Origin of the sequence: Enterococcus sp. E5-162, from assembly GCF_035725965.1 — a bacterium.
In the GTDB taxonomy this organism is placed as follows: Bacteria; Bacillota; Bacilli; order Lactobacillales; family Enterococcaceae; genus Enterococcus_B; species Enterococcus_B lactis.
Genome location: NZ_JAPRFV010000002.1, coordinates 230,687 through 288,357 on the forward strand (window position 1 = coordinate 230,687; position 57,671 = coordinate 288,357).

At 39.8% G+C, this 57,671-nt stretch carries 54 protein-coding genes and 1 other annotated feature (2 of these 55 running past the window's edge); of the genes, 36 read left to right on the forward strand and 18 right to left on the reverse strand.

Features of this window, described 5'->3' with window-relative positions; translation table 11 throughout:
- Window positions 1-208: the 5' portion of a 30S ribosomal protein S14 gene (rpsN, locus tag OZZ83_RS03250; RefSeq protein WP_060806742.1), read on the reverse strand. 62 nt of this gene lie to the left of the window's left edge; the window shows 208 of its 270 coding nt (coding positions 1-208); the start codon lies at window positions 206-208; its stop codon lies beyond the left edge, outside the window.
- Between the two features lie 187 nt (window positions 209-395).
- On the opposite strand from rpsN, the gene OZZ83_RS03255 reads away from it, so the two are divergent.
- The 3 genes from OZZ83_RS03255 to OZZ83_RS03265 all read left to right on the forward strand — a co-directional run bounded on the left by OZZ83_RS03255 (window position 396) and on the right by OZZ83_RS03265 (window position 6,595).
- Window positions 396-1,343 carry an NADP-dependent oxidoreductase gene (locus OZZ83_RS03255; RefSeq protein WP_252706833.1) on the forward strand — a complete coding sequence of 316 codons (948 nt, stop codon included), beginning with the start codon at window positions 396-398 and terminating at the stop codon, window positions 1,341-1,343.
- A gap of 307 nt (window positions 1,344-1,650) precedes the next feature.
- Window positions 1,651-4,356 carry a YhgE/Pip domain-containing protein gene (locus OZZ83_RS03260; RefSeq protein ID WP_104841458.1) on the forward strand — a complete coding sequence of 902 codons (2,706 nt, stop codon included), beginning with the start codon at window positions 1,651-1,653 and terminating at the stop codon, window positions 4,354-4,356.
- Window positions 4,357-4,771: 415 nt separating this feature from the next.
- Window positions 4,772-6,595, forward strand: a complete 1,824-nt coding sequence (locus OZZ83_RS03265) for an APC family permease (protein WP_002309748.1) — start codon at window positions 4,772-4,774, stop codon at window positions 6,593-6,595.
- Window positions 6,596-6,692: 97 nt separating this feature from the next.
- Here OZZ83_RS03265 and OZZ83_RS03270 read toward each other — a convergent pair whose 3' ends face one another.
- The 4 genes from OZZ83_RS03270 to OZZ83_RS03285 are packed head-to-tail and all read right to left on the reverse strand — an operon-like array spanning window position 6,693 to window position 10,101.
- On the reverse strand, window positions 6,693-7,370 hold the full coding sequence (locus tag OZZ83_RS03270) for an ABC transporter permease (protein WP_278023411.1): 678 nt from the start codon (window positions 7,368-7,370) through the stop codon (window positions 6,693-6,695).
- Window positions 7,367-8,284 carry an osmoprotectant ABC transporter substrate-binding protein gene (locus OZZ83_RS03275; protein WP_002335138.1) on the reverse strand — a complete coding sequence of 306 codons (918 nt, stop codon included), beginning with the start codon at window positions 8,282-8,284 and terminating at the stop codon, window positions 7,367-7,369. The genes OZZ83_RS03270 and OZZ83_RS03275 overlap by 4 nt, the downstream gene beginning before the upstream one ends.
- Window positions 8,281-8,922: an ABC transporter permease gene (locus tag OZZ83_RS03280; RefSeq protein ID WP_002345467.1), complete on the reverse strand. Its 642-nt coding sequence runs from the start codon at window positions 8,920-8,922 to the stop codon at window positions 8,281-8,283. Before OZZ83_RS03280 ends, OZZ83_RS03275 begins: the two co-directional genes overlap by 4 nt.
- Before the next feature lie 3 nt (window positions 8,923-8,925).
- The gene (locus tag OZZ83_RS03285) at window positions 8,926-10,101 is read right to left on the reverse strand and encodes a betaine/proline/choline family ABC transporter ATP-binding protein (protein ID WP_002309744.1); all 1,176 of its coding nucleotides are present in this window, start codon (window positions 10,099-10,101) and stop codon (window positions 8,926-8,928) included.
- Between the two features lie 192 nt (window positions 10,102-10,293).
- Here OZZ83_RS03285 and queA point away from each other — a divergent pair, with 192 nt between their 5' ends.
- Together queA and OZZ83_RS03295 are read left to right on the forward strand one after the other, a co-directional pair.
- Window positions 10,294-11,325, forward strand: coding sequence for a tRNA preQ1(34) S-adenosylmethionine ribosyltransferase-isomerase QueA (gene queA / locus OZZ83_RS03290; protein WP_278023412.1), 1,032 nt, complete (start codon window positions 10,294-10,296; stop codon window positions 11,323-11,325).
- 863 nt (window positions 11,326-12,188) lie between these two features.
- Window positions 12,189-14,828 carry a cation-translocating P-type ATPase gene (locus OZZ83_RS03295; protein WP_002309742.1) on the forward strand — a complete coding sequence of 880 codons (2,640 nt, stop codon included), beginning with the start codon at window positions 12,189-12,191 and terminating at the stop codon, window positions 14,826-14,828.
- A gap of 228 nt (window positions 14,829-15,056) precedes the next feature.
- On the opposite strand, the gene OZZ83_RS03300 is transcribed toward OZZ83_RS03295, so the two are convergent.
- On the reverse strand, window positions 15,057-15,755 hold the full coding sequence (locus OZZ83_RS03300; protein ID WP_002293400.1) for a DUF975 family protein: 699 nt from the start codon (window positions 15,753-15,755) through the stop codon (window positions 15,057-15,059).
- 216 nt (window positions 15,756-15,971) lie between these two features.
- Between OZZ83_RS03300 and tgt the strand changes: the two genes are divergently transcribed.
- From tgt to OZZ83_RS03345, 9 genes are all read left to right on the forward strand, one after another.
- Window positions 15,972-17,117 carry a tRNA guanosine(34) transglycosylase Tgt gene (gene tgt, locus OZZ83_RS03305; protein WP_002294183.1) on the forward strand — a complete coding sequence of 382 codons (1,146 nt, stop codon included), beginning with the start codon at window positions 15,972-15,974 and terminating at the stop codon, window positions 17,115-17,117.
- A gap of 96 nt (window positions 17,118-17,213) precedes the next feature.
- Complete coding sequence (gene yajC / locus OZZ83_RS03310; protein WP_002320627.1) at window positions 17,214-17,594, forward strand: preprotein translocase subunit YajC; 381 nt, start codon at window positions 17,214-17,216, stop codon at window positions 17,592-17,594.
- Between the two features lie 304 nt (window positions 17,595-17,898).
- Window positions 17,899-20,496 (forward strand): bifunctional acetaldehyde-CoA/alcohol dehydrogenase, encoded by a 2,598-nt coding sequence (gene adhE / locus OZZ83_RS03315; RefSeq protein WP_002344714.1) that lies wholly within the window; start codon window positions 17,899-17,901, stop codon window positions 20,494-20,496.
- A 228-nt stretch (window positions 20,497-20,724) separates the two neighbouring features.
- Entirely contained in the window at window positions 20,725-21,831 is a 1,107-nt protein-coding gene (gene bglB, locus OZZ83_RS03320; RefSeq protein WP_002309738.1) for a beta-galactosidase BglB, read from the forward strand.
- A 16-nt stretch (window positions 21,832-21,847) separates the two neighbouring features.
- Window positions 21,848-22,876, forward strand: a complete 1,029-nt coding sequence (locus tag OZZ83_RS03325; protein ID WP_002316606.1) for a TRAP transporter substrate-binding protein — start codon at window positions 21,848-21,850, stop codon at window positions 22,874-22,876.
- 5 nt (window positions 22,877-22,881) lie between these two features.
- Window positions 22,882-23,361, forward strand: a complete 480-nt coding sequence (locus tag OZZ83_RS03330) for a TRAP transporter small permease (protein WP_002309736.1) — start codon at window positions 22,882-22,884, stop codon at window positions 23,359-23,361.
- A 15-nt stretch (window positions 23,362-23,376) separates the two neighbouring features.
- Window positions 23,377-24,672, forward strand: coding sequence for a TRAP transporter large permease (locus OZZ83_RS03335; protein ID WP_002313984.1), 1,296 nt, complete (start codon window positions 23,377-23,379; stop codon window positions 24,670-24,672).
- Between the two features lie 10 nt (window positions 24,673-24,682).
- A complete protein-coding gene (locus OZZ83_RS03340) occupies window positions 24,683-25,507 on the forward strand; it encodes a sugar phosphate isomerase/epimerase family protein (protein ID WP_002347818.1) in 825 nt (274 codons plus the stop codon).
- 163 nt (window positions 25,508-25,670) lie between these two features.
- Window positions 25,671-26,570 (forward strand): AraC family transcriptional regulator, encoded by a 900-nt coding sequence (locus OZZ83_RS03345; protein ID WP_002347817.1) that lies wholly within the window; start codon window positions 25,671-25,673, stop codon window positions 26,568-26,570.
- Between the two features lie 115 nt (window positions 26,571-26,685).
- Here the strand turns inward: OZZ83_RS03345 and OZZ83_RS03350 are convergent, their stop codons facing one another.
- Window positions 26,686-27,555: an AraC family transcriptional regulator gene (locus OZZ83_RS03350; protein ID WP_002309732.1), complete on the reverse strand. Its 870-nt coding sequence runs from the start codon at window positions 27,553-27,555 to the stop codon at window positions 26,686-26,688.
- A 152-nt stretch (window positions 27,556-27,707) separates the two neighbouring features.
- Here OZZ83_RS03350 and rhaB point away from each other — a divergent pair, with 152 nt between their 5' ends.
- The 10 genes from rhaB (at window position 27,708) to OZZ83_RS03400 (ending at window position 37,150) form a co-directional block, all read left to right on the forward strand.
- Window positions 27,708-29,168 carry a rhamnulokinase gene (gene rhaB / locus OZZ83_RS03355; RefSeq protein WP_024636230.1) on the forward strand — a complete coding sequence of 487 codons (1,461 nt, stop codon included), beginning with the start codon at window positions 27,708-27,710 and terminating at the stop codon, window positions 29,166-29,168.
- Entirely contained in the window at window positions 29,165-30,421 is a 1,257-nt protein-coding gene (gene rhaA / locus OZZ83_RS03360) for an L-rhamnose isomerase (protein ID WP_002309730.1), read from the forward strand. Before rhaB ends, rhaA begins: the two co-directional genes overlap by 4 nt.
- 13 nt (window positions 30,422-30,434) lie before the next feature.
- Window positions 30,435-31,280: a rhamnulose-1-phosphate aldolase gene (gene rhaD, locus OZZ83_RS03365; RefSeq protein ID WP_002309729.1), complete on the forward strand. Its 846-nt coding sequence runs from the start codon at window positions 30,435-30,437 to the stop codon at window positions 31,278-31,280.
- 1 nt (window position 31,281) lies between these two features.
- A complete protein-coding gene (gene rhaM, locus OZZ83_RS03370; protein ID WP_002293379.1) occupies window positions 31,282-31,593 on the forward strand; it encodes an L-rhamnose mutarotase in 312 nt (103 codons plus the stop codon).
- Window positions 31,594-31,674: 81 nt separating this feature from the next.
- Entirely contained in the window at window positions 31,675-32,826 is a 1,152-nt protein-coding gene (gene fucO / locus OZZ83_RS03375; protein ID WP_002312462.1) for a lactaldehyde reductase, read from the forward strand.
- A gap of 126 nt (window positions 32,827-32,952) precedes the next feature.
- Window positions 32,953-33,711, forward strand: coding sequence for an IclR family transcriptional regulator (locus tag OZZ83_RS03380; RefSeq protein WP_002293373.1), 759 nt, complete (start codon window positions 32,953-32,955; stop codon window positions 33,709-33,711).
- 99 nt (window positions 33,712-33,810) lie between these two features.
- On the forward strand, window positions 33,811-34,455 hold the full coding sequence (locus OZZ83_RS03385) for a bifunctional 4-hydroxy-2-oxoglutarate aldolase/2-dehydro-3-deoxy-phosphogluconate aldolase (protein ID WP_002320629.1): 645 nt from the start codon (window positions 33,811-33,813) through the stop codon (window positions 34,453-34,455).
- A 6-nt stretch (window positions 34,456-34,461) separates the two neighbouring features.
- Entirely contained in the window at window positions 34,462-35,469 is a 1,008-nt protein-coding gene (locus OZZ83_RS03390; RefSeq protein ID WP_002309726.1) for a sugar kinase, read from the forward strand.
- Window positions 35,470-35,484: 15 nt separating this feature from the next.
- Window positions 35,485-36,327, forward strand: a complete 843-nt coding sequence (gene kduI, locus OZZ83_RS03395) for a 5-dehydro-4-deoxy-D-glucuronate isomerase (RefSeq protein ID WP_002288239.1) — start codon at window positions 35,485-35,487, stop codon at window positions 36,325-36,327.
- A gap of 19 nt (window positions 36,328-36,346) precedes the next feature.
- Complete coding sequence (locus tag OZZ83_RS03400; RefSeq protein ID WP_002320630.1) at window positions 36,347-37,150, forward strand: gluconate 5-dehydrogenase; 804 nt, start codon at window positions 36,347-36,349, stop codon at window positions 37,148-37,150.
- A 116-nt stretch (window positions 37,151-37,266) separates the two neighbouring features.
- Here OZZ83_RS03400 and fni read toward each other — a convergent pair whose 3' ends face one another.
- Genes fni through mvk form a run of 4 tightly spaced genes read right to left on the reverse strand, consistent with a single transcriptional unit; the run spans window position 37,267 to window position 41,331 of the window.
- Window positions 37,267-38,322 carry a type 2 isopentenyl-diphosphate Delta-isomerase gene (gene fni, locus OZZ83_RS03405; protein ID WP_002345458.1) on the reverse strand — a complete coding sequence of 352 codons (1,056 nt, stop codon included), beginning with the start codon at window positions 38,320-38,322 and terminating at the stop codon, window positions 37,267-37,269.
- Window positions 38,319-39,404, reverse strand: a complete 1,086-nt coding sequence (locus OZZ83_RS03410; RefSeq protein ID WP_002309723.1) for a phosphomevalonate kinase — start codon at window positions 39,402-39,404, stop codon at window positions 38,319-38,321. The genes fni and OZZ83_RS03410 overlap by 4 nt, the downstream gene beginning before the upstream one ends.
- A gap of 12 nt (window positions 39,405-39,416) precedes the next feature.
- Window positions 39,417-40,394 (reverse strand): diphosphomevalonate decarboxylase, encoded by a 978-nt coding sequence (gene mvaD, locus OZZ83_RS03415; protein ID WP_002293367.1) that lies wholly within the window; start codon window positions 40,392-40,394, stop codon window positions 39,417-39,419.
- A complete protein-coding gene (gene mvk, locus OZZ83_RS03420) occupies window positions 40,387-41,331 on the reverse strand; it encodes a mevalonate kinase (RefSeq protein ID WP_002309722.1) in 945 nt (314 codons plus the stop codon). The genes mvaD and mvk overlap by 8 nt, the downstream gene beginning before the upstream one ends.
- A gap of 315 nt (window positions 41,332-41,646) precedes the next feature.
- On the opposite strand from mvk, the gene OZZ83_RS03425 reads away from it, so the two are divergent.
- Window positions 41,647-42,306: a deoxynucleoside kinase gene (locus OZZ83_RS03425; RefSeq protein ID WP_002316609.1), complete on the forward strand. Its 660-nt coding sequence runs from the start codon at window positions 41,647-41,649 to the stop codon at window positions 42,304-42,306.
- Window positions 42,307-42,390: 84 nt separating this feature from the next.
- Entirely contained in the window at window positions 42,391-43,296 is a 906-nt protein-coding gene (locus tag OZZ83_RS03430) for a magnesium transporter CorA family protein (RefSeq protein ID WP_002313988.1), read from the forward strand.
- Between the two features lies 1 nt (window position 43,297).
- Here the strand turns inward: OZZ83_RS03430 and OZZ83_RS03435 are convergent, their stop codons facing one another.
- Window positions 43,298-43,930 carry a pentapeptide repeat-containing protein gene (locus tag OZZ83_RS03435; protein ID WP_002345456.1) on the reverse strand — a complete coding sequence of 211 codons (633 nt, stop codon included), beginning with the start codon at window positions 43,928-43,930 and terminating at the stop codon, window positions 43,298-43,300.
- 150 nt (window positions 43,931-44,080) lie between these two features.
- Window positions 44,081-44,206: a sequence feature (ribosomal protein L20 leader region), on the forward strand.
- Between the two features lie 43 nt (window positions 44,207-44,249).
- On the opposite strand from OZZ83_RS03435, the gene infC reads away from it, so the two are divergent.
- The 6 genes from infC to OZZ83_RS03465 all read left to right on the forward strand — a co-directional run bounded on the left by infC (window position 44,250) and on the right by OZZ83_RS03465 (window position 49,888).
- Window positions 44,250-44,774, forward strand: coding sequence for a translation initiation factor IF-3 (infC, locus tag OZZ83_RS03440; protein WP_002293357.1), 525 nt, complete (start codon window positions 44,250-44,252; stop codon window positions 44,772-44,774).
- A 71-nt stretch (window positions 44,775-44,845) separates the two neighbouring features.
- A complete protein-coding gene (gene rpmI / locus OZZ83_RS03445; RefSeq protein WP_002289309.1) occupies window positions 44,846-45,046 on the forward strand; it encodes a 50S ribosomal protein L35 in 201 nt (66 codons plus the stop codon).
- 52 nt (window positions 45,047-45,098) lie between these two features.
- Window positions 45,099-45,458 (forward strand): 50S ribosomal protein L20, encoded by a 360-nt coding sequence (rplT, locus tag OZZ83_RS03450; protein ID WP_002293355.1) that lies wholly within the window; start codon window positions 45,099-45,101, stop codon window positions 45,456-45,458.
- A 251-nt stretch (window positions 45,459-45,709) separates the two neighbouring features.
- Window positions 45,710-47,047 carry a citrate transporter gene (locus OZZ83_RS03455; protein ID WP_325066009.1) on the forward strand — a complete coding sequence of 446 codons (1,338 nt, stop codon included), beginning with the start codon at window positions 45,710-45,712 and terminating at the stop codon, window positions 47,045-47,047.
- Window positions 47,048-47,094: 47 nt separating this feature from the next.
- Window positions 47,095-49,224, forward strand: a complete 2,130-nt coding sequence (locus tag OZZ83_RS03460; protein ID WP_002309717.1) for a hydantoinase/oxoprolinase family protein — start codon at window positions 47,095-47,097, stop codon at window positions 49,222-49,224.
- A complete protein-coding gene (locus OZZ83_RS03465; protein ID WP_002312478.1) occupies window positions 49,199-49,888 on the forward strand; it encodes a hypothetical protein in 690 nt (229 codons plus the stop codon). Before OZZ83_RS03460 ends, OZZ83_RS03465 begins: the two co-directional genes overlap by 26 nt.
- A gap of 459 nt (window positions 49,889-50,347) precedes the next feature.
- Here the strand turns inward: OZZ83_RS03465 and OZZ83_RS03470 are convergent, their stop codons facing one another.
- The 4 genes from OZZ83_RS03470 to OZZ83_RS03485 form a co-directional block, all read right to left on the reverse strand.
- A complete protein-coding gene (locus tag OZZ83_RS03470) occupies window positions 50,348-51,034 on the reverse strand; it encodes a GntR family transcriptional regulator (protein WP_002313993.1) in 687 nt (228 codons plus the stop codon).
- 133 nt (window positions 51,035-51,167) lie between these two features.
- A complete protein-coding gene (locus OZZ83_RS03475) occupies window positions 51,168-51,362 on the reverse strand; it encodes a hypothetical protein (protein WP_002315615.1) in 195 nt (64 codons plus the stop codon).
- Window positions 51,363-51,412: 50 nt separating this feature from the next.
- Entirely contained in the window at window positions 51,413-51,853 is a 441-nt protein-coding gene (locus tag OZZ83_RS03480; protein WP_002292625.1) for an acyl-CoA thioesterase, read from the reverse strand.
- 3 nt (window positions 51,854-51,856) lie between these two features.
- Window positions 51,857-52,702, reverse strand: coding sequence for an NAD(P)H-hydrate dehydratase (locus tag OZZ83_RS03485; RefSeq protein WP_002345453.1), 846 nt, complete (start codon window positions 52,700-52,702; stop codon window positions 51,857-51,859).
- 148 nt (window positions 52,703-52,850) lie between these two features.
- Here OZZ83_RS03485 and pepV point away from each other — a divergent pair, with 148 nt between their 5' ends.
- On the forward strand, window positions 52,851-54,269 hold the full coding sequence (gene pepV, locus OZZ83_RS03490; RefSeq protein ID WP_002294157.1) for a dipeptidase PepV: 1,419 nt from the start codon (window positions 52,851-52,853) through the stop codon (window positions 54,267-54,269).
- 55 nt (window positions 54,270-54,324) lie between these two features.
- Here pepV and OZZ83_RS03495 read toward each other — a convergent pair whose 3' ends face one another.
- On the reverse strand, window positions 54,325-55,272 hold the full coding sequence (locus OZZ83_RS03495) for a glycosyltransferase family 2 protein (RefSeq protein WP_002309711.1): 948 nt from the start codon (window positions 55,270-55,272) through the stop codon (window positions 54,325-54,327).
- Between the two features lie 223 nt (window positions 55,273-55,495).
- Window positions 55,496-55,846: a PepSY domain-containing protein gene (locus OZZ83_RS03500; RefSeq protein ID WP_002309710.1), complete on the reverse strand. Its 351-nt coding sequence runs from the start codon at window positions 55,844-55,846 to the stop codon at window positions 55,496-55,498.
- 199 nt (window positions 55,847-56,045) lie between these two features.
- Between OZZ83_RS03500 and pepA the strand changes: the two genes are divergently transcribed.
- The 3 genes from pepA to OZZ83_RS03515 form a co-directional block, all read left to right on the forward strand.
- Window positions 56,046-57,125 (forward strand): glutamyl aminopeptidase, encoded by a 1,080-nt coding sequence (gene pepA / locus OZZ83_RS03505; protein ID WP_002294156.1) that lies wholly within the window; start codon window positions 56,046-56,048, stop codon window positions 57,123-57,125.
- Window positions 57,126-57,267: 142 nt separating this feature from the next.
- Window positions 57,268-57,588, forward strand: coding sequence for a thioredoxin family protein (locus tag OZZ83_RS03510; protein ID WP_002292632.1), 321 nt, complete (start codon window positions 57,268-57,270; stop codon window positions 57,586-57,588).
- 21 nt (window positions 57,589-57,609) lie between these two features.
- A protein-coding gene (locus OZZ83_RS03515; protein ID WP_002292633.1) for a universal stress protein crosses the window boundary here: on the forward strand, window positions 57,610-57,671 show its beginning. 403 nt of this gene lie beyond the right edge of the window; only the first 62 of its 465 coding nucleotides appear in the window; the start codon lies at window positions 57,610-57,612; its stop codon lies beyond the right edge, outside the window.

Below are 57,671 nucleotides of genomic sequence, written 5' to 3' on the forward strand. Positions count from 1 at the left end.
TACGGGACATCCCGAATTTACGCATGTATCCGCGAGGTCGTCCATCGATTAGATCGCGATTTTTCAACCGTTCTGGACGAGCATCTAAAGGAAGTTTATGCAAGCCTTCATAATCTTTTTGCGCTTTTAATTCCTGACGTAAAGCAGCATAGCGTTCAATCGTTTCTTGCTGTTTTTTTGCTTTGGCAATCTTTGATTTTTTAGCCATCAACAAATTCCTCCAATTTTTTTATTAGCGTAAATCGTAATCTTTACGTTTTTAGATGAATAATTTAACACGATACGCGAAAAAAAACAACTATTTTGTTTTGGATTATGTTCCAAATTGAAAAGACATTTTTTTTGTCAAAATAAAGGCATAAACGTAAACTTAAAGAAAAAGGGAGATGGTAACTATGCGAAGATTTGCAATTAATGGTTACGGAGAAGCGCAAGATGTTTTTGAAGAAATCAATGCTCATCCCAGAGAAGTCGATTCTGGACATATTCGTGTAGAAATAAAAACATTCAGCGTGAATCCGTATGATGTTGCCTTGCGTTCAGGAGAGATGAAAGAGATACGAACATTGAAATTCCCTTATGTACTAGGTAATGATGGCGCTGGTATCGTGACAGAGATTGGTTCAGATGTCACAACTGTTCATGTAGGTGATCGAGTAGCTGTCCATGCAGTCGGCGGGACTTACGGAGAAGAAGTCGTACTGCCATCAACAAAAGCAGCAAAAATTCCAGATGAAATGAGTTGGGAAGAAGCAGCCGGAATGGTCACACCAGGGATTACGGCGTATAATCTAATCAATCATTTGACGGAAATCCAGCCGACAGATACAGTGATGATTCTAGGTGCATCAGGTGCGGTCGGGTCTAGTCTGATCCAGCTTCTCCACGAAAAGGGTATCCGAGTCTTAACCAGTGCCTCTAGTAAAAACGAAGAAAAAGTAAGGAAACTAGGAGTTTCAGCATTTGCTGCTTATGATAAAGCAGACCCAGGCATGCAATTTGCTGATCAAGCAGACCTTGTGATTGATGCCACGAAAGGAAGCATCAAAGGAGAAACCGGCATCCAGATCCTGAAACCAGGTGGGAGATATGTTGCATTAAATGACCTCCCAGACCTAAATTTGCGGCAAAAAAAGGAAGGCTTTTATGAATCATTTGTTCCAAGAAAGGAATATCAAGATGCAGAAGCCTTTGCTGGCATAATCAAATCCTATCAAAAAGGTGCCTTTCATATTTTTATTTCAATGAATCTGTCTGCTTCACTTGCACATGTTATCCAAGCACATCAGCAAGTTGAAGGGCATCCTCCTGCCGGGAAAATCATTTTGTCATTCGAAAAGTAAGAAACATAGGAATAAAAAATGAAAAAAGCTGAAACAATTTTGTAGGGGCAAAGACCAAAAAAGTGTTTTAGCTTTTTTGCGTATACGTATAATAGATAAAAACTTTGGCATAAAATTATCTTTCCCTTTTATTTCATGATAAAGTAAAGGCTGTAATCCTTAATTATTTCTCAATATATAAGAGATTACAATGAGACAATTGCCGTGATATGTCCAAAAATTCGACTTTTTTGAAAAAAGCCGATTGAAAAAAGTATGAAATACATGGTAAAGTAATTCAGCTGAAAAAAGAAGAAGGGGGAGAACTATGCAGTCAATCAAAAATACACTTCGTTTATATTTGCTTGACTGGAAACGGATTTTCAAAAACCCGATTGCTACACTTTTGATCATTGCGATCATGATCATCCCTTCGCTATATGCGTGGTTTAACATTAAAGCACTATGGGATCCATATGGAAATACTGGAGAGCTGCCAATTGCTGTTTACAGTGCAGACAAGCCAGCAGAGTTTCAAGGTAAAGAAGTGGCCATTGGGAAGCAAGTCATCGAATCGCTTCATAAAAATAAACAATTAGGATGGCAATTCGTTGATTCAAAAGAGCAATTAGAAGACGGAGTCCGTTCCGGAAAGTATTACGCAGGTATTTACCTGCCAAAGGATTTCTCAGAAGATCTGCTGAGTTTTACTAGTGGTGACATCAAGAAACCGAAAATCGAATATACGGTAAATGAAAAAATCAATGCGATTGCACCGAAAATCACCGATAAAGGAGCAAGTTCGATCCAATCGCAAATCACAAATGAATTTATCAAAACAGCCAGTTCGACTTTATTGAAAGTATTCAATGAAATAGGTTACGACATCGATACGAACCTAGTAAGTATCAATAAAGTCAAAGAGATGATTTTATCAACAGATGAAAATCTGGACACGATCGACGGCTACACAAAGCAAGTCCTCGAATTACAAAGTCAATTACCTGACATCAAGGAAAAATTGAATAAAGCAAATGAATTCGTGGATTACATCCCTAAAGTAGATGAGATGGGCGAAAAAGTCGTTGCATTGAATGACAAAATGCCTGAATTGAAAGACCAAGCAAAAATCATCCTTGATTTGCAAGAAAAAATCCCAGAGATCCAAAATGCTGGTAAACAACTAGCAGAGATCGACGGCGATTTTGCTTCGATCCAAGAGACAATGAATCAAGGAATCGATGAAGCAAAACAAGGCTTGACGATCATCCAACAAGTACAAGATATCTTGCCAGATGTGAAAAATTTAGAAAACCAGGCAAGTGATCTAGCAAACCAAACAAAATCAGGTGCCTCTCAGCTGAAAGATGCGATACCAAGCATCACAAACAGTGTAGATGTTACATTGAAGTCAATTGGACAAGTGGCAACAACGACTAGTTCGTTAATAGATACTGTAAGAATAGCTATTGAAGATGGTAAGCTGACTGATGATGAAAAGAAAAACATCAGCAATGTATTGAACGGCTTTATTGACGGAATATCTCAACAACAAAATGCAATCGATAAACTGGTCGAGTTCCTGACTAAATTGCAAACAAGTGCTGGAAATACGAAATTGCAGCCAATCATTGATCAGCTAAATCAATTAAAACCCTTGCTAAGCAATCTGCAAAACCGCCTATCTGCTTTGAACACAGCTGTTCAAAATGAAGACACGAAGGCTATTGATGAATTGCTAGATCAAATTGATGCCGTTGCTAATAATATCAATGGCATCATTGCTGGTATCAATACAGGTCAAATCAGCTCAACCGTCACTTCTCTACTAGACCAAGTCATCGATACGATTGGGACTGCACAAGGCGCACTGAGCAAAGCAGACCAGATCGACTTTGATTCGCTTCTCAGCTCAACGAAAGCAACTGTAACAAATGCAGTGGCAATCTTAGAAAAATATCAAAAAGAAATGCCTGCAATTGGACAAGAAATCCACGATGCCAATACAATGTTGAATGGCAATATGGAGACCATCGTCAATGGCATCAATGAAGGGGCAGACCTATACAACAATGAATTACCGATCCTTCAGCAAAAATTAGGGTTGGCCGCTGATTTTATCCAAAATGATTGGCCCACACTAAAAAATGAAATCACCGGTACATTGACAACAGTAAATGAAAAAATGCCAGAAGTCGAAACAGCTGTGAACGCTGCTGCGGACTTGATCAACAATGACTGGCCAAATATCAAAGCTGGTATCCAAAAAGCAGCAGATGCGATCCGAAAAGGCGAACAGGAAGTCGATCTAGGAGAAGTCATCAAATTATTGAAACTAGATGCAACAAAAGAAAGTGACTTCTTTACACAACCTGTTGAGCTGCAAACCAATGCGCTTTATCCAATCGCAAATAACGGTTCAGCTAGCACTCCATTTTATACTGCACTATGTCTGTGGGTCGGCGCTGTTCTTCTTTCAAGTGTTGCTACGACAGAATACTATTTAGGAAAGAAAGACCGAAACAATTTTACGAAACGAGAACAATTCGTTGCTCGTATGCTGACATTCTTGACAATGGCAATCGCGCAAAGCTTGATTGTTACATTAGGGAATATTTTCTTACTAGGAGTAGATGTCCAAAATCCAGTCTACAGCGTGTCATTTGCTGTCTTGATTGCCTTAGCATTTATGATGATCGTTTACGTCCTGGCTGCATTATTCGATAATGTCGGTAAAGGGATCGCTATCATCATTTTAGTACTGTCGATCTCTGGTGGAGGCGGGAACTATCCGATCCAAGTCTCAGGGAAATTCTTCCAAATGATCAATCCGTTCTTGCCATTTACTCATGCGGTAAACTTGTTACGGGAATCTGCAGGAGGAATTTATTGGCCAAATGCTACGAAAGCAATCTGGATCATGATCGGTTTGTTTGTTGTCTTTGGAGTCGTAGGAACGGCAGTCTATCCGTTCATCGAAGAAAAAATGACGAAATTCAAAGAAGCGGCGCATGAGAGCCATATTTTTCATTAAAGAAAAGAGGTTGTGAAATCAGCGCTTTGAGCTAATACCGAGGGTCAGCTGATGGAACATCGTTTACCAAGAGGTTGTGAAAAAGCTGTTCTGCAGTAATAAGAATGACCAAACAAAAAAACAGCTTCACATTTCTCTTTTAAAAGTTAAGATATAAAAAAGGATAGAACCTGATTTTCTAAGTCAAGTTCTATCCTTTTATTATAGAATTCAAAGAAAAAGCCCATAAAAAAATGTTAGATTTTTGCTGTATTAAAGCGTTTGAAAAAGCGCTTGATATTTTTCTGTTTTTTTCCAATTATTTTCTTAAAGTTTATTGACTTTTAAGGTCAGTGAGCGTACTATAACATCTTGTTTACTATAAATTTTCGACTATCATACTTGAAGTAAAATTGCGTGTAAAGGAGTTTAAAAATTGGATTACTTAAAAAGGTTGTTAGTAGGTAAGCCTTTAAAATCTGCTGAAAATGATGAGCACAAATTAACCCGTTTTGCTGCTTTGGCATTATTGTCGTCTGATGCGTTATCATCTATTGCATATGGTACGGAACAAATCGTTGTTGTTTTAGTCGCTTTGTCTGCTGCAGCTATCTGGTATTCGCTGCCCATTGCCGCTTTTGTTATTATTTTATTGATTTCCTTAACGCTATCATATCGTCAAATCATCCATGCTTATCCTCATGGCGGTGGAGCATATGTCGTCAGCAGTGAGAATCTTGGGAAGAATGCGGGCTTGATTTCCGGTGGCTCTTTATTGATCGACTACATGTTGACGGTAGCAGTATCTGTCTCAGCAGGTGCTGAAGCAATCACATCAGCGGTCCCAGCATTATACGGGCATCAAGTTGCTATTTCTGTGACAATCGTTTTACTACTGATGATGCTGAATCTTCGTGGTCTGAGAGAATCTGCATCGTTCCTGTTATTTCCGGTGTACACATTTATCCTTGTAATCTCGTTGCTAATCGTTGTTGGGTTATATAATATCGTGACAGGTGCTGTGCCATTGCAAGCTACTGCGTTGCCAGGGGCGGTTGTTCCAGGGGTTTCTATCGCCTTGATTTTACGGGCATTTTCTTCTGGTTCCTCCTCTTTGACTGGGGTTGAGGCTATCAGTAATGCCGTACCATTCTTCAAAAAGCCAAGAGCCAAAAATGCCGCTGCTACATTGACGATGATGGCCTTGATCTTAGGTTTCTTCTTCGTTGGAATCACATTTATCAATTATTGGTATGGAATCGTTCCAGAAAAAGAAGTCACTGTTTTGTCTCAAATCGGTAAAGCTGTCTTTGGACATGGTATTTTGTATTACGTCCTTCAATTTGCTACAGCGCTGATTTTAGCCGTTGCTGCCAATACCGGTTTTTCTGCTTTTCCAGTTCTTGCATACAATTTGGCAAAAGATAAATTCATGCCCCACATGTATCAAGATCGTGGGGATCGACTAGGCTATTCCAATGGGATTATCACACTAGCGCTAGGTTCAATCGTGTTGCTGTTTATTTTCCATGGCTCAACAGAACGCTTGATTCCGTTATACTCTATCGGCGTGTTCATTCCATTTGCTTTATCTCAAACAGGGATGGTCGTCAAATGGAAAAAAGAAGGAAAAAGATGGTTAAGCAAATCGATTGCCAATATTACAGGTGCGTTCATCTCATATGCAATCATTGCGATTTTGTTCGTCTATCGGTTAGGGGACATTTGGCCTTTCTTCATCATCATGCCAATCGTTATGTTCATTTTTTATAAGATCCATGATCATTATAAAAAAGTGGCAGAACAGCTTCGTTTAGAAAATGATGCAAAACTACATGACTATGACGGAAATACCGTTCTTGTATTAGTTGGGAATGTGACACGGGTGAATATCGGTGCGTTGAATTACGCACGTTCGATCGGTGATTATGTCGTTGCAATGCATGTTTCGCTAGACGAAGATGTCGAAAAAGAAAAAGAAATCGAAGCAGAATTTAAAAAGCATTTCCCAGATGTCCGTTTCTCAATCGTCCATTCTTCTTATCGCTCGATTGAAAATCCGATTATCCGGTATGTAGATATCGTAAGTAAAAATGCAGCGAAACAAAACTATACAACTACTGTGCTGATTCCTCAATTTGTACCAAACAGACGTTGGCAGAATATTCTCCATAACCAAACAAGTTTGCGGTTAAGATTGCGGTTGTCTTGGCGTGAAAATATCGTTATCAGCACCTATAGTTACCATTTGAAGAAATAAGTCCATCAAGAATCTGGGACACAAAGTAGTTTATTGAATATCATTTAAATAAAAAAGGTCGTAGCGCTCAAGCGCTACGACCTTTTTTTGTCTTGATTCATTCTGTCTGCGATTTTTTTGAAGCAGGATCTAGCCGTTTTTCCAAAATACCTAAAAGCCAGTCTGTGATGATCGCCATTAATGCAGTTGGCAATGCACCGGCTAAAATAATCGATGTGCCATCTGTTGCATTGGTTCCTCGGATAATGATATCTCCAAGACCACCAGCACCGACGAATGCACCAATCGCGGTTATCCCGATGGCAACAACTAGCGCGTTTCTTATGCCTGCCATGATAACAGAAACAGAGAGTGGTAACTCTACCATGAACAGCCGTTGTCTAGCAGTCATCCCCATGCCTTTGCCGACATCCAGGATATTTTTGTCTACTTGGATCATCCCGGTGTACGTATTCTTGATAATGGGTAATAGGGAATATAAAAATACAGTAACAATCACGACATTGACTCCTAGACCTAATCCAATAATCAGAATGGAGATCATGGCTAAGGAAGGAGTCGTCTGGATGATATTCGCCAAACGAATCACCCAGTTTGCTAATTTACGTCTCCTAGAAATCATGATCCCGACCGGAATCCCGACAACTGCTGCAAAGAGGACACCATAGATAGAAATCAGGAAGTGACGGATAAATTGTGCAAAGATATAGGAGCCATTTTCCTGGAAATAATAGAAAAATTGTTGAAAGACATTCATTTTATCCAATTGCTTCACTTCCCTTCAAAATAGTGGTTTTCTTGTAAGAAACGTTGTGCTACTACTGATGGTTCCACTAGATTATTATCTGCTTCGTAGTTCAATTCCTGCATTTTTTCCGTACTGATGGTATGACCTAACTTATTTAAGGCTTCTTTTAAATGAGGCGTATCAGCTAATACCTTGTTGTCTACAACTGGAGCAGCATCATATGGTGGGAAGAATTGACGATCATCTTCCAACATGACTAGATCATAACTGGCGATCCGTCCATCTGTAGAGTAGCCAAGAACAATATCCATTTTACCTGCTTCGACTGCATCGTAAACAAGTCCAATCTGCATAGGTAAGATCGAATTAAAAGAGAAACCATAAGTTTCCTGGAAGCCGTCGTAACCGTCTCCTTTACGATTGATCCAAGAAGTATCTACACCAGCTACTAATTCATCCGCTACATTTTTCAGATCACTGACTTTAGATAGATGGTATTTTTGTGCGGTGTCTTTTCGAACAAGAAAGACATACGTATTTTCAAAACCATAGGATGGGAACCACGTTTGGTCATATCTTTTCTCAAATTCATCTTTCACGATTTCAAAAGCTTTTTTCGGATCTTTTTCAGGAGGAAGATTCAATGTAGTGGTTAAATCTGTTCCTGTGTAGCGAGCTGCTGAAATCGAAGCATCTCCGTTCATCATCGCTTGGTGGTTGATAGTTGTAGTAGCGAGATTGTTGATGATCGCTGTGTTTTTATCTGTATAGTGTTCAACCATCCCGGCAACTAGGCTTGCTAAGATCTGAGCTTCAGAAGTGATCCCACCTGTGATCGAGATGGTGTCTTCATCTGTATTGCTGGCAAGTCCAGGGAAGGAACAACTTGCAAGTATAAGAAGAGAGAAAAGAACCATAGTCATTTTTAGTATACGTTTCATTCTTCATTCTCCTCTCTAAGTGCGATCGGTGTCAGCCGGCGTTCCAAGAGACCTAGAAGCCAATCAGCCAACAGAGCTAAAATCGTTACAGGGATCGTACCTGCCAAAATGAGATCTGGTTGGTAATTATTCAGTCCACTAAAAATCAAATCACCTAAACCACCAGCCCCGATATAAGAGGCAAGGGTAGCCCATGCAATCACGTAAACAGCAGCTAAACGAATGCCGGCCATGATCGTTGGCATAGCAATAGGCAGTTCGACGGAAAAAATGGATTGGAACTCAGTCATTCCCATCCCTTTTGCCACATCCCGATAATTCCAATCGACATTTTTCATCCCGATATACGTATTTCGTAGAATTGGCAATAATGAATAAATAAAGAGAGCGATGATCGCAGGTAATTTACCTACGCCAAATAGCGGGATCATCAATGCCAATAAAGCAAGAGAAGGGATTGTTTGCAAGGCGCTGGTTAAACCAATCACAATCGTAGCAGCTTTCGGAAAACGTGTCAGTAAGACACCAAGCGGTACAGCAATGATGATACCAATGATCAAAGCAAGTCCTGAAATATAAAGATGTTCAAAACCTTTTGAGAGAATTTCTGAACCGTGCTGATGAAAAAACTGCTGCATAGGTCAGACCTCCTTAGATTCTTCAGGAGTAGCTGACTCTGCAACATCAGTAGTTGCGGGGTCTTCTCCCCAAATCACATCGTAGACGATATCCACTAATGATGCGCGAGTCAAGATACCTACGACTTTGTTCTGTTCATCAACGACCGGCACGTATTTCAGCCCGCGTTTTAAAATGCGTTGCAAGGTATCACGAAGATAAGCGGATTTTTTTACGTAAAAAACATGTTTATTCAAAATGTCGCCTACACTGGATACTTTTCCTCGTTTTTTATTCAACGTTTCTACATCGATAAATCCTTTTAATACATTCGAATTATCAGTAACTAACAACGTATCTACACGTTTTTCCCTCATCAGTTTGATTGCTTCTTGTAATGATTTTTCCGGTGTAATCGTGATTGCTGTATTTAGCATAACTTCTCCGACTCTTGTCGCATTTGGTTTTGCTTGTAGTAAGCGATCTTCTCCAATCAACTCTTCTACGAAATCGTTTGCAGGATGACGTAAAATATTTTCTGGTGTATCGAATTGGATCACACGACCTTCACTCATGATGGCGATACGGCTTGCTAGTTTAATCGCTTCATCCATGTCATGGGTTACAAATACGATCGTTTTTCCCAAGCGCTCTTGTAAATCTTTGACAAGGTCTTGCAAAGAATCGCGAGTGATGGGGTCAAGCGCACCGAATGGCTCGTCCATCAAGATGATATCTTGATTCGCTGCAAGGGCACGAACGACTCCAATACGCTGCTGCTGACCACCAGATAATTCATGTGGGTAGCGATCTAACATCTCACGGGGCAATTCCACAAGATCAATCATTTTTTCAGCTGTTTTATTCCGTTCTTCTTGACTGACTTTCAACAATTTTTGGACAAGAGTGATATTTTCACGGATCGTCATGTGAGGCATCAATCCAATACTTTGGATAACATAGCCTATCTGACGTCGCAATTCCACTGGATCAATTTCTTGGATGGATTTTCCATCAATCAAAATTTTCCCTTGTGTTGGATCAGTCATTCGGTTGATCATCCGCATTGTCGTCGTTTTTCCGCTCCCGCTCGTACCGATAAAACAAATGAACTCACCCTTTTCAAATGAAAGATTGACGTCCTCTACAGCAACTTTCCCACCTTTATAAATCTTTGACACATTTTGAAATTCAATCATGGTGCCACCTCTTTTTCTATTTTCAATGAAGAACTATCTATTACTAGTATGCCTAAAACAATAAAAAAATACAAATAGGGTAGTTTTTTTATTTAGGGAAATAAAAAGCTAGGATAAAAATGTGCTGATTTTGCCAACAGAACGAAAAACATGATAGAATGATGAAGCACATGATAGAAAGTGAGTGACGATATGTTAACAACAGAAGATTTTGATTTTGACTTGCCGGAAGAGTTGATCGCACAAACACCATTAAAAGACCGCGATCATTCTCGTTTACTTGTTTTGGATCGGAAAACTGGAGAAATGAAAGACAAGCATTTCCATGAAATCATTGAAGAATTACATCCTGGTGATGCGCTAGTCATGAATAATACACGAGTTCTGCCTGCTCGTTTATATGGAGAAAAACCAGATACTGGTGCTCATTTAGAAGTCCTTCTTCTAACGAATACAGAAGGAGATACGTGGGAGACATTGATCAAACCTGCGAAACGTGCCAAAGTTGGGACAAGAATCTCTTTTGGTGATGGCAGATTGCAAGCAGTAGTGAAAGAAGAATTGGAACACGGCGGACGGATCATTGACTTTGAGTATGAAGGAATTTTTCTAGAGATTCTTGAATCGTTGGGAGAAATGCCATTGCCTCCATATATCAAAGAACGTCTGGAAGACCCAGATCGCTATCAAACTGTCTATGCGAAAGAAAATGGTTCTGCTGCAGCACCAACAGCGGGTTTGCATTTTACGAAAGAACTGCTTGATGAGATCGAAGCAAAGGGTGTTGAATTAGTATATCTGACACTACACGTAGGGTTAGGCACATTCCGTCCTGTCAGCGTAGATAAGATCGAAGAACACCATATGCATAGTGAATTCTACCGTTTGACGGAAGAAGCAGCTGAGCGATTGAACCAAGTACGTAAAAACGGCGGGAAAATCGTGGCTGTCGGAACGACTTCGATTCGAACATTAGAAACGATTGGAACGAAATTCAATGGAGAAATCAAAGCAGACAGTGGATGGACCGATATTTTCATCACACCTGGCTATGGATTCAAAGTGGTGGAAGCTTTTTCAACCAATTTTCATTTGCCAAAATCAACTTTAGTCATGTTAGTAAGTGCTTTTGCCGGAAGAGAATTGACATTATCTGCTTATCAGCACGCGATTGACGAGCGCTATCGTTTCTTTAGTTTCGGAGATGCGATGTTCGTGAAATAAGACTGGTTAGAACGATCGTACTCTGAGTATGAAAAAGTCAAGAATATCTCCGTAAAAACAAAAAAAGCTGCCGATTTTTTAACTGGCAGCTTTTTTCGATGCTTCTATTCGCAGATAATTATACAGTTGCGTTTCTGCTTTGAAACACGTGTTATTACTAGAAACTTCATTAACGAGTAATAACATTGAAGAAGTTAAGAACTATCTTTATGATACACCAACTTTTCAGCGACAATCGATCAATTTTTGTATGAAAAATGTAGTAAGATGCAAGTTAAAAGATAAGAAAAATGCGTACAAATAAGAAAAAGCCGAGCTCTCGATAAGCTCGGCTTTCTTGTATCTCGGAAGGATTCAAATAAACAGAAATGATTGTAACTTTCCATCATACATGCAAAGCACGGTGTTGAATTTCTTCATGTTAAACAAAAATTTTGTTTTCGTTACATCTTCAACATTTGAAACATCTCTTGTTCCTATTCAATTTTCAGACGTTTACGTTATTCAATTGTTACGTATCGCATTACTTCTTGTTTCGGATACTTCGTGATCCAAACATCCATACGCATTCACTATTTATAGGTTTGTACTCTACACGCATGTCTGGGTGAAACCTGTACTTCTAACAACTTTGTTTGCTTAGACTGTTCTATCGAGAAATTCTTCTGTTTATTTGATGGTATCCTCCTTCCTTACATCTATATAATAGCATCTTTTGGTAGCGTTTGCAAATATAAGTGCTTTGGATTTTATGCTTTCTTAACAAATAATCAATAAGCCCTTTGGTTGAAGTAATTAAAAAAAGGATGTTATAGTAAAATTAGTACCTTTTTTTGTACGAAGATTTTAAAGGAGGAAATAGGATGGAAGAATACAAGCAGACAATAGAAGAAGTAAGGAAGGTAACGGAAACAGATCCAGATACTGGGTTGTCTTCACAAGAAGTGGATGAACGACGAAAAAAGCAGGGATTGAATAAATTCGATGAGGTACCAAAAGAATCAATGATCAAAAAATTCTTTCGAAGCTTGTCGGATTTTACAACGATCGTACTTCTTATAGCAGCGATGATTTCCTTTTATACTGCATTTGCTACAGAGCATGGAGATTTATTTGAAGGACTGCTGATCATCGCTATCGTTGTGATCAACTCGGTATTGTCAATCGTCCAAGAAGGAAACGCAGAAAAAGCACTGGAATCCTTGCAAGATATGAATAAACAAACGGCAACTGTCATACGTGATGGCAAAGTGACCACTGTTGAGTCAGAGCAACTGGTGGTTGGTGATATTCTTGTTTTAGAGTCCGGTGATGCTATTTCTGCCGATGCCCGTTTGATCGAAGCATCCCAATTACGTGTAGAAGAATCGGTGCTGACTGGAGAAAGTGAAGCAGTCGAAAAAGATGCAGCATTCGTCGCAAAAGAAGATGAGTCATTAGGTGACCAACTTAATATGGTATTTAAAGGGTGTACGGTTGTTGCAGGTCGTGGGAAAGCCATCGTCACGGCTATTGGTATGGCTACTGAAATGGGTAAGATCGCGGATCTTTTGAACGAAAACACCATGCAAAAGACACCTTTACAGGTCCGGTTGAATCAGCTAGGCAAACGAATCAGTATGATCGCTTTAGCGGCTGCGGCTTTAGTATTTGTGATTGGTGAATTACAAGGAGAACCACTCCTTGAAATGTTCATGACTTCGATTTCCTTGGCTGTTGCAGCTGTACCGGAAACCTTGACTGTTATTGTTACGTTGACACTTGCATACGGTGTGCAGAAGATGGCGAGGAAACATGCGATTATCCGGCAGCTACCAGCAGTAGAGACGCTAGGAACTGCTAATGTTATCTGCTCAGACAAAACAGGAACGCTGACACAAAATGAAATGCGCGTCCGCCGAGTCTGGAGCAAAGACGATGAAGTAACGAATATCGAAGACTCAATGACGAACAGCGCGATGGAAATATTGAAAATGGCCGCACTATGTACAGATGTGACGGTCGAACAAGAAGATGACGACCTTGTTATCAAAGGTAATCCAACAGAGGTAGCCATCGTCAGGGCTGTTGAAGAGAATTATCATACAAAAGCAGAATTAGAAGAAAAATATCCACGAGTAAACGAGCTTCCTTTTGATTCTGAACGAAAAATGATGACAACGGTTCATCAAATGGGCGAAAAATACATCTCAATCACCAAGGGAGCATTCGATGTTCTGGCTCCGCGCTTTAGTTCAGGCGATGTAGAACAAGCAGCAATTGTTAATGATCGCTTTGGTAAACGGGCACTGAGAGTGATTGCTGTTGGTTATGCTACTTATGACGAAGAACCGCAAGATATTTCTTCTGAAGCATTGGAAAAAGACTTACGTTTGATTGGCCTGATCGGAATGATCGATCCACCACGTCCAGAAAGTAAAGGAGCAATCAAGCGAGCGAAAAAGGCCGGCATCAAAACAGTCATGATCACTGGAGATCATGTGGTAACTGCCAGTGCCATAGCGAAAGAATTAGGTATCTTGAATGATCCGTCAGAAGCACTCTCAGGATCAGAACTGCATCAATTATCAGACGAAGAATTAGATGCGCGTGTCAAAGCTCTCTCTGTCTATGCTCGGGTAACGCCAGAAGACAAGATCCGGATCGTCAAATCTTGGCAACGTACGGGTGCAGTCGTAGCGATGACTGGTGATGGTGTGAATGATGCACCAGCGTTGAAAGCAAGTAACGTCGGATGTGCTATGGGGATCACAGGGACAGACGTGGCGCAAAGTGCCGCAGATATGATTCTGACGGATGACAACTTTGCGACGATCGTCGATGCTGTCAGTCAAGGACGCTCGGTTTATCAGAATATTCGTAAAGCAATCAACTTTTTGCTAAGTTGCAACATTTCGGAGATTTTTATTGTTTTGATTGCGATGCTGTTAGGTTGGGGCGCACCATTCACAGCTGTACAGTTACTGTTTGTCAATGTAGTTGCCGATGGACTTCCAGGATTTGCTTTAGGAAGAGAACCAGCAGAACACGGCATCATGGATCAGCCTCCTATTCCGAAAAACGAAGGGATCTTTGCTCGAGGCTTATTGCAAAAAATCGCCATAAACGCAGGGGTCTTCACCATCGTAACTTTGTTTGGTTATTATTTAGGTAGTTATGTCGATACTATCAGCCCATGGGTAGACGCAAGTCAACATGTCGGTCAAACAGTTGCATTCTTGATCTTAGCTTACTCATCAATTTTGCATGTGTTCAATGTACGCAGCAGTCAATCGATCTTCAAAGTCAATTTAGCAACAAATAAAGCGTTGTTTGAAATGGCGTTACTGGCATTAGCTATTACAACGGCTGTTGCTTTGCTGCCGTTTACGCAAGAACTATTCGGCCTAGTACACATCAGTTTGAATCACTGGTTCTTGGTAGGGATTTTGTCTATCGTACCAATCGCGGTCAATGAACTGATCAAGTTCCACCGATTGCCGGAAGCAGAAGAAGAGGAATGATCAACTGTTTCTAAGTTGATTTTCTTTTTACTGGAACTATACAAAAAAGGAGGCGTGACATGAATGTTGTCACACCTCCTTTTTTGCTAATAGGCTGAATGTTTCTTTTACTGCCTCTTGATAAACGGTGTTCTCCTGCCAACCCTTCGGTCACAAGTCACGATATTCATCAAACATGAGAAACTGTTTTTTGTGACTCGGAATTAAACGGCAGGCTCACACTCTCTTTTAAATATCTTTTGGCAATTGTTCATAAAATGCTGCTTTTGTTGCAGAAATGTATGGGCTGAGCCATAGATAACCGATACCAGCAGTTGCTAATGCTAAGATATGCCAGCCGATAAATGAAAGATCTAACCAGAAAAGTTTTCCTTTGTAACCATCCATCAATTTTCGACTTGCGGTGATCGTATCCAGTACTTTAGGCGTTTGACCTGTTTCTTGGACGATATCATAATAGATAAAATAGCTTTGAGAATAAGAATAGCTTTTAATGATTCCAGGAATAACTAATAACAAACCCCATAATGTTGTAAAGATTGAAATCAACACAGCTAAACCGATCACTCCGCCGATAAACAAACCTTTGAATCCACGAAATGCATCTTTGAATGGTTCAATCTGATCTTTTTGACCACGTAAAACATCAAGATAAGTCCAAGAAATACCACTCATGAACAAAGCGCTGATAATGCTAGAAATAATTCCACCACCACCTCCTGAACTACCGCTTCCTGATGCCATCGCATCTGAGACGTTCGCTGATCCATCATATGTGGCAATAGCAAACAAGATAATAGGAATCATAATAAGAAGAATAGCAACAATACCAATCAATGTAGGGATTAGATTTAATAAAACAGCTTGACCCCACCGACCTTTTAAACTCTCTTTTGCTTGGCGTTTTAATTCTGCAGAAGATTGCATGATTTTCCCCTCCTTTCTTTCATAAAACCAATATACCATGTATCAAAAAATATTTCTGTCATAATGTTTTTTTCTTTTTTGTTATTCATGAAAAAAAGATAAAAAAAAGAATATTAAATAAAGTAGAAGGAAGCCGAGGGAACTTGCAAAAAGCACTTGAAACGATTATGATGGTGGGAGTTGTCAAGATATTTTATATAGAAAGTAGGGAAATGAATGACGCAACCTGCCATTCGCTATCGTTTAATCAAGAAAGAAAAACACACTGGCGCGCGTTTAGGGGAATTGATCACGCCACACGGAACTTTTCCCACACCAATGTTCATGCCAGTAGGAACATTAGCTACAGTAAAAACAATGTCCCCAGAAGAGTTGAAAGAAATGGGTGCTGGCGTTATTTTAAGTAATACATATCATTTATGGCTACGCCCTGGTGAAGACTTAGTAGAAGAAGCTGGCGGACTGCATAAATTTATGAACTGGGATCAACCGATTTTAACAGATTCAGGCGGCTTTCAAGTTTTTTCATTAAGTGATATGCGGAATATCGAAGAAGAAGGCGTGCATTTCAAAAACCACTTGAACGGTTCGCGTATGTTTTTATCACCAGAAAAAGCAATCAACATACAAAATAAATTGGGCTCTGATATCATGATGAGTTTTGACGAATGTCCACCATTCGATGAAAGTTACGACTACGTGAAAAAATCAGTAGAACGTACGTCTCGATGGGCAGAACGAGGATTGAAAGCTCATGCTAACCCAGACCGTCAAGGATTATTTGGAATCATCCAAGGCGCAGGATTTGAAGATCTTCGTCGTCAAAGCGCGAAAGATCTAGTCGGCATGGATTTCCCTGGTTACTCAATCGGCGGATTATCTGTCGGGGAACCTAAATCAGAAATGAATCGTGTATTAGAATTCACTACACCGTTGATTCCCGAAAACAAACCACGTTACTTGATGGGTGTCGGTGCTGCTGATTCATTGATTGATGGTGTTATCCGTGGAGTAGACATGTTTGACTGTGTCTTGCCTACTCGAATCGCTCGAAATGGCACATGCATGACTTCTCAAGGCCGTCTAGTAGTGAAAAATGCGAAATATGCCCATGATTTCCGTCCAATTGATGAGAAATGTGATTGTTACACATGTAAAAACTATACACGTGCCTATATCCGCCATTTGATCAAATGTGATGAAACATTTGGCATTCGTTTGACTTCTTACCATAATTTATACTTCTTGTTGAATTTAATGAAACAAGTACGTCAAGCGATCATGGATGATAATTTGCTTGAATTTAGAGAAGCCTTTTTTGAAGAATACGGGTTCAATAAAGAAAACGCAAAAAGTTTCTAAAGGAAAATCTTTTAAAAATTAAGTAAAAAACTAGTGTTAGCAGCATTTTTCTGCTAAAGTGTTTTTTGTAGATACAGAATTAGTGAGGTGAAAAAAATGGGATCATTACCAATGCTTGTGATGTTTATCGCGCTATTAGCAATGTGGTTTTTTATGTCACGTTCGCAAAAGAAACAACAGCAAGAACGTCAAAACTTGTTAGATAGCATGAAACCAGGTGATTCAGTCGTAACGATTGGCGGATTACACGGAGTTGTTTCAGAAATCGACAATGATAAACGGACAGTCGTTTTAGACTGCGAAGGGATCTTCCTTGAGTACGATCGTGCAGCAATCAAAACGGTCAAACCAGGGACTGTCGTAACAAATGATGCAACAACGACTGTTGAAACAACAGAAGAACCAGCTGATACAGTTGAAGTAAAAACTGAAACAACAGAAACGCTGGAAGAGACAGAAGAGAAGAAAGAAAAATAAGTATCAAAGCTTATTTAAAGACGAGGTAGGGCAGAAAGATGTCCTACCTCGTTTTTTGTTCAAAAAAGAAAGAGATAAGAGCATGGGATACATTGCTCAATGTTGAATAATCGGGTGTGTCATATAAATAATAATAAATAACTTTATATATTTTTCTATATAAATACTTGTAAATAAAGCAATTTTGTATTTAAAAATAACTGTGAAAAAAATCACAAAAAAGTGTTTACATAGAAAAACGAATATTGTATGATATACATGTGAATGATTTAACAAATAACCATGACCCATTAGGAGGATAATGATGGCTAAAGTAATGGAAAAAGAAAAAACGAAGACAATTGACGTACAAGCAATGATTGATGGTTTGGCAGAAAAAGCAAATGTAGCATTGAAAGAAATGGAAAGCTTTGATCAAGAAAAAGTAGACCATATCGTGCATGAAATGGCAATGGCAGCTTTAGATCAACATATGCCATTAGCAAAGATGGCTGTGGAAGAAACAGGTCGCGGTGTTTACGAAGATAAAGCAATCAAAAATATGTATGCGTCCGAATATATTTGGCATAATATCAAACATGATAAAACAGTTGGTGTAATCAACGAAGATGTCCAAAAAGGATTGATTGAAATTGCTGAACCAGTCGGTGTGGTTTGCGGAGTAACTCCAACAACGAATCCGACTTCCACAACGATTTTCAAATCAATGATCGCGTTGAAAACAAGAAATCCAATCGTTTTTGCTTTCCATCCAAGTGCCCAAAAATCTTCTGCAGAAGCAGCACGAGTGGTACGTGATGCTGCTATCGCTGCCGGAGCTCCTGAAAATTGTATCCAATGGATCGAACATCCTTCGATCGAAGCGACTTCTATGCTAATGAACCATCCAGGTATCGCGATCGTCCTAGCGACAGGTGGAGCTGGAATGGTCAAGTCTGCTTACTCTACAGGAAAACCAGCTTTAGGTGTAGGTCCAGGTAACGTACCAGCTTATATTGAAAAAACAGCAAAAATCAAACGTGCAGTGAACGATTTGATCGTTTCGAAAACATTTGATAATGGGATGATCTGTGCTTCTGAACAAGCTGTGATCGTGGACAAAGAAATCTATGCAGCAGTAAAAGCGGAATTCCAAGCACACCAAGTTTATATCGTAAAACAAGATGAATTGCAAAAATTGGAAGATGCAGTGATGAACGAAGGAAAATATGCGGTCAATCCATCGATCGTTGGACATTCTGCGATGGAAATCGCCAAATTAGCAGGAATCAGTGTACCAAAAGGAACGAAAATGCTGATTGCTGAATTGGAAGGCGTAGGACCAGATTATCCGCTATCAAGAGAAAAACTTTCTCCAGTTCTTGCCATGATCAAAGCTAACAACACGGACCATGCGTTTGATTTGTGTGAAGGTATGTTGAATCTTGGAGGATTAGGACATACAGCAGTTATCCATTCAGAAAACGAAGAGTTGCATGTCAAATTCGGTCTTCGAATGAAAGCTTGTCGTATTTTAGTGAATACACCATCTGCAGAAGGCGGTATCGGTGATATCTATAACGAAATGATTCCGTCATTGACTTTGGGATGCGGTTCTTATGGTAAGAACTCTGTTTCTCGTAACGTCTCTGCTGTAAACTTAATCAATGTCAAAACTGTAGCGAAACGGAGAAATAACATGCAATGGTTCAAATTACCGCCAAAAATCTTCTTTGAAAAGAATTCTCTATTGTACTTAGAGAAAATGGAAAATGTTGAACGTGTCATGATCGTTTGTGACCCAGGTATGGTCCAATTTGGTTACTGCGATACAGTTCGTGAAGTATTGTCACGACGCAAAAATGATGTGAAAATCGAAGTCTTCTCAGAGGTTGAACCGAATCCATCGACAAATACCGTATACGCAGGAACGAAATTGATGGCAGACTTCAAGCCGGATACAGTAATTGCTCTGGGAGGCGGTTCTGCAATGGACGCAGCTAAGGGAATGTGGATGTTCTATGAACACCCAGACACATCTTTCTTCGGTGCAAAACAAAAATTCTTGGATATCCGTAAACGGACATACAAGATCGATAAACCAGAAAAGACACAATTCGTGTGTATCCCGACAACATCAGGAACTGGTTCTGAAGTAACACCATTTGCGGTCATCACTGACAGTGAAACACATGTGAAATATCCGTTGGCAGATTATGCATTGACACCGGATGTCGCAATCGTCGATCCTCAATTCGTCATGTCAGTTCCAGCATCTGTCACAGCAGATACAGGAATGGATGTGTTGACACATGCAATTGAATCTTATGTTTCAGTCATGGCTTCAGACTATACACGCGGATTGAGTCTGCAAGCAATCAAATTAGTCTTTGACTATTTAGAAAAATCAGTGAAAACACCTGATATGGAATCACGTGAAAAAATGCACAACGCTTCTACAATGGCTGGTATGGCGTTTGCTAACGCATTCCTAGGTATTTGTCACTCAGTCGCACATAAAATCGGTGGGGAATACGGGATCCCTCATGGACGGACAAATGCGATTCTTTTACCGCATATTATCCGCTACAATGCAAAAGATCCACAAAAACATGCGATGTTCCCTAAATATGACTATTTCCGTGCAGATACAGATTACGCAGATATTGCAAAATTCTTAGGTCTGAAAGGCGAAACAACAGAGGAATTAGTCGAAGCTTTAGCAACTGCTGTTTATGAATTAGGAAAATCTGTCGGCATCAACATGAGTCTAAAAGCTCAAGGAGTCACACAAGAAACACTAGATACAACCGTAGACCGTATGGCTGAATTAGCTTACGAAGACCAATGTACGACAGCTAATCCGAAAGAACCATTGATCTCTGAATTGAAACAGATCATCATTGATGCTTACAATGGATAAGCAAAAGAAAGCATAGAAAAGAGATAAAAAAATAGATGAAAAAGAACTTGGAAAACGTTGTTTCTCCAAGTTCTTTTTTTGTTTTCTAAGTATTTGAAAGTTACTTTTGTTATTTAACGTTTAGGTCAATTTTAGACAGTTTTTGTTCAAAAAGCGATATTTATAGTGAACGGTATTACTGCTATATTAAGGATATAAAATGAAAGCGTTTAAAAGGGTGGCATAAAGATGATTATTAAAGAAGAGATTTTTGTACCTAAAGAATTAGTGAAAGAAAAAATTGACCTGCTCGTTGAAAACCTGACAACGATCAAAGACGATAACGGTGAATTTTTATTGGACTTTGATGGATTGAAAGTAGATGACAAAAGCTGGACAGTATGGAATTGGCCACAAGGTGTCGGATTATACGGTATTTATAAAAATTACCAGATGACAAAAAATCCTCGCGCTTATCAAGTAGTCAATGAATGGTTTGAAGATCGGATGGAAGAAGGCGCTCCGCCAAAAAACGTCAATACAATGGCCCCATTGTTGACGATGGCTTACTTGTATGAAGACACGAAAGATTCACGCTATTTGCCTTATTTAGAACAATGGGCAGAATGGGTCATGAATGACATGCCTCGGACAAATGAAGAGGGGTTGCAACATGCCACATATGGACCGGAAAATAAGAATCAGTTGTGGGACGATACATTGATGATGACAGTGCTTCCTTTGGCAAAAATCGGGAAACTGTTGAATCGCCCAGAATATTTAGAAGAAGCTCGTTACCAGTTTATGATCCATATCAAATACTTGATGGATAAACGAACAGGGTTGTGGTATCACGGCTGGACGTTTGAAGGAAATCATAACTATGCCGAAGCATTTTGGGCTCGTGGAAACTGCTGGTTGACGATTGCTATTCCAGAGATCATTGAAATCTTAGAACTATCGAAAGAAGATGCATTGCGCAAGTTGTTGATTGAAACACTTGAAGCACAAGTGCGCGCATTAAAAACTTATCAATCTGAAAGCGGTTTATGGCATACGTTGTTGGATGATCCTTCTTCTTACGTAGAATCTTCTGCAACTGCAGGATTTGCTTACGGTATTTTGAAAGCGGTCCATAAACGTTATTTGCCGCAAGAATATAAAGAAGTCGCTTATCGTGCTATCCAAGGATTGCTTGAACAAATCGATGAAAAAGGAGAAGTCCAAAACGTTTCAATCGGGACAGGAATGGGGGATAGTTTAGATTTTTATCGGAATATCGGAATCACAGCAATGCCTTATGGACAGTCGTTAACGGTGCTTTGTTTGACAGAATTGCTCGTCTCTTATTGTTAAAAGAAAGGAAACCCATATGAAAAAAACATCACTGCTGTTTGCAGCAAGTTCGCTTAGCCTAGGTCTGCTAGGTCTAAGCGGCTGCGGAAATAATTCTAGTGTGGCAACTGTCGCAGATGCAGACGTAAATGAGACAGTTACCTTGCGCTTTGCTTATGCAAGCAACAGCCAGCCGGTAATTGATGCAATGAATGAATTTGGGCGTTTAGTAAAAGAAAAAACAGATGGTTCCGTACAGATCCAGTATTTCCCAGATGGACAACTGGGCGGAGAACGTGAACTAATCGAATTGACACAGTCAGGAGCAGTAGATTTCACAAAAGTAAGTGCCTCAGCGTTGGAAAGTTTCTCTAAAGATTATTCGATTTTTTCAGTTCCTTATCTATTCAATGATGAAGAACATTTCTTTAAGGTGATGGATAATGAAGAAATAATGGAACCAATCTACCAATCGACCAAAAATTTAGGATTTACCGGATTGACCTATTATGATTCTGGTCAGCGCAGCTTTTATATGGTAGACGGTCCGATCCATACGCCGGAAGATTTGAAGGGAAAGAAAATCCGTGTGATGCAAAGCGAAACAGCTATTAAAATGGTCGAGCTTTTAGGTGGTTCGCCAGTCCCTATGGGAAGTGATGAAGTGTACACGTCTCTTCAATCCAATTTGATCAACGGATCAGAAAACAATGAATTTGTCTTGTATACAGCTGGACATGGTGGGGTAGCTAAATACTATTCTTATGATGAGCATACACGTGTGCCCGATATCATCATCATGAATGATGCTATCAAAGAACAGCTAACTGCTGAACAGGAAAAAGCGATTGAAGAAGCAGCAAAAGAATCGACGGTTTTTGAAATCGAAGCTTTTGCCAGAGCGATTGAAGAAGAGAAAGCTTTAGCACAAGAAGAACATGGAGTTCAATTCAATGATGTAGATAATACACCGTTTCGAGAGGCAGTCGCACCGCTTCATGATACATTCAAAAACGATCCTGCCTACAAAGACCTTTATCAAAAGATCCAAGAGCAAGGAGCGTAGCTGTAATGAAAATGATTTTAAATAAGGTGTTAGAGATCCTAGGAGCTGTTTTGCTTGTTGGGATGGTCGCTGTCGTTTTATGGCAAGTATTTTCCAGAACGGTTTTAGGAAATCCGAATACGGTGACAGAAGAGCTTGTCCGATTCGGACTTGTCTGGTTTGCTATGTTGTCTTCTGCGTATGTTGTGGGACAAAAAGCACATTTAGCCGTAACGGTTTTAAGTGAAAAATTATCTGGTAAAAAAAGTAAAATTTTAGAAGTCGTTGTTCAAAGTTTATTTCTGGTATTTGCTACGATGATCATGGTGTATGGCGGATGGAATGCTGTCACGTTGACAATGGGGCAGATCTCGCCTTCTTTAAGCATTCCGATGGGGTACGTCTATTTGTCAGTACCTGTCTCAGGGATACTCATCATTATCTATAGTCTGATCAATCTAATCGATACATTAAGCAACAAGCCAGCAATTCAAGAAAAAATATAAAAATGGAGGAATAAAATGGCAATAGAAGCCGGATTAGTGTTATTTTTTGTATTTGTCGTGTTGCTTGTATTAGGGATGCCGATTGCTATAAGTATTGCATTCTCATCAATGATGACTTTATTGTTAGTTATACCGTTTGATGTTTCTGCTTTTAGTTCAGCTCAAAAAATGGTGGGAAGTATCAACAGCTTTTCGCTCATCGCTATTCCGTTTTTTGTTCTTTCAGGTATTATCATGAATAATGGAGGGATAGCCAAGAAACTAGTGGATTTTGCGATGTTGTTCGTCGGACGTGTACCGGGGGCTTTGGCTCATACGAATGTGTTAGGGAATGCTTTATTTGGTTCCATCTCTAGCTCAGCCATTGCCGCTTCTACCGCGATTGGCGGAGTCTTGATCCCTCAGCAAGTGGAAGAAGGATATGACCGGAAGTTTGCGACAGCAGTCAACATCGCGTCAGCTCCGACAGGTATGGTCATTCCTCCAAGTACTGCTTTTATCATGTATTCACTTGTTGCTGGTGGTACTTCGATTTCTGCTTTGTTTATGGGAGGGTATCTCGTAGGTATTTTTTGGTCATTAGGGATCATGCTAGTAGCATTCATCGTTGCTAAAAAGAATAAATACCCTGTTGTTGAAAAAGGGCAGATGGCTCATGCTGGAAAAATAATAAAAGAGGCGATTCCTAGTCTTCTATTGATTGTCATCATTATCGGTGGTATCTTGACCGGGATATTTACAGCAGTAGAAGCTTCAGCGATAGCTGTCATTTACTCCCTGTTGATTGCTATGTTCTACTATAAGACGGTAAAACTCAAAGATATACCTAATATGTTGTTTCAATCGGTAGCGATGTCAGGGACAATCATGTTCTTATTAGCTACTTCTTCCATGATGTCTTTTGCCATGGCATTTACTGGTATTCCTCAGGCAATCAGTTCGTTGATTATGGGGGTAACGGATAATAAACTAGTTATTCTGCTGTTAGTCAATCTCGTTTTGTTACTTGTGGGGATGTTTATGGATGTAGCGCCTGCTATCTTAATTTTTACACCAATATTTTTACCAATCGTCACAAGTGCAGGGGTTGATCCTGTACATTACGGGTTGTTTTCAATCATGAATCTGTGTGTAGGCTCAATTACACCTCCTGTGGGTACAGGGCTATATGTCGGTGCAAGTGTAGGAGGCGTAAAAGCAGAGGCAATGCTGAAACCACTTCTTCCGTTTTATGGGATTATCCTAGTCGTCTTGTTTTTGATTACCTATTTCCCGCAAATCGTCATGTGGCTACCCAATATGCTGAGTTAGGAGAATAATTATGTTGAACATTACAATTAGAGGACATGATCTTTCCCAAGTCCAAACGATAGAAGATCTTGCAGAAAAAACAAAAGAACAAGGAATCCATACACTGCAGCTCGCCTTAGGTCTTTCGTTTCCTGAAATGTCTTCTGGCGCAAACGAAATCAATTCTGGGATGGGAAATTATGTCAAACAAGTCTTAGAAAAGCAAGAAGTGTCCGTAGGAATTTTAAGCTGCTATATCAATATGATTCATCCAGATTTAACGATACGAGAAGAGTTGCTGACAAAGTTCGAGCAGTATCTTCACTATGCTTCTTCCTTTGGTGCGTCGATGGTTGCTTCGGAAACGGGATGTGTCTTGCCGGAAATTCAATATACGGAAGAAAATTTCACAGATGAAGCATTTGCTGAAGCAGTGTCCGTTATCCGTCGCTTGGTAAAAGCTGGAGAAAAATACCAAATGATGGTGGGGATAGAACCAGGTTTGAATCATCCAGTGTATTCTTTAGCAAGAGTAGAGCAGCTGATCCAAGCAGTGGATTCGGACTATCTAGGAATCATTTTAGATCCGACAAATTTGATTACAAGCACTAATTATCAAGAACAAGTCCAATTGGTAGAAGAAGCTTTTGAGCGTTTTGGTGAAAAGATATGTGCGGTTCATTTGAAAGATTTTCGTGTCGAACAGGAAAAAATCGTGCCGGTAAATTTGGGAGACGGTGTGATCGAGTACACAAAAATCAAAGAAATCATCAAGAAGAACCGTCCGTATCTGTATGTGGTTCTTGAAGAAACAAAAAATGATGGGATTCGTTATGGAAGAAGTCTTCTTGAATAATGTAAAGAAGACATTGATTAACTAATATTTAGAATGGAGGGGGCGGGGCTAGAAGATGTCACGTCTCTTCTTTTTTATAAGAGTATATAAAAGCAGCTCTTTTTGATTACAAAAAACGTGATATAATATAATTGTGCAAAACTGAACAAAGGAGGTGCAGCACATGCTCCAAAAGAAAATAAGCGGTGAGCAAGTCAATACGATGGTTTCTGATCAGTATGAAATCTATCATGTCAAAGATGTCGTCAGCCAAAATAAAACAATCTACCATCACCATGATTTTTATGAAATCCATGCTACATTAAAGGGTGAAGCGACTTTTTATTTGAATGGACGGCAATTTACGATCAAAGCAGGAAGTGTGCTGCTCATCCATTCCAACGATTTGCATCGTATCGTCCGCCAGTCTTCAGATGTATTCGAGCGTGTCTATATCTTTGTTACCCCTTCTTTTCTGGAAAGTCGTTCCACGCCATGGTCTAATCTATCGGCTTGTTTTCAACCAATGGGAGAGAAAAGGAGTCGTGTATTGCAAGTCGAACAGGAAGTATTGAAGCAAAAATTATCATTTATCGACCACCCTCCTGATAAAAAAAATTACGGTGAAGACATAAAATATGAACAAGCTCTAGTAGAATACTTGATTTTTCTCAATCAAGTAGTACAAAAAGAAGAGAGTGCGCAAGAACAGAATGCTGTAGTTCCAAATGAGCGTGTGGAACAAATGTTACAATATATCTCAAAAAATTTATCTCATCCGCTTTCTTTAGAGGAAATGGAGAAGCAATTTTTTGTCAGCAAATACCATATCACCCGAGAATTCAAAAAGTACACTGGATTTACGTTTCATCAGTATGTAATGAAGAAAAAGCTGATCTATGCCAAGCACTTGTTGCGAGAGTACCGTAGTTCTAGTGCTGTATATAGTAAAAGTGGTTTTTCGTCTTATCCACATTTTCTGAAAGCATTCAAGAGAGAGTTTGGTATAACGCCTAAAGAATTTTTGAAACGCGATACGCAAAACCAGCTTATTCATTATGAACATTTTGAAGATGAAAAATGAGAATAACCACTCCCGAATAACCGAAGTAGCTGCTGTTGTTTATATAGAAGCAGAAACTGCGGTTATTTTATTATTCTACTATATCTTTTAAAAAAGTGCGTACATATTATATGAATCAGCTAAATTTACGAAAATCTCTCGGTGATAATCCAGTTTTTGCTTTGAACAAGCGACTAAAGTAAGCAAAATTCTCGATTCCGATTTCTTCGGAAATCATTCGAATAGTAAATTCTGTATACCGAAGAAGGTCTTTAGCGTAAGAGAGTTTTTTGCTGATTAAATAATCAATTGGCGGAGAACCGATGAATTTGGAAAAATCTTTGCTCAGCTGATATTTATTCAGTAAAAATTGCTGTTCTAATTGATCAAGTGTGATCGTTTCTTTGAAGTGTTCGTCCAAGTATTGCTTAAGCTTATAAACGTAAGGGGGAATATCTTCTTCTTCGAAATCCAGTTGATACTTCTGCAAAATCAGTTCATTCAACAGCTCGTGGATAGCTACAGAGGACTGGAAATCGGTACGGGCATTCGCACCTTGCTGCATGTGGATCAATTCTGTGATCAGATGATGGATCTTGTTTTCTGATGGATCGCCTGTCGAATGGAAGGTGTTATGCCCGTCTTTTGTGAACTCTTGATAAAATGATTGGACGCTCTGACCATTCAAATGAATCCAATCCATTTCCCATGGTTCTTCGCTAATCGTTTGATAACGCTGATATTCTTGGCAGTCAATAAAAAAGAGGTCTCCAGCTTTTAGCTGGTGCTGATTATCTTTATATGTAAGCAAACCTTCGCCAGACAAAGTAAATTTTATCAAATAAGAAGGTAAATATGCTCGTTCAGTATAGTAAGGGACCGGCGCTTTAAAGTAACCGATTTCTTGGATATAAAAAAATAAATTCCTACTTCTTTGCGTAGGTGTCAAGATCACTCTTTTTGAGTCTTCCGACCATGAGTGATTGGCTTTTTCCCAGTAATCCATGTAAACACTCCCAACTTGTCAAGATAATGCAATTATATACCAAAATAGTGTGAAGCAAAATATAAGTTTATGTAATATGATAGCATTGTTAATAAATGATAACGCTTTATTAATGGAGTGTTAATCAACAATAAAGTAAAAGAGGTGGAGAAATGAATCCGACATTTGTTGCCATCGATATCGGTGCGTCAAGCGGACGACTAATGAAAAGTACGAGGAATGATGAAGGTTCTTTAGTCTTGGAAGAAGTACACCGATTCAAGAACGGCTTTCGGAAAAAAGACGGTCATGACCGCTGGAAGATCGATTATCTTATCGAAGAGATTTTGATTGGATTTGAAAAATTAAAGAAAACAGGAATCGAGCGTTGTTTTGCAGGGATCGATACATGGGCAGTCGATTACTGTTTGATTGACGAACAAGGGGAACGGATGAATGATCCGATCGCTTATCGGGACGATCGTACCGATGAAGCAGTAAAACAGTTTTCTGAAATCTATTCTCTAGATAAGTTGTATGAGCAAACAGGGATTCAGATCCAGCCTTTCAATACCTTATTTCAATTGTTTGTCGAAGAAAAAGACCATTTGGCAAAAGCACATAAATTATTATTGATTCCTGATTATTTAGGCTACGTCTTTACTGGCAATATGGTGACGGAGAAAACCAATGCGTCTACTATGCAGCTGCTGAATGCAGGAACAAAAGAGTGGGAAACAGAACTTCTTGAAAAAGTTGGTGTCTCGAAAGAATTATTTCCTCCATTGACAGAGCCGGGAACGATACTAGGAGATTTGCAAAAAGAAAAATTCTCAAAATATGATTTGCCAGATGTGACCTTTATCACAGTAGCAAGTCATGATACGGCGTCAGCTGTATTAGGCACACCAGGGCAAGGAGAACAGTGGGGCTATATCAGCAGCGGGACATGGTCGCTTTTAGGGATGGAAACAAAGCTCGCCAATGTTTCTCGCGCCGCTTTTTCTGAGAATTACACAAATGAATGGGGCGCTCATAATACGGTGCGTTTCTTGAAAAACATCATGGGGATGTGGTTGATCCAGGAAGTTGCTCGAATGCAGGAGTACGAATACAGTTACGCGGAATTGGCAGAACTTGCTGCAAAAGAAAAGCCGCTGCAACAAGTGATGGAAATCAATGACCCTCGATTTTTGAATCCTAAAAATATGATAGAAGAGATTCAGCAATACTGTTTTGAAACAGAGCAACCAGTCCCTGTCTCACCGGGAGCTATCGCTCGTTGTGTGTATGATAATCTTGCTCTTTGTTACGCACAAGAGCTGATCAAAGTAGAACACTTGACTGGAACGAAATTGGAAAAACTGCACATCGTAGGGGGCGGATCGAATAATCGCTTACTGAATCAATTGACAGCAGATTATGCCGGAATCATTGTAGAAGCAGGTCCTAGTGAAGCCACAGCAATCGGGAATATTGCCATGCAAATGCTCAGTACAGGTCAGTTTTCGAATATAGAACAAGCAAGAAATGTAATCAAACAGTCGTTTCCATGTGAAACTTTTTACCCAGATGGAAATAAGCAAAACACGAATGAATGGTACGTGAATAAAATCAAAGGAGTAATCGTATGAACACGATTGAAAGAAATTACGAACAAGCAAAAGAAAAATATGCAACTATCGGTGTAGATACAGATGCTGTACTAGAAAAGATGCAGAACATCAAAATTTCTATGCATTGTTGGCAAGGAGACGATGTCAAAGGTTTCTTGACACCGGATGGCGAATTGACTGGTGGAATCATGGCAACAGGCAATTTCCCAGGAGCTGCACGGACACCCGAAGAGCTTAGACAAGATTTGGAGAAGGCATATTCGTTGATACCGGGCAAACATAAATTGAATCTTCATGCTATCTATTTGGACACAGAAGAAGCGGTCGATCTAAATGAAATTGAGCCGAAACATTTTGAAAAATGGGTAGAGTGGGCAAAAAAAGAAGAAATCGGTCTTGATTTCAACCCGACTTTCTTTTCGCATCCAATGATGAAAGACGGCTTTACATTGGCTCATCCAGATAAAGAAGTTCGTGAATACTGGATCGAACACGGGAAAAGAAGCCGTAAAATCGCAGAATACTTTGGAAAAGAAACTGGACAAACATGTATCAATAACTTTTGGGTACCTGATGGGATGAAAGACAATCCAATCGACCGTTTTACCCCACGGAAACGTTTGATGGAATCGCTCGATGAAATTTTTACAGAAGAGCTAGATGAACGGTATGTACAAGATGCAGTAGAAAGCAAACTATTTGGTTTAGGCGCTGAAGCTTATACAGTCGGTTCCCATGAATTTTATATGGGTTATGGGTTGACTCGTGACAAACTTGTTTGTCTAGATGCTGGACATTTTCATCCAACAGAAGTGATTTCCAATAAATTGTCTTCCTTAGCTTTATTCAGCAAAGGAATCATGTTGCACGTTTCTCGTCCAGTTCGTTGGGATTCAGATCATGTCGTTTTGATGGATGATGAATTGCAGGAAATTGCTAAAGAATTAGTCCGTAACGAATTATTGGAAAAAACGAATATCGGTCTGGATTTCTTTGATGCAACGATCAATCGTATCGCTGCTTGGGTCATTGGTACGAGAAATACACAAAAAGCATTGATGAAAGCTATGCTGGAACCAGTTGAGCGATTGAAAGAAATGGAGCTGGCTTTTGACTTTACTTCAAGAATGGCTTACACGGAAGAATTGAAAGATTTCCCGTATGCCGATGTATGGAATTATTTCTGTTACAAAAATCAAGTTCCAGTTGGTTTGGATTGGCTGGAAGAAGTCCAAGAATATCAAAAAGACGTGTTGGGATTAAGAAAATAGGAGTGTGGCTATATTGAAAAAAATAGATATTTTACAAGCGCCTTATGTGAAAGAAATGATTGAAACGACATCGAATCTTTATCGCTTGGGTTGGGATGAACGAAATGGCGGGAATATTTCTTATTTACTCAAAGAAGAAGAAATCACACCGTTCTTGGATCCTGAAAAAGTGACCCGTCGCATCTCGATGATTTTTGATGCTAGCCGTTTAGCAGGATGTTATTTTATTGTAACTGGTTCAGGAAGATATTTTAAAAATGTAGCGAGCGAACCTGCCGAAAACCTTGGAATCGTTCGAGTTGCCGAAGATGGCAAAACATTAGAGCTTTTGTGGGGGTTAGAAAATGGCTGCCTTCCTACAAGCGAGTTGCCAAGTCATTTTATGAGTCATATCGCCCGTTTAGAAGTAGACCCAGATAATCGGATCGTTATGCATTGCCATGCTAGCCATTTATTAGCGATGAGCTTTACGCATGAATTAGACGAACGTTCCTTTAGTCGTACGCTGTGGCAAATGTGTACGGAATGTTTAGTTGTTTTTCCAGAAGGGATTTCCATCATTCCGTGGATGGTTCCGGGAACAAATGAGATTGGAGAAGCAACAGCTGAAAAAATGAAAGAAACTCGATTGGTTTTATGGCCGCAACATGGAATCTACGGGTCAGGAAAAGACATGGATGAAGTCTTTGGTTTGATCGAGACAGCAGAAAAGGCAGCAGAAGTCTATACGTACGTCAAAGCGCAAGGACCAATCTTGCAAACAATCACAGATGAGAATTTGTGGCGTTTAGCAGATGCGTTTGGTGTTACTCCGAAAGCAGGTTATTTGGAGGAAGTTCATACGAAAGTAGGGGTCTGACATGGTGAAAAAAGCCTTTTGCATGAAAGTTTACCCAGAAAAACAAGAAGAATACAAAAAAAGACATGATGAACTTTGGCCAGAGATGCGCACAGCACTTCGTGAACATGGGGTCATCGACTATTCGATCTATCTTGATCCGAGTACAAGTTTATTATTTGGTTACTTAGTGGTCGAGGATGAAGAGTTATGGGGAAAAATGGCAAATACACCGATCAATCAAAAATGGTGGAAATACATGGAAGATATCATGGAAACAAATCCAGATGCCTCCCCAGTCAGCCGTGAATTGACGCCAGTCTTTGAACTGTAGAAACAAGCAACTGGGCAACCGGTTGCTTGAGGTTCTTTCGTTTTAATTGTGAAAAATAATACAAATCAGGAGGAATAGAAAATGAGTAATCGAATGATTTTAAATGAAACATCGTATTTTGGAAAAGGAGCGATTGAGTCAATCGTTCCCGAATTTCAGCAGCGAGGATTCAGCAAAGCAGCTGTCATTACTGATAAAGGATTGATCGAACATGGCATAGCGACAAAAGTAACAAAGCTTTTGGATAATGCAGCAATCGATTATGCTTTATACGACGGGATCGTACCTAACCCAACAATCCAAAATGTAAAAGACGGAGTGGCTTTTGTTAAAGAGGCAGAGGCAGACTGTTTGATCGCAATCGGTGGAGGTTCGCCAATCGATACGGCAAAAGCCATTGGGATTATTTTGACGAATCCAGAGTTTTCAGATGTTATCAGCTTAGAAGGTGTTGCTGATACAAAAAATCCATGTTTACCTATCTTAGCTGTACCAACGACTTCTGGGACAGCAGCAGAGGTAACGATCAACTACGTCATCACAGATGAAGCAAATCACCGAAAATTCGTCTGTGTCGATCCTCATGATATCCCAATCGTTGCGTTCATCGACAGTGACATGATGATGGGAATGCCAAAAAAATTGGCTGCGTCAACAGGGATGGATGCTATGACGCATGCTATCGAAGGGTTGATCACAAAAGGCGCTTGGGAAATGACTGATATGCTGCATTTGAAAGCAATTGAAATCATTGGTCATTCTTTGGAAGCTTCTGTAGAGGGTGATCAAAATGGACGAGAAAAAATGGCATTAGGACAATATATTGCAGGAATGGGCTTCTCAAATGTAGGTTTAGGACTGGTACATGGGATGGCTCATCCGTTAAGTGCATGGTACAACATCCCGCATGGTGTAGCGTGTGCAGCGCTCTTGCCAACGGTCATGAAATATAACAAAGAATATACTGGAGAAAAATACCGTGAAATCGCTCTTGTGCTAGGGATCAAAGGAGCAGCTGAAATGTCTTTAGAAGATGTAAGAGATGCAGCTTGCGGTGAGATCGATCGATTGAGCAAAGCGGTTGGAATCCCAGCGACCATTTCTGAGTTAGGTGTAAAAGAAACGGATATCCCAGCAATTGCAGAAGATGCTTTGCGAGATGTATGTACACCAGGAAATCCAAGAGAAACGACAGTAGAAGAAATCATTGCCTTATATCAAAGCTTGATGTAAAAACGAAGCGGATCTTTAACTTTGAGTTGCCTATAAAGAGAAATAGCAGTTTGTATCCGGTTCTCTCTTTTAAATTGATGATATTTCCGCTATAATTTTTCTTATAAAGAAATAGGAGAATATTATATGGAAAATAAAAAACCTTATGGAACTGTATTGATCAAAGCTTCTAAAATACTAGACTATTTAGCAGAAAATCCAGACATCTCTTTGCAGACAATCGCAAAGGGTGTGGGAATGACTTCTTCTACAGTCTTGAAAATACTAGATACTTTACTGATGATCGGCTATGTAAATAAAAATTCAGAGAAAAATTATCGTTTAGGTGCAAAGCTTATTCGCTACGCGAATAAAAACATTGAACAAATCGATTTGGTAGAACTGACTTTACCATTTTTAGAACAGTTGCAGCAAAAGATCGATGAGACTATCCACTTAGGGGTATTGGACAACAATGAGATTTTGTACGTGAACAAACTAGATCCAAAACATCAAACGATCCGTATGTCTTCAAAAATCGGAATCACCCGACCATTATACAATTCTGCGATGGGTAAAGCCGTATTAGCAGAATTCAGTGAAGAGCAGTACACTGATTATCTTGAAAAACATCCGTTGATTCCTTACACGGAGTACACGATTACCAATGCCTTGCGTTTGAAAAAGGAAATCCAAACGGTAAAAGAAACCCACGTCGCATTTGACGATGAAGAAATCGAACGTGATATTTTTTGTATAGGAGCTTCAATCGTGAAAAACGAACAAATCATTGGTGCATTTAGTGTAAGTATGCCGAAATATCGTTTAACAGATGAGACAAAAGAACAAATAATCAGTGCCCTCAAGCAAACAAAAAGCGAAATCGAGCAAAGAATTCAAAAATAACGAAAAAAGCGTTTGCATTTTTTCTTTTCTGCCGTATAATATGGGTATAGATTTCCAAGTTATAAAATAAAATTTCTAAATAGGAAATAGGTGGAGAAGATGAAAAAAATTGATATTTTATCTCGATTGAAAAACGCCGGAGTGATTGCGGTGGTACGCGGAAAAAGTAAAGAAGAAGCTTTGAATGCTTGCCACGCAATCATCAAAGGTGGTCTAACTGGTATTGAGTTGACTTTTACAGTCCCTCAAGCGGATCAAGTAATCAAAGAACTTTTGTCATTCTACAAAAATCAACCAGAAATAGTGATTGGCGCAGGTACAGTATTAGACGCTGTCACAGCTCGCTTGGCTATCTTAGCTGGCGCAGAGTATATTGTTAGCCCTTCCTTTGATCAAGAAACGGCAGAGATGTGCAATCTGTATCAAATCCCTTACTTACCAGGATGTATGACGATTACCGAAATCAAAACAGCGCTGAAAAGCGGGGTAGATATCGTCAAACTATTTCCTGGAAGCGCTTATGGACCAAGTATCATTTCTGCCTTCAAGGCACCGATGCCTCAAGTCAATATCATGCCAACTGGTGGTGTGAGTCTGGACAATATGAAAGAGTGGTTCGATGCGGGTGTCGTAACAGTCGGAGTAGGTGGGAACCTTTTAGCACCTGCAGCTACAGGAGATTTTGACAAAGTAACGGAAGTCGCGCAACAGTATGCAGCAAAAATGAAAGAAATCAAGAGGTAGCTGCTTATGGGAAAAGTAGTGACACTCGGAGAAATCATGTTGCGATTGTCCACAGAACAGGGAACCCGCATCGATTCAAGTGAACGATTCGCTGCCCATTATGGCGGAGGGGAAGCAAACGTAGCAATTTCTTTAGCTAATTACGGACATGACGCGGTTTTTGCTACCAAAGTACCTGATAACGCATTGGGAAAAGCAGTCAAAAAGCACTTGCAATGCTATGGAGTAGATACGAAACAAGTATTATCTGGCGGGCCAAGACTAGGTACTTATTATATGGAAACTGGTAGTGGCGAACGCGCCGCCTCAGTGATCTATGATCGTGCCGGATCAAGCTTTGCTGAAATGGATCATTTGGAATGGTCGCTAGAGGAGTTATTCCAAGGAATAGATATATTTCATGTTTCAGGGATCACCCCAGCTTTGTCTAAAAAATGGCAAAAAATGACGAAACAAGTGATAGAAGTTGCAAAAAAAGCTGGCTGCCTGATTAGCTTCGATATCAATTATCGCGGGAAATTATGGACACAGAAAGAAGCCAGCGAAGTAATCCATCAGCTTTTACCTTTAGTAGATATCTGTTCAGCTGGAAAAATGGATGCTCTTTATTTGTTAGGTATCGAGAAAGCACCAGAAGCAGAAGAACAACCGCTGATTTATTATTATCAAAAAATGCAGGAAAAGTTCCCGAATATTCAGGTGTTTTATTCGACCAAACGTACCGTTCATTCAGCAAGTGAAAATGAATTGAAGGGGACATTGTGGATGAACCATGAATATGTGGAATCCCAAGTCCATAGAATCACCCCAATCGTGGATCGAGTAGGTGGCGGAGATGCTTTTGCAGGTGGCGTGCTCCATGGGATTTTATCCAATATGCCCCCGCAAGAAATCATTGATTTTGCTACGGCAGCTTCTGCCTTGAAGCATACGATCCATGGGGACTGCAACCAATTCAGTCAAGAAGAAGTCGCACAATTTTTAGCATGCGGCTCTGGAAAAATCATTCGATAGAAGGAGTAGAAGAAAATGCAAGAAATGGAAACACGTTATACACACAGTCCAGAAGATATCCGTCATTATTCAACGGAACAATTGAGAAAAGAGTTTTTAGTAGAAAAGGTATTCGAACCAGGAAAAATCAGTTTGACTTATACACACAACGATCGAATGATCTTTGGTGGCGTGACACCTACTGAAAAAGAATTAGAAATCACATTAGACAAAGAACTAGGTGTCGATTACTTCTTAGAACGTCGCGAACTAGGTGTGATCAATATCGGTGGACCAGGATTCATCGAAATCGATGGGCAAAAAGAAGAAATGAAAAAACAAGACGGCTATTATATCGGAAAAGAAACACGACATGTCGTATTTTCTTCTCAAGATGCTGAAAACCCAGCTAAATTCTATATTAGTTCTGTTCCAGCACATCATAAATATCCAAATGTAAAAATCAGTATTGACCAAGTAAAACCAATGGAAACTGGTGAAGGTCTGACATTGAATGAACGTAAAATCTATCAATACATCCATCCAAATGTATGCGAAAGCTGTCAATTACAAATGGGTTATACGATTTTAGAACCAGGAAGTGCTTGGAATACGATGCCTTGTCATACACATGAACGTCGTATGGAAGCTTATGTCTACTTTGATTATGCCAATGAAGATACACGTGTGTTCCACATGATGGGCAAACCAGATGAAACAAAACATTTAGTCGTAGACAATGAACAAGCTATTATTTCACCAAGCTGGTCGATCCATTCAGGTGTAGGTACAAGCAATTACTCATTCATCTGGGCAATGTGCGGAGAAAACATCACCTATACAGACATGGATATGGTGCAAATGGATCAATTAAAATAAGCATAAGGGAGAGAAAATGATGGAATTTAATATGGATATGTTTCGTTTAGATGGAAAAGTAGCATTAGTCACCGGTGCCGTCTATGGTATTGGATTTGAGATTGCACGCTCTTTAGCTACAGCAGGGGCAAAAATCGTATTTAATAATTTGAATCAAGAATCAGTTGATGAAGGTATAGCGCATTATAAAGAAGCGGGCATCGATGCAAAAGGTTATGTCTGCGATGTAACCGATGAAGAAGCGGTTCAAGCGATGGTTCAGCAAATCAAAGAAGATGTGGGTTCAGTTGATATTTTAGTCAATAATGCAGGGATCATCAAACGGACACCGATGATCGAAATGGATGCGGCTGACTTCCGTCAAGTGATCGACGTGGATTTAAATGCTCCATTTATCGTTTCAAAAGCAGTTATTCCAGATATGATCGAAAAAGGCGGCGGTAAAATCATCAATATCTGTTCTATGATGAGTGAATTAGGACGCGAAACGGTCAGTGCTTATGCTGCGGCAAAAGGCGGATTAAAAATGCTAACGAAAAACATCGCTTCTGAATACGGTCAATACAATATCCAATGTAATGGAATTGGACCAGGTTATATTGCTACACCACAAACTGCTCCATTACGCGAAACACAAGAAAACGGTGAACGTCATCCATTCGATCAATTTATCGTTGGACGTACGCCAGCAGCACGTTGGGGCGAGCCAATCGATTTGGCTGGACCATCTGTCTTCTTGGCTTCTAGCGCATCGGATTTCGTTAACGGCCATGTTTTGTATGTAGACGGCGGCATACTTGCCTATATCGGAAAACAACCTTAAACGAGGTTTAGTACACTATTTAGTGGAGAGGTTATGAAATCAGCAGCTTGAACGAATACCGAAGGACAGCTGATTAAATATCATTTATCCAAAAAAAGGAGTATGACGTAAACCAGTCATACTCCTTTTTCTGTGCGTCTTCCATACTTCACTAAGTCGATCCCTCTTGCTTCACACCAATCCTTCACTGGACCGGAAAAGATGAGAGATTGTTGGTGGAGGGACGCGGTATTCGTTGCGCCGACCATGGTATAAAGCAGACGAAGTTCCTCTTGCCATTGTTTCATCAGCATAATGGTTTCTTCCACGCCATGATTCATCAGATGAGTCAATACAGTTCCTGAAGTGCCCACTGCTTTTGCGCCGAGACAAAGGGCTTTAAATATATCATAGGCATTGCGGATACCTCCGGAGGCTAGGATTTCCATAGAAGTGTCTGCTTCATTTGCTTCAAGCAATGAGGCGACTGTCGATTGCCCCCAATCAGCTAGATAATTCAGTTCTCGCTTGGAGCGACGGGCGTTTTCAATCTGGGTGAAACTTGTCCCACTTCGACCGCTGATATCAACTGTATGAACCCCTAAAGAAGCTAAATCATTGATCGTTTCTCTTGTCATGCCAAACCCGACTTCTTTTACGATAAGGGGAACGTCAATGGCTGTTTGAATCTCTTGGATAAGTGCTTTCCAGTTAGTAAAATCACGGTCTCCCTCAGGCATGACCAACTCTTGAGGTGCATTCAAATGAATCTGTAAGGCATCTGCGTGAAACAATCGGATAGCTTCTCGGGCTCTTTCGACAGAAGTTCCTGCACCGATGTTGGCAATGATTTTCCCGTGAGGATATTCTTGTCGCATAATTGTATAAGTATCGGCTAAAGAAGGGTCCTTCAAGGCAGCGCTGACTGAACCAGTGGCAATCATCAAATCTGCTTCTCTTGCGACGATTGCAAGATCTTGGTTGATTTTTTTTGTTTTTTCGCTTCCGCCAGTCATCGCATTGATATAAAACGGGCTGCTTAGTGTAAACCCAGCTGCTTGTGTACTTAGATCGACATCAGCAACTGCTGTTTGTGGCAGAGGGTTATGAATGACCCGTACGAAATCAAATTCATTTTTTTGCTTATTATGAAAGGCTTTAGCTAGTGAAACATGTTCATCTTTTCGATTCATCGGTTTTCCTTTCTTTGATCGCTATAGACATGTAACGGTAGGGGGGTGATTTCTGCTTTTTCCCATGCACTCATTAAAGGAAGGATGCCAGATTTCTGATCAACGATCACGATGCCGCAATCCCCACCACCTGCACCGGAAGACTTTGCAGCCCCTTCATACTGTTCAGCTAAATTACATAATTTATTCAAAGCAGGTGTTTCGATAACAACCCCGGTGATAGCCGATAAATCATGCAGTAATTGTCGGTTTTTTCGAATCATCTGTTGGATCAACGTAACATTATCTTCTTTAAACCCTTTGATCATTTCGTTGACGCATTCTGTACTGTTTTTTAAGAAAAGCTGATAAGCCACCATTTTATCTTCTCTCGAACGGTGAACTTGATCGACCAAATCAGAGGTAGAGGCAGGGCTACCCGTCCAACCAATCAATAAACGTAGATCTTCAGGAGCAATCAATGGCTCAATTGAGAGACCTGGCCAATCCATGGCAAGTAACTGACTGATGGAATGCTGAGTTTCTTGTTCTTGGAGCCAAGGATGGTCGAAGGTCGAGAAGGCGATCCAGCCACCATAACAGCTAGCAGCGATGTCGCCGCAAGAACCATTATCTTGAACTGCTAAATTAGCGAGTGCTGCGATCTTGAAAATCTCTAGCTGAGATAAATTCAATGCGTAAAAAACATTCAAGGCTTTGACCGTTGCAACAGTAACAGCGCCGCTAGAACCTAATCCGTATTTCCGACCATTTGAACTGTCTAGCTCGCTTGTTACTTTCAGATCATAAAAGGATAAAAGAATGTTTTTTTCTTGTGCATACTTTTCAGTCAATCGAATAGCAGCAAGGATATAATGAAAAGGATTTTCCCGAATATCTAAAACTAATTCCCCGTTACGTCTTGTCCAACGTACAGGCATCCCGCTATATTGTGCAGATTGGATACTTCCGACTTTTCGTGCGGACTCTACAGTGACTGTCACGAATTGATCGACTGCAGCGATAACTGCCGGATGACCTGTTTCAACAACTGCATATTCTCCGGCAATATAGAGTTTGCCTGGTGCAGATACTTCAATCATAAAAATCTCCCTTTATTCAATAATCGCAATTCCTGGACCAGCGTGGGCAGTAATTACTTGTTCTTTGCTAAATAATTTAGTAAATGTTTCTTGTACCTCAGATAAATGGCTGTTTTCCACTAAAACTTTGACATTAGGGCCAGCATCCATCGTAAAGTAGCATGGAATGCCTTGCTTTCTCAATTGCCGCACCGCATCCATCGCTTTTAAGCTGTCAGGAGACCAGTAAGTGAAAGGTGGTTGGGCAGCTAAAGTCGTTCCGTGCATTTTTAGTCCGTTTCTTTCCATCGTTTCTCCGAGAAGTTGGAAATCTTTTGTTTTGATTGCTTGTTTCAATTGATATAGATCCCCTTCAACGGAATCTAACCAGCCTTGATAAAAACTGGATGTTTCGACTGTCCGACGCATCCCATTTCTGCTAGACACTTCTTTTTTCTGATCGTTGATCAAAATGAAAACCATTGCTAGATCGTCTTCGAAAGAATCAGAAGGGACTGGTTTGGCATAAGAGCTTAAGTCATCATGACCTTTTTCCCATTCGACGAAACCACCAAAAATACTTCGGCAAGCTGAACCAGACCCGCGTCGAGCAAATCTTGAAAGAGAAAGATCGTCTAATCCAAGCTTAAGGGCAGTATTACAAGCGCCTGCTAAAGCAGCTAGCCCGCTAGCAGAGGATGCTAATCCGGCTGCGGTAGGAACGAAATTCTGACTGATTACTGAAGCTTTTAGTGAGATGCCGGCTTCTTTACGAAAAAGGTCAAGAAACTGACTAACTTTTTTTGTTGCTTTTTCGTCTTGCAAGGTGTCATCTAGATAGAATTCATCTGCTATATAGCTATCAGAAAAGATAACTTCTGTTTCGGTATAAAATGCATCCAATGTCAACGAAAGACTGTTGTTCATCGGAAGGATGAGTGCTTCATTTTTCTTACCCCAATATTTGATTAGGGCAATGTTGGTATATGCGCGTGCTTTGCCTTTAAACATAGGTATGTACTCCTAATCCTTGTATCCAAGTTTCAGCCGCACCCACATCTTCAAGTGCTTGACTGATTTCTTGGGCTTTTGTTTTTGTTTGTGCTAATGCAATCATGCAGCCACCGCGTCCGCCGCCAGTTAATTTAGCCCCTAATGCACCGGTATCTTTAGCTGTTTGGATCAGTAAATCAAGGAAATCGTTGCTGATCGTCAGTTTTTCCAGAAGTGATTGTGATTCATCCATTGTTTGAGCTAACATTCCTGGTGAATTTTCAATGATTGCTTGCTTCGCTTGCTTTGTCAAGTATCCTAATTTTTGAATCATTTGTCCAGTTTCATGTGGTTGTCTTTCAAACAGGTGAGCGACATCTTTGACGGCTTCTCTTGTTTGTCCTTTGATTCCTGTATCAGCGACAATCAAAAAAGCATCAATATTCAAAGAAAAATAATCAAAAGGATGCCCTTTTGTAAAATAAATTGGCTGCAAGCTGCTAGTAGCGGCTGCATCGATCCCACTAGGATTACCATGTGCGATTTTTTCCGAAAGTTGTACATTCTCTAATAGTATTTCACGAGACAAAGGGAGTGCTAAGTAATCATAAAAAGCACGAGTGACTGCTGTGGCGACCGCAGCACTTGATCCCATTCCACGTTCAGCAGGAATCGTGCTTTCGATGGTTAGTTGCAAGTTTTTATGGATATCATGCTCTTTTTTTAAATGGATGAATAATTTTTTGATATTTTTTAATGTATGAGGAGCTTCGGCTAAATTTCCTGAATAGTAGGAAGAAACCAATTGATCGTCCATTGCATCCAGCTCTTCAAGGAATGCGGTGACTTTTGTTGCATAAAAAGGAAAGGCAATCGCCGGTTCTCCATAAACAACCGCGTGCTCGCCCATCAAGATAATCTTTCCGCTTGATTCTCCTTGGCCATAGTTTGCCATAATCTAACTCCTTCTCACGTAAAAGTGATTTTTAAGCAAAAAATAAAGCGCCCAAAACGAGTTGCGCTGCTTCACGAAATTTTTTGTCCGCTAAGGGTCTCAAAAAACATTCCTTCTTTATTTTACTAAAATCATCCCAGAAGTAAAACTAAGAATACGTTTTCTAAAGGAAAAACCCTTTTTTCTTAAGAATTTTTTGACCTTTTTACTTTTTTGACTAGAAAAAAATACGATTGACACTACTAGATATTGGGGGTATATTTAAAAAGGTTGGAGTTAAACACAATATTTAGTGATGAAGTGAGCTGGAGGTAAATGAGCGTGATCGTTTTAGCAGGTACAATTGGTGCCGGAAAATCAAGTTTGACAGAAATGATGGCTGAACACTTTGATAGTCAGGCATTTTATGAATCAATTGATGATAATGAAGTCTTGCCCTTATTTTATGCAAACCCTGAACAGTATGCTTTTTTGCTGCAAATTTATTTTTTGAATAAACGTTTTGCAAGCATCAAACAAGCAATGAAAGATGACAATAATGTATTGGACCGTTCGATTTATGAAGATTCGCTGCTTTTCCATCTAAATGCAGATCTAGGAAGAGCGACGGAAACGGAAGTTCGTGTGTATGATGAACTTCTGGAAAACATGATGGAAGAGCTGCCCTATGCTGCCCATAAAAAACACCCGGATTTATTAGTTCATATTCGTGTATCATTTGATACGATGCTAGAACGGATCGAGAAACGTGGTCGTTCATATGAACAATTGTCCTTTGACCCAAGTCTGTACGATTATTACAAAGAATTGAACAGACGGTATGATCAATGGTATGAAGAATACAAAGAAAGTCCAAAAATCCAAATCGATGGAGATCGCTATAATTTTGTGGAAGATTCTCAAGCAAAAGAAGAAGTCTTGAAAATGATCGAAGAAAAATTAGCAGAAATCCGCCAAACTGAATTAGCCATTTGATATAAAGCTACTCAAAAAAAGGATGCTCCTTTATTTGAGTAGCTTTTTTCTTTATACTAGAAACAAATATCAGGAGGATGGAGTATGCGGGAAAAACACTATTTTAATCAAGAACGTAATTTTTGGATCAATATACAGCAAGATGATGTGCTAGCTGTTAAAAATTTAAAAGAAGAATATGGCATCAGCGATGAGATGCTGACTTATTCTCTAGATAAAAATGAGCGGGCGCGCGTAGAATATGACTCTTTTGATGAAGCGTTACTACTTGTATCAAATGTCCCACACCAACAAAAAGTCGATAATCATTACGAAACTAGCCCTATCGCTTTTATTTTAAAAGAAGATGGTTTGTTTACATTTACCACGCCGAATACCGAGTATGTGATTCGACTGATTCGATCACTTTTGGAGCGAATGCCAGACATGAGTGTATACAGTTTATTGTTTCGTACATTATTTTTAATTTCTGATTCCTTTTTTCCTTTAATCGAGGAAGTAAATAGCGAACGTCAACGGCTCAACCTAAAGTTAAGGGAAAAAACAACAAACAAGAATCTACTGCAACTTTCAGATTTAGAGATTGGTTTGGTTTACTTAGTTACAGGAACAAAACAAAATGTAGTACTTTTGGAACAAATCAAGGCATTGGCCATTTATCGCAAGTTGTCAGAAAAGGAAAAGGAAGAGTTGGACGATGCACTGATCGAAGCACGACAAGCAGTTGAAATGACGAACTTAGCTTCGCAGATTTTAGATCAGCTTTCTGGCACTTATAATAATTTGCTGAATAATAATTTGAATGACACGATGAAGTTTTTGACTGTCTGGTCGCTGATCTTGACTGTACCGACTATTGTGACAGGATTTTTCGGGATGAATCTTAAGCTACCATTTACCCATTCCGTTTTCGGATGGGGAATCGCCTTGATCATCAGTCTGGTTTTATCTGTTTGGATGCTCATTGCACTATGGAGGCGGATTCGTTGATCTAGTCTTTGACCTGCAAACCAAGGGCTTGAGCAATCACAAGTGCTTGCTCCTGGTTGACAATCAGTCCTGCCAAATAATCTTGAGATAAAGCAATGGTAGTGAAGAAATTAGTCGTAAAGTCTAATCCCTTCAGAGAAGTTCGGAACCAATTCGAACCAGTTAACTGATTGTCAGACAAAAAAAGATTTTTCCAAGTGACCTCATAAAATTCGCTGTCTTCTAACTGGCAATGATCGAAGGATACGGCTTTCAAGTTTGTGCTGCTAAAGGAAGCCATCGAAGCAATGCAGTCAGTGAAAGTGCAGTCTCTAAGATAACTTTCGGCAAAATTCGTACCTGTTAATTTACATTGATGAAACACGACTTGGTGGAAACTGCCACCAATCCACTCCAGATTGGAAAAATCACACTTTTCAAAAATGACATTACTGCATTCAAAATGACGTAAAGCTGTTTTTTGCATGGTCAGTTTTTGGACATGACTCTCTCTTAATACCATATTTTTAGCATCAAGATAGCTTTGATCACCTCCATTGACCAGAAGACCAGAGAGGATTTCTTCATCTTCTAAATAAAAATCTCCTTTTGTCAGAGGAGGAAGAGAAGGTGGGATAGGTTCGATTTTTTTCATGTGAATTCACCTCGTTTTTCTTTAGTATAGCAAAGAAGTGGGAGTCACTGCTAGAAAGTCTGCTAGACCAATCATTTTCAGAAAAGGAAGAAAAACTGTATGAAAAACATTGACATAAGGATTGGTTTTTGCTATACTATGATGGTTGAGAAATAAAAGCAGAAGCACCCGCTTCTCGCCTTAGTTGATAATGTCACTGGGCTAGATAGTTTTCACTGGTTCTATTAGGTGAAGTACGCGCGGGTTCTGTAAGAGAACTCGTTTTTTTATTGCCGTTTATTCGGTAAGCTTTTCTTTCTCTCATAATATTTGGAGGTGAATGACCATAGCAAAGGATATGATGGTTAACGACGGCATTCGTGCACGAGAGTTACGATTGATCGGTTCAGATGGTGAGCAATTAGGAGTTAAGACAAAAGCAGAAGCATTGAATATTGCAGAACAAGCAAACTTGGATCTTGTGTTAGTTGCCCCTGGTGCGAAACCACCAGTTGCGCGAATCATGGACTACGGTAAATACCGTTTCGAACAACAAAAGAAAGACCGCGAAGCGCGTAAAAAACAAAAAGTGATCAATGTAAAAGAAGTTCGCTTAAGTCCTACGATCGACTTGAATGACTTCAATACAAAACTTCGTAATGCACGTAAGTTCTTGGAAAAGGGCGATAAAGTGAAAGCTTCTATCCGTTTCAAAGGCCGTGCCATTACCCATAAAGAAATTGGTCAAAAAGTCTTGAATCGCTTAGCTGAAGAAACTGCTGATATTGCAACAGTGGAACAAAAAGCGAAAATGGACGGACGCAGCATGTTCTTGACGCTGGCACCGAAAAACGACAGTAAGTAATTTGAATGACTAACTGGCTGTTGGACAGCCGATAGTCGGATAACGAAAGATTTTGAGGAGGAAATATAGTCATGCCAAAACAAAAAACACACCGCGGATCAGCAAAACGTTTCAAACGTACTGGTAAAGGCGGATTGAAACGCTTCCGCGCGTTTACAAGTCACCGTTTCCACGGCAAAACAAAAAAACAACGCCGTCAATTGCGTAAAGCAAGCATGGTTTCTAGTGGCGACTTCAAGCGTATTCGCCAACAACTAGCAAAAATGAAATAAGAAGTACAAATAACAGAATCTGAAGATTTATTTTTATTAGGAGGAATTATACATGGCACGTGTTAAAGGTGGAACAGTAACTCGTAAACGTCGTAAAAGAGTGCTAAAATTAGCAAAAGGTTACTACGGTTCAAAACACACTTTATTTAAAACAGCAAAAGAACAAGTAATGAATTCATACAACTACGCATATCGTGATCGTCGTCAAAAAAAACGCGACTTCCGTAAATTGTGGATTGCTCGTATCAACGCAGCAGCTCGTATGAATGGCTTGAGCTACTCAAAATTAATGCACGGTTTGAAAGTTGCTGAAATCGACATCAACCGTAAAATGTTAGCTGACTTGGCTGTAAACGATGCAGCAGCATTTACTGCATTGGCTGACCAAGCAAAAGACGCTTTGGCTAAATAAGCTAAACAATTATAAAGAGGAAAGAAGATAACGAAAAGTTATGTTCTTTCCTCTTTTTTTGTTTCCAATTCTTCACCATAGAAAACGGGATAACAACGTATAAGTCTAAAATAGCATAATTAAGGTTTTTTAATTGAAATCCGAACATTTATGGTCATCCTCTAATGAAAGCGCTAACTACATAAGCTAGAATGAACTTAACTGATATATTAGTTTGTTTATCAGAAAAATAAAATGGACGGAGGAATAACATGAGTGATATTATTATTGGTATTTTGTTAGTTATCTCATTCTTTTTCATGGTCTGGTACTGTGTAAAGGGCTACAACTTGATGGTCGGTTTTGCCATCATGGCGACTGTATGGATGGGATTAGCACTAGTGGGAAACACGTTTTCGCCGAACCCGGCGATGGAAGGGCAAGGAGTAATCGATGTATTGACGCATATCTATACGACTGGACCTGCTGAGTACGCGAAATCGATCTTGGTAAATGTCTTCTTTGGTGCCTTTTTCGGTCGTGTTCTAGTAGATAGCGGAATCGCAGCCACATTGATTCGTAAAGTAGTCGAACTTGGAGGGGACAAACCAAGAATCACGATGAGTTTGCTGTGTGTTGTAACCGCTGTTATATTCATGTCGATGACAGGAATTGGACCAGTGATTTCTATCGCAGTCATCGTTTTGCCGATCTTGATGTCTTTAGGAATCTCAGTACCAGTTGCGTTGTTCTCATTTATGGGCTCGATCATGGCTGGAATCTTTGCTAATATCGTCAACTTCAAACAGTATCAAACGATTTATGCTGGTTTCAACCCAGTAGCTGAAAGTTACACTTATAACGACTATTTCCAAATCGGTATGATTGGGATGGTTGTAAGTTTAGTTGTTGTACTAACGGTGGCTAATATATCAATGAATAAAAAGAAACGCTATGCAATGGCAGCAAACGTACCGGCTGAAGGTGGCGACGCACCAATGATCTCATGGTTAGCCGTATTATTACCAGTTTTAGGGGTCGTTTTGTTAGATCTTCCAATCATCTTAGGTTTTATTCTAGCAGGTATTTGGGCATTGTTGTTTACTGGAAAATTGCGCGGAGGTTATAAAGAAATCTGTCGTCAATTTGCGAAATTATTTACAGATGGTGCAGTCGACGTCGCACCAATGGTCGGTTTCTTGATGACCTTAGCGATGTTCAATAACTCAGCTGCGTACGCTTCTCCTTATTTTTCAGCTATTTTCGGAGACTTGATACCGCAATCACCATTAGTCTTGGCAATCGTATTTGCTATATTGACACCACTAGGATTTTTCCGCGGTCCAATGAATCTAGTCGGTTCAAGATCAGCTATTTTAGCTGTTGTATTAGCTGTAAACCCAACAATGTCGCCAGCCTTTTTGTTCCCATTGTTTGCAATCACAACGATTGCCCCTCAGCATTTAGATATTACACAATCTTGGGTCGCTTGGGGATTAGGGTATACAAAAGTAACGTCTCGAGAGTACATGAAGAAATCCATCCCAACTGGTTGGATCGTCGGTGCGATCTTATGTTTGATTACATTCTTCTTGTACGGGAACGCCTAGTAAACAAAACGTCGATAGAAATGATTAGATGAATGGAGGAAAAGAAAATGAAACGTTTTGTGCGAATGGGAATTGATGTCGGTGGTACGCATACGAAAGCAGTGGCAATTGATAATGCGACACATGAAATCATCGGAAAGTCTTCAGTGAAAACGACCCACGATGATGTTCGTGGGGTAGCTGCAGGAGTCGTTCAATCTTTTCAAAATTGTTTGCGGGAAAATAATATTAGTCCAGAAGACGTTGTTTTTGTTGCACATTCTACTACGCAAGCGACGAATGCGCTGATTGAAGGGGACGTAGCAAAAGTCGGTGTAATCGGTATGGCAAAAGGGGGATTAGAAGGCTTTTTAGCAAAACGACAAACTAGATTGAACGATATCGATTTAGGGAATAAGAAAAAAATAGAGATCGTCAATGCATTCTTACCTGTCAAACACTTAAATGTAGACCGTGTTTCAGAAACGATTTCTTCTCTAGAAAGAGAAAGAGCGGAAGTTTTGGTTTCTTCTATGGCATTTGGAGTAGATAATGGGGAGCCAGAACGGGTCGTTTATGAAGCAGCATCGGTAAAATCGATTCCTACAACGATGGCTTCTGATATCACAAAATTATATGGATTGACAAGAAGAACTCGGACAGCAGCGATCAATGCGTCTATTTTACCCAAAATGCTAGATACGGCAACATCGACAGAAGACTCCGTACGAGAAGCAGGAGTCAATGTCTCTTTGATGATCATGCGCGGAGACGGCGGGGTAATGGAAATCAATGAAATGAAAAAACGACCTGTTTTAACCATGCTTTCCGGTCCAGCAGCATCAGTCATGGGCTCTTTGATGTACTTGAGAGCGTCTAATGGGGTTTATTTTGAAGTAGGCGGAACAACAACCAATATCGGGGTCATTAAAAATGGACGTCCAGCAATCGATTATTCAATTGTAGGTGGCCACCCAACATATATCTCTTCATTAGATGTTCGGGTTCTAGGTGTGGCAGGCGGTTCGATGGTACGGGCCAATCAGTCAGGAATCATCGATGTCGGTCCACGTTCTGCACATATTGCCGGTTTAGATTATGCAGTATTTACGGAGACAGAAAAAATCAAAGGTCCTAAGGTTGAATTTTTCTCTCCTAAAGAAGGAGACCCTGCTGATTACGTAAAGGTAGTGATGGAAGACGGAGAAGAAGTGACTATTACAAATACATGTGCAGCCAATGTCCTTGGATTAGTGCAAGAAGAACATTTTTCTTATGGAAATGTCCCATCTGCACGAAAAGCCATACAGGCATTAGCAGACTATTGTCATACGACGGTTGAAGACATCGCAGAGCAGATCATGGAAAAATCCTATGCTAAGATTGAACCAGTGATTTTAGAATTGGCAGACAAGTATCATTTGGAGAAAGATCAGATTTCTCTTGTAGGTGTAGGGGGCGGCGCTGCCTCTTTGATTACTTACTTCAGCAATAAAATGGGTGTGAAATATTCCATCCCTGAAAATGCTGAAGTGATCTCTTCTATTGGTGTGGCACTTGCAATGGTCCGAGATGTTGTAGAACGTATCATTCCTTCACCAAGTAAAGAAGATATCCGATCATTGAAAAATGAAGCGATGAATAAGGCGATTGAATCAGGTGCTACGCCAGAATCGATCGAAGTCCACGTAGAAATCGATCCACAGACTTCAAAAGTAACGGCTATCGCTACTGGTTCTACGGAAGTGAAAGCAACCGATCTAACCAAGGAGATCACAACAGAAGAAGCACTAGAGCTTGCTGCAGAGGATATGCGATTAAATAAAAATGAAGTTTGCTTATTGGAAAATACACCTTTCTTTTATGTATGCGGCGAACAGCATCGTTCAAAAAATGCTGGAAGTCTTCGGATCATCGACCAAAAAGGATTTATCAAGGTCCAACGTGGACATGCTTCTTGTCTGAAAACAACTGCAGCCAATTATATGGCAGCAGTCGAACAACTTTGGGAAGATATGGCAGTTTATCAAACGGAGTTGATTGCCCGACCAGAATTTTATCTCTGTTTAGGAGCAAGAGTCTCTGATTTTACAGCGACGGATCTGGAACAACTACAGCTTTTGATGGATCTGGAAGTATCTACTATGGAACCAGAGGAAGAAGTGATCGTCGTTGCCGGAAATATCAAACAAACATAAGTTAGAAGAGTTACTAAACAAATTACAACAGATCCCCGAAGAAATTTGGGGATTCTATCAGTTTCAGCGAGATTTGTTTTGGAAAAAGATTCCTTTGTCCAAGCAGAAAATCCTCATACAACAATCAATCGATTGTGGTATCGAAACGGCATGTAGCATCAAAAAAAAGTACCCTTTTGCCGATGTAGGAGAAATTTGTGAACAAATGGCTATTCCAATCGTTCCTTGTGAATCAGAGCAAATAAACGAACGAATCACTTTTGCAACTTATGCAGAAGATGAAGGGATCCGATTGATGACGGAGCCGTTAGAAAAATTAAAATGTTCAGGACTTACTTCGATCTCTAAAGAAACAGCGCAAGCTTTGATTATTGGACATGAACTATTTCACCACATTGAAGCTTCTGTTAAGGGAATTTATACGCAAAACGAAAAAATTGTGCTATGGCGGCTGCCTTTTTATACACACCAATCAACCATTCGTGCATTGAGCGAGATAGCAGCGATGAGTTTTTCTAAAGAGATGAATCAAAGCCGTTTTTCGCCTTATGTATTAGAGGCAGTCTTGCTTTGGCCATATAATGAAACCCGTAGCCAAGGGATTTTAGAAGAAATAAAAGAAATAGAAAAAAGATGTGCGGAGTATGATTTCGCTCACAAATAAAGAGGTTGTGACAGAAGTGGTCAGCTTCAAGAAATAAGAAGGAATTTACGAAAATTGCTTCTTAAATTTTTGTGACATTTCGGCTTATTTCAAAGAAGCTACTTCTGGAACACCGTGAATCAGAGGTTGTGAAAAAGCTGTCCTGCATCAAGTAATAAGAACAGCCAAACAAAAATAGCTCCTCATATTTTTCGTTTGGTTGGACTTATTACCGCAGATGCAAGCTTTTGAACACCGTTTAAGGAAGAGGTTGTGAAATCAGCGTTTGAGCTAATACCGAGGGTCAGCTGATTGAACACTGTTTAAGAAAGAGGTCGTGAGCCTGCCGTTTGACTATGAGTCACAAGTCACAATATTCAATAAACATGAGAATCTGTTTTTGGAAATTGCTCCTTGTGACTGAGGAGTTGGCAGGAGAAAACTGAAAGGGACTGTGACACGATTTTTGTCACAGTCCCTTTATTTGATGGGTCTTTCCTGAATATCTTCAAAATAATCGGGGTAATTATGAATCACGTATTCTTGCTCTTCGATAATCATATGTAAATGCATCGTACAAAGAAACCCGACTTCATCAAAGTTATGATCAATCATTGTTTGAAGCATTGTCTGATGTTCATCCAATACTCGACCCCAATCTAATTCTGAAATCGTCAAACGCAACCATCTGAAACGGTTCAAGTGCGTACTATAACTTTCCAGCCAGTCCCAAATCTCTCGTTTTCCTGCAATTTCATAACAAGTTCGGTGGAAATCAGTATCCAAATCAAAAAAAGCTTTTTTATTTTGAGCGATCACTGCCTGATCGGTTTGTTCTAATATTTTTTCTAGTTTAGCTTGATCTTGCGCTGTCATTTTCGCACTACATTCTTGCAGGATCGGTTTTTCCAGCTTTTCCCGCGTATAACGGGCTAATGAAGCAGATCGGATATCGATTTTTGAAACATAGGTGCCGGACTGTGGAATGGTTTTTACAAGCTCCTGATTACGAAGCTGGATCAGTGCTTCCCGAATCGGTGTGCGCCCGATAGCTAGTTGTTCTTCTAACACTTTATCGGAGATTTTACTTCCAGGTGCTAACTCGGAATAAATGATCTGTTTACGGATAGATTCATAAGCTTGCTGCTGTAAATTATTGATACCCATTAAAACTTCCTTTCTGTGTAAGTATAATCTATTATAACATAAATCGCTTACAAAACGTGTGGGTGCAAAGACGTATTCTTGAAAAAAAGCCCTGATAGGCATGCCTATTAGAGCCTCGAAAAGAAATACTGAATCAATCTGGTCGTACCTCTTGGATCGGTTTGACACGACCGCCAATTCTTTTAGCAAAAGCTTCGGATTCTTTTTTGTCTTTGAAAATGAGCAGATTGTCTAAGTTTTTTTCCCGAGTGCGACAGCCAGTTTTATCGATGTAACCGTGCATTACTTTAACGACATACATGGGGATCACCTGCTTTTTTCTTTTCATTATACGAACTACTCGACACAATACAAGAAAAATGCTTAGACGGTTTTTTATTAAGAAATAGCATTATCCAGAGAAGCGTACGCTTGGAATAACTGATCTAGCTCCGGATTGACTTTGCTCAGCTTCACTAATCGTTGCGAATCAGAAAGTAAGAAACAGTGTTTACTGCTACCAATAGTTTTTAATTTTTTGTCTTCAGTTCCCACAATTTCGTAGCTAAAATCCAAACGTGTCCCCGTATATTTTTGGATAGTTGGATGGATGCTCACTTTTTCTCCGTAATGGATCATTTCTTTATAGCTGCAATTTACTTCCAGAACGGGGATAATGATTCCAGATTCTTCGATTTTTTTATAGGGAAACCCTAGATGTACCAATAAGGCTACCCGAGCCTCTTCAAACCAACGGATATAATTGCTATGGTGAATAATCCCCATTTGATCTGTTTCATAATAAAAAGGTTCTCGTACATAACCTGTAAATTTCTCCATGATTCATGCCTCGTTTTCCATTGATTTTTTACAAAAATAATTCATCCACTTCGGAAGTGCTTCGCTGATCTGTGTCGGCAAAACGACATATTGTTCTCTTGCTAGCTGGTCTCCGATGAAACTATGAAGATAAACAGCTGCCGCAATCGTTTGGTCATTTTGAGGGAATTGGGCCAAGAACCCTGTGATCATCCCTGCTAAAGTGTCACCCATTCCGCCTGTTGCCATAGCAGCTGAACCTAAAGGATTGGTGTAGAAGTGTTGGTGACCATAAATTTTTGTCTCATGACTTTTCAAAACGACCGCAGCACCGATTTCCTGTTGCTTCTTTTTGTTTTCTTCATCTTGCTGTTCTTGTATCGGTAGAGCACTCAACCGTTGCCACTCCATTTGATGAGGTGTAAGTACTGTTTGTTCGGGATAGGGTAGCGAAAGATGGTTAGCAGCCAGTAAACTTAAAGCAGAGCCATCGATCACCAGCCATTGTTCTTTTAATTGGTTTTCTAGTACTTGTTTGAAACGTTCCAAACTCTTGGAAGAAGTGCCCAATCCGGGACCAATCAAGAGTACATCTGCTTGCTTTATCACGGAAAGAAACTGGTCAGTATCCGTCCAATCTACGATCATTGCTTCTGGCAGATGACTGTGAAGGGCACTCCGATTTTTTTCATCCGTTACTACTGTTGTGAGACCTGCTCCACTGTGTACGGCAGCTAAAGCACTCATGATGATTGCTCCGCCGTATTGTTCATTGCCGCCAATCAAAACGACACGTCCAAATGTTCCTTTATGTGAAATTTTTGGACGAGGTGTGATGACTCTTTTCACTAGTTGTTCGTCTATCAGCATCAAAAAACCTCCTTTTACTCATTATAACGTATATTTTTTTTAGAGAAAAACAGATAAGAAAAGGAATTGTCAGATTTTTTGAACTATTTTTTTCTGTAATTTGTGGTATCATGAACACGAAGACTTAAATAAGTGGAGGATTAACTTTATGACAATTGATTGGCAAAAAGAAGTAGAAGCACGTAAAGAAGACTTGCTTGAAGACTTAAAAAATCTTTTACGTGTCAACAGCGAGCGAGACGACTCAAAAGTAACACCAGATGCACCATTTGGACCTGGACCTCGCGACGCATTGAAACATATGTTAGCTTATGGTGAACGTGATGGATTTAAAGTAAAAAATGTCGATAACTATGCAGGGCATATTGATCTTGGCGAAGGAGACGAAACACTAGGGATATTTGGACACATGGATGTCGTTCCTGCAGGAGATGGCTGGGACACAGATCCTTATGAACCAGTGATCAAGGATGGAAAGATCTTTGCACGCGGATCAAGTGATGACAAAGGCCCAAGTATGGCAGCTTACTATGCGATGAAAATCATTAAAGAACTTGACTTGAAACTATCGAAAAAAGTACGTTTCGTAGTCGGTAGTGATGAAGAAAGCGGCTGGGGCGATATGGCTTATTATTTCGAACATGAAGAAGAACCAGATTTTGGTTTCTCGCCAGATGCTGAATTTCCGATTATCAATGGTGAAAAAGGAAATGTTTCTTTAGCTTTACGATTCAAAGGCGACAATGCAGGAGATTACGTATTGAAATCTTTTGTTTCCGGACTTCGCGAAAACATGGTGCCAGGAACAGCAACTGCAGCACTTCAAGTACCAAGTGCAGATGCAGCTATCGCGATGGAAGAAGCATTTTACCAATTCATCGAAGCCAATCCAGTAAGCGGAACAATTGAAGCAGACAATACGTATGTAAAAATAGAATTAGTTGGTAAAGGCGCACATGGTGCAAGCCCACAATCCGGTATCAATGCTGGTTCTTTCTTGGCATTGTTCTTAGATAACTATGAATTCTTAGGATCTGCTAAACAATTTATCCATGTAGCAGCTGCTTATGTCCATGAAGATTTCTATGGAGAAAAACTAGGAGTCGCTTATGAAGATGAAAAAATGGGCAAATTGACAATGAATGCTGGACTATTTGCTTTTGAAGAAAATGGTACAGAGGAAGCGAACTTCATCAATATGAATTTCCGTTTTCCAAAAGGTGTAACAGTAGACGGATTGCAAAGTGATATCGAACAAACAGTCGGTCAAGAAGGTGCAACAGTTACTCGAGGTGCTCGCGTAATGGAACCACATTACGTACCGATGGATGATCCCTTGGTGGCTACATTATTGCAAGTCTATGAAGACCACACTGGAGAAAAAGGCTACGAACAAATCATCGGTGGCGGAACTTACGGACGTCTGTTGAAACGTGGCGTTGCTTATGGAGCGATGTTCCCAGGATATACTGATACAATGCACCAAGCAAACGAATTTATGAGTCTTGATGACTTGTTCAGAGCAACAGCAATCTATGCAGATGCCATCTACCGTTTGGCGAAATAATTAATTAAAAAAGGATCAAGAATTGCAAATTATCTTTGCAGCCTTGATCCTTTTTTTATTTTCTACTATGGTATTCATGATACACATGATATAGATTCAACTCGTACTCTTTCTTTGCGTTCGTGACGACCGTATCCAAAATCAGTCCTGTTACTAATGAAAGAAGGGCTAAAGTCATCAATCCAGTACTTAAAATCGCAGAAGGGATGCGTGTAATGAAGCTTGTCAACATATATTCACGAATCACAGGAATCCCCGTGACCAATCCAAATAAAAAGAAGAAGATGGTCCAGATCCCAAAGAAAAGCAAAGGTTTATAATCTTTGCACATTTTGATGATCATCATGATCACTTTGAATCCGTCAGAGAATGTATTCAATTTTGATATGCTGCCTTCTGGTCGGTCCCGATATTCGATTGGGATCTCAACGAACTTGAATTTTTTATCTAGAGCATGGATCGTCAATTCCGTTTCGATTTGAAAACCAGAACTCATAATAGGGAAGCTTTTGACAAAAATTCGATTGAACCCTCGATAGCCGGTCATAACATCAAGAATTTTTGTTTTATACATTCTAGTAATTGTATTTCTAACAAGGTTATTTCCAAAATCATGGAAAGGACGCTTATTCTCATCAAAGTAGGTTCCATTTGATAGACGATCGCCAATGACCATATCTGCTTCGCCAGAACGTAATTTCTCAAGCAAACCATGTACAGCTTCGGCGGGATAAGTGTCATCGCCATCTACCATCAAATAATAATCGGCATCAATATCAAAGAACATTTGACGGATCACATTCCCTTTTCCTTGACGTGGTTCTTTCTTTACGATTGCTCCACCTTGAACGGCCAATTCGTATGTTCGATCGGTCGAATTATTATCATAGACATAAATATCTGCTTCTGGTAATTCTCGTTTAAAGTCTGCAATGACTGTTGAAATTGTTGCTTCCTCATTGTAACAAGGAATCAGAACAGCAATTTTTTCTTGTTGTTCCATTTTTCACTCTCCTTAACTATAGAAAACAAAAGCTGAATTAAAAATACCTCATAATCAAAGTAAATGCTAGTTTTTTCCCGCTAAATATCATTTATTTAAAAAGAAAATACTGGAATATGTGTTTAAAAAGACCTGTCTAAAAAATCACCCACTATAAAAGAAGGATAGGATACCTCTCTTTTAGATAGTGGGTGCGTATTCGTTATTTCATTTTTTTGACGTATTAATCTATTGCGCCCTTTTTTCTTGAAATGTCTAATACGGTTCCTGTATGAGCATCTGCTAAAAATTCATAATAAACAGTTTCGCCATCTTCTATCCGGGAAAGCCCACCCCGATAAGCGCTCGACCGAACGGCGAATTTCCGAATAGGTTCTTTTTCAAAAGAGATCCAAGCACCTTCGATTGCGCCTTCTTTTAAAAAAGATGTTTTGATATTTTCAAGCACTTGGTCTGCTGATAACACTTTTTTGCGATGATACCAAATCGTTGAAGCTACCCCACTCAATAATCCTAGACCGATCCCAACGGCTAACCCGCCTTTAAAATAGCTTAATTCGCTTTCTTCATACATGTGGATATACCTCCTTCTTCTCACTTGCTACTCTTTGTGTTTATTTTACCACACTCTCATATTTTCTTTGAAATAAATAACCGCTACCAGAAAAAATAAGCTATAATAAATACGATCGGTCTGCAGAAAAAATCATATTTTATCCGCAGATCAATATAAGTCTGAGAGGAGTTTAGTCTGAAATTTAGACGAATAGCATATGGAAGAAAAAACATTTCAACGAATCAAAGAGTTAACAGAATTACAAGGAACAAGCGGTTTTGAACAAGACGTTCGCGCCTATATGGAAAGTCATATGGAACCGCTGGTAGATGAGTTACAGTTAGATGGTTTGGGCGGCATTTTTGGGCTGCGCCACCATGAAGAAGCGGATGCACCTCGTGTAATGGTCGCAGCACATATGGATGAAGTCGGATTCATGCTGACACAAATCCAAGAAAACGGGCTTTTTAAAGTCGTACCTCTAGGCGGATGGAACCCTTACGTTGTTTCTGCTCAACGTTTTACACTTAAAACCTCTACTGGTAAGAATTATCCATGTATTTCTTCTTCCGTTCCCCCACATTTATTACGAGGAACAAGCGGACAAAAATCAGTAGAAGTAACAGATATTTTGTTCGATGCTGGGTTTGAATCAAGAGAAGAGGCAATGAGTTACGGTGTTCTTCCAGGAGACACAATCGTTCCTTACGCTGAAACGATCAAAACAGCCAACGGGAAGAATATCATCAGCAAATCGTGGGACAACCGCTATGGCTGTACAATGGTATTAGAAGCTTTAGAAGCGTTACAAAATGAAACATTAGGTCATACATTGATTGCAGGCGCAAATGTCCAAGAAGAAGTAGGCTTGCGTGGTTCTAAAGCTTCTGTCAATAAATTCAAGCCAGATCTGTTCTTTGCAGTAGACTGCTCTGCAGCAGATGACACAGTGACGAAAAATGGCACATTCGGACATTTAGGAGAAGGTACATTGATGCGTATCCAAGATCCAGGTTTGATCATGCTTCCTCGTTTGCGTGAGTACTTGCTAGATATCGCTGAAACAAACAACATCCCTTATCAATACTTTGTTTCAAAAGGCGGTACAGATGCAGGTGCTGCTCATACACAAAATGAAGGAATCCCAAGTACAGTGATTGGCGTAGTGGGACGTTATATCCATACGCATCAAACGATGTTCAGTATTCGCGATTTTGAAGCTGCACGAGAAATGTTGATTCAAACATTGAAAGGTTTAGATAAATCAACAGTGAACACGATCGTATACGGGAAATAACGCGATAGTGAAACTATAAAATCTGGCAAAAGCAACCTTTTGTCAGATTTTTTTTATAAAAAGAGGATCAATGTTTGTTAGTTCGAAAGAAAGGTGTATAATTTAATTGAAAAATACATAAACAGAAAGTAGAGGAAAAAGAATGATTATCCCAAATAGTTTAGAAGAATTAGCAGGCTACGTAGAAACTGGAAAAAGTGTATTTTTCTTTACTGCCGGCTGGTGCGGAGACTGCCGTTTTATCAAACCGCAAATGCCTGAAATCGAAAATGACTTTTCTGATTGGCAATTTATTGAAGTAGACCGTGACAAGTACATAGATGTAGCCGCTGAATGGAACATTTTTGGTATCCCAAGTTTTGTCGTGATCCAAGACGGAAAAGAATTAGGTCGTCTAGTGAATAAAGATCGTAAAACAAAACAGGAAATCGAATCGTTCCTAGAAAGTGTAATAAAAGGCTGACATCTGTTAGGAGGGGTCAAGATGAATCAAGAATATAAGAACATTTTAGTAGGTATTGACGGTAGTGAACAAGCACTTGCTGC

Excerpts from the sequence above, each read along its gene's own strand:
- OZZ83_RS03255 (WP_252706833.1), top strand. The coding sequence starts at position 396 with ATGCGAAGATTTGCAATTAATGGTTACGGAGAAGCGCAAGATGTTTTT.
- OZZ83_RS03260 (WP_104841458.1), top strand. The coding sequence starts at position 1,651 with ATGCAGTCAATCAAAAATACACTTCGTTTATATTTGCTTGACTGGAAA.
- OZZ83_RS03275 (WP_002335138.1), bottom strand. The coding sequence starts at position 8,284 with ATGAAACGTATACTAAAAATGACTATGGTTCTTTTCTCTCTTCTTATA.
- OZZ83_RS03280 (WP_002345467.1), bottom strand. The coding sequence starts at position 8,922 with ATGCAGCAGTTTTTTCATCAGCACGGTTCAGAAATTCTCTCAAAAGGT.
- OZZ83_RS03285 (WP_002309744.1), bottom strand. The coding sequence starts at position 10,101 with ATGATTGAATTTCAAAATGTGTCAAAGATTTATAAAGGTGGGAAAGTT.
- queA (WP_278023412.1), top strand. The coding sequence starts at position 10,294 with ATGTTAACAACAGAAGATTTTGATTTTGACTTGCCGGAAGAGTTGATC.
- OZZ83_RS03295 (WP_002309742.1), top strand. The coding sequence starts at position 12,189 with ATGGAAGAATACAAGCAGACAATAGAAGAAGTAAGGAAGGTAACGGAA.
- OZZ83_RS03300 (WP_002293400.1), bottom strand. The coding sequence starts at position 15,755 with ATGCAATCTTCTGCAGAATTAAAACGCCAAGCAAAAGAGAGTTTAAAA.
- tgt (WP_002294183.1), top strand. The coding sequence starts at position 15,972 with ATGACGCAACCTGCCATTCGCTATCGTTTAATCAAGAAAGAAAAACAC.
- yajC (WP_002320627.1), top strand. The coding sequence starts at position 17,214 with ATGGGATCATTACCAATGCTTGTGATGTTTATCGCGCTATTAGCAATG.
- adhE (WP_002344714.1), top strand. The coding sequence starts at position 17,899 with ATGGCTAAAGTAATGGAAAAAGAAAAAACGAAGACAATTGACGTACAA.
- bglB (WP_002309738.1), top strand. The coding sequence starts at position 20,725 with ATGATTATTAAAGAAGAGATTTTTGTACCTAAAGAATTAGTGAAAGAA.
- OZZ83_RS03325 (WP_002316606.1), top strand. The coding sequence starts at position 21,848 with ATGAAAAAAACATCACTGCTGTTTGCAGCAAGTTCGCTTAGCCTAGGT.
- OZZ83_RS03330 (WP_002309736.1), top strand. The coding sequence starts at position 22,882 with ATGAAAATGATTTTAAATAAGGTGTTAGAGATCCTAGGAGCTGTTTTG.
- OZZ83_RS03335 (WP_002313984.1), top strand. The coding sequence starts at position 23,377 with ATGGCAATAGAAGCCGGATTAGTGTTATTTTTTGTATTTGTCGTGTTG.
- OZZ83_RS03340 (WP_002347818.1), top strand. The coding sequence starts at position 24,683 with ATGTTGAACATTACAATTAGAGGACATGATCTTTCCCAAGTCCAAACG.
- OZZ83_RS03345 (WP_002347817.1), top strand. The coding sequence starts at position 25,671 with ATGCTCCAAAAGAAAATAAGCGGTGAGCAAGTCAATACGATGGTTTCT.
- OZZ83_RS03350 (WP_002309732.1), bottom strand. The coding sequence starts at position 27,555 with ATGGATTACTGGGAAAAAGCCAATCACTCATGGTCGGAAGACTCAAAA.
- rhaB (WP_024636230.1), top strand. The coding sequence starts at position 27,708 with ATGAATCCGACATTTGTTGCCATCGATATCGGTGCGTCAAGCGGACGA.
- rhaA (WP_002309730.1), top strand. The coding sequence starts at position 29,165 with ATGAACACGATTGAAAGAAATTACGAACAAGCAAAAGAAAAATATGCA.
- rhaM (WP_002293379.1), top strand. The coding sequence starts at position 31,282 with ATGGTGAAAAAAGCCTTTTGCATGAAAGTTTACCCAGAAAAACAAGAA.
- fucO (WP_002312462.1), top strand. The coding sequence starts at position 31,675 with ATGAGTAATCGAATGATTTTAAATGAAACATCGTATTTTGGAAAAGGA.
- OZZ83_RS03380 (WP_002293373.1), top strand. The coding sequence starts at position 32,953 with ATGGAAAATAAAAAACCTTATGGAACTGTATTGATCAAAGCTTCTAAA.
- OZZ83_RS03385 (WP_002320629.1), top strand. The coding sequence starts at position 33,811 with ATGAAAAAAATTGATATTTTATCTCGATTGAAAAACGCCGGAGTGATT.
- OZZ83_RS03390 (WP_002309726.1), top strand. The coding sequence starts at position 34,462 with ATGGGAAAAGTAGTGACACTCGGAGAAATCATGTTGCGATTGTCCACA.
- kduI (WP_002288239.1), top strand. The coding sequence starts at position 35,485 with ATGCAAGAAATGGAAACACGTTATACACACAGTCCAGAAGATATCCGT.
- OZZ83_RS03400 (WP_002320630.1), top strand. The coding sequence starts at position 36,347 with ATGGAATTTAATATGGATATGTTTCGTTTAGATGGAAAAGTAGCATTA.
- fni (WP_002345458.1), bottom strand. The coding sequence starts at position 38,322 with ATGAATCGAAAAGATGAACATGTTTCACTAGCTAAAGCCTTTCATAAT.
- OZZ83_RS03410 (WP_002309723.1), bottom strand. The coding sequence starts at position 39,404 with ATGATTGAAGTATCTGCACCAGGCAAACTCTATATTGCCGGAGAATAT.
- mvaD (WP_002293367.1), bottom strand. The coding sequence starts at position 40,394 with ATGTTTAAAGGCAAAGCACGCGCATATACCAACATTGCCCTAATCAAA.
- mvk (WP_002309722.1), bottom strand. The coding sequence starts at position 41,331 with ATGGCAAACTATGGCCAAGGAGAATCAAGCGGAAAGATTATCTTGATG.
- OZZ83_RS03425 (WP_002316609.1), top strand. The coding sequence starts at position 41,647 with ATGAGCGTGATCGTTTTAGCAGGTACAATTGGTGCCGGAAAATCAAGT.
- OZZ83_RS03430 (WP_002313988.1), top strand. The coding sequence starts at position 42,391 with ATGCGGGAAAAACACTATTTTAATCAAGAACGTAATTTTTGGATCAAT.
- OZZ83_RS03435 (WP_002345456.1), bottom strand. The coding sequence starts at position 43,930 with ATGAAAAAAATCGAACCTATCCCACCTTCTCTTCCTCCTCTGACAAAA.
- infC (WP_002293357.1), top strand. The coding sequence starts at position 44,250 with ATGACCATAGCAAAGGATATGATGGTTAACGACGGCATTCGTGCACGA.
- rpmI (WP_002289309.1), top strand. The coding sequence starts at position 44,846 with ATGCCAAAACAAAAAACACACCGCGGATCAGCAAAACGTTTCAAACGT.
- rplT (WP_002293355.1), top strand. The coding sequence starts at position 45,099 with ATGGCACGTGTTAAAGGTGGAACAGTAACTCGTAAACGTCGTAAAAGA.
- OZZ83_RS03455 (WP_325066009.1), top strand. The coding sequence starts at position 45,710 with ATGAGTGATATTATTATTGGTATTTTGTTAGTTATCTCATTCTTTTTC.
- OZZ83_RS03460 (WP_002309717.1), top strand. The coding sequence starts at position 47,095 with ATGAAACGTTTTGTGCGAATGGGAATTGATGTCGGTGGTACGCATACG.
- OZZ83_RS03470 (WP_002313993.1), bottom strand. The coding sequence starts at position 51,034 with ATGGGTATCAATAATTTACAGCAGCAAGCTTATGAATCTATCCGTAAA.
- OZZ83_RS03475 (WP_002315615.1), bottom strand. The coding sequence starts at position 51,362 with ATGAAAAGAAAAAAGCAGGTGATCCCCATGTATGTCGTTAAAGTAATG.
- OZZ83_RS03480 (WP_002292625.1), bottom strand. The coding sequence starts at position 51,853 with ATGGAGAAATTTACAGGTTATGTACGAGAACCTTTTTATTATGAAACA.
- OZZ83_RS03485 (WP_002345453.1), bottom strand. The coding sequence starts at position 52,702 with ATGCTGATAGACGAACAACTAGTGAAAAGAGTCATCACACCTCGTCCA.
- pepV (WP_002294157.1), top strand. The coding sequence starts at position 52,851 with ATGACAATTGATTGGCAAAAAGAAGTAGAAGCACGTAAAGAAGACTTG.
- OZZ83_RS03495 (WP_002309711.1), bottom strand. The coding sequence starts at position 55,272 with ATGGAACAACAAGAAAAAATTGCTGTTCTGATTCCTTGTTACAATGAG.
- OZZ83_RS03500 (WP_002309710.1), bottom strand. The coding sequence starts at position 55,846 with ATGTATGAAGAAAGCGAATTAAGCTATTTTAAAGGCGGGTTAGCCGTT.
- pepA (WP_002294156.1), top strand. The coding sequence starts at position 56,046 with ATGGAAGAAAAAACATTTCAACGAATCAAAGAGTTAACAGAATTACAA.
- OZZ83_RS03510 (WP_002292632.1), top strand. The coding sequence starts at position 57,268 with ATGATTATCCCAAATAGTTTAGAAGAATTAGCAGGCTACGTAGAAACT.